General features: G+C 63.5%; 39 protein-coding genes and 1 pseudogene (2 of these 40 cut by a window edge). 20 read left to right on the top strand and 20 right to left on the bottom strand.

Annotated features, from left to right (window positions below):
• The 3 genes from ACQ4W7_RS09185 to fur form a co-directional block, all read right to left on the bottom strand.
• Positions 1-90: the beginning of an NAD(P)H-dependent oxidoreductase gene (locus ACQ4W7_RS09185; protein WP_436529980.1), read on the bottom strand. Its footprint begins 501 nt before the window's first position; the window shows 90 of its 591 coding nt (coding positions 1-90); the start codon lies at positions 88-90; its stop codon lies off the left edge, out of view.
• 59 nt (positions 91-149) lie between these two features.
• Positions 150-515, bottom strand: a complete 366-nt coding sequence (locus tag ACQ4W7_RS09180; protein ID WP_436529978.1) for a MerR family transcriptional regulator — start codon at positions 513-515, stop codon at positions 150-152.
• A gap of 69 nt (positions 516-584) precedes the next feature.
• Entirely contained in the window at positions 585-1,022 is a 438-nt protein-coding gene (gene fur / locus ACQ4W7_RS09175; protein WP_426070441.1) for a ferric iron uptake transcriptional regulator, read from the bottom strand.
• Positions 1,023-1,286: 264 nt separating this feature from the next.
• On the opposite strand from fur, the pseudogene ACQ4W7_RS09170 reads away from it, so the two are divergent.
• Positions 1,287-1,946: pseudogene (locus ACQ4W7_RS09170) on the top strand (LysR family transcriptional regulator).
• Positions 1,947-2,088: 142 nt separating this feature from the next.
• Positions 2,089-2,706 carry an OmpW/AlkL family protein gene (locus ACQ4W7_RS09165; protein ID WP_436529976.1) on the top strand — a complete coding sequence of 206 codons (618 nt, stop codon included), beginning with the start codon at positions 2,089-2,091 and terminating at the stop codon, positions 2,704-2,706.
• An 89-nt stretch (positions 2,707-2,795) separates the two neighbouring features.
• Here ACQ4W7_RS09165 and ACQ4W7_RS09160 read toward each other — a convergent pair whose 3' ends face one another.
• From ACQ4W7_RS09160 to ACQ4W7_RS09140, 5 genes are all read right to left on the bottom strand, one after another.
• Positions 2,796-3,623: a MetQ/NlpA family ABC transporter substrate-binding protein gene (locus ACQ4W7_RS09160; RefSeq protein ID WP_436529974.1), complete on the bottom strand. Its 828-nt coding sequence runs from the start codon at positions 3,621-3,623 to the stop codon at positions 2,796-2,798.
• A 25-nt stretch (positions 3,624-3,648) separates the two neighbouring features.
• On the bottom strand, positions 3,649-4,323 hold the full coding sequence (locus ACQ4W7_RS09155; protein ID WP_426070438.1) for a methionine ABC transporter permease: 675 nt from the start codon (positions 4,321-4,323) through the stop codon (positions 3,649-3,651).
• The gene (locus ACQ4W7_RS09150) at positions 4,316-5,125 is read right to left on the bottom strand and encodes a methionine ABC transporter ATP-binding protein (RefSeq protein ID WP_436529971.1); all 810 of its coding nucleotides are present in this window, start codon (positions 5,123-5,125) and stop codon (positions 4,316-4,318) included. The genes ACQ4W7_RS09155 and ACQ4W7_RS09150 overlap by 8 nt, the downstream gene beginning before the upstream one ends.
• A gap of 324 nt (positions 5,126-5,449) precedes the next feature.
• Positions 5,450-5,908, bottom strand: a complete 459-nt coding sequence (locus ACQ4W7_RS09145; protein WP_426070436.1) for a YbaN family protein — start codon at positions 5,906-5,908, stop codon at positions 5,450-5,452.
• 216 nt (positions 5,909-6,124) lie between these two features.
• Entirely contained in the window at positions 6,125-6,364 is a 240-nt protein-coding gene (locus ACQ4W7_RS09140; RefSeq protein WP_436529969.1) for a hypothetical protein, read from the bottom strand.
• A gap of 26 nt (positions 6,365-6,390) precedes the next feature.
• On the opposite strand from ACQ4W7_RS09140, the gene ACQ4W7_RS09135 reads away from it, so the two are divergent.
• Positions 6,391-6,957 (top strand): YceI family protein, encoded by a 567-nt coding sequence (locus ACQ4W7_RS09135; RefSeq protein ID WP_426070434.1) that lies wholly within the window; start codon positions 6,391-6,393, stop codon positions 6,955-6,957.
• A gap of 74 nt (positions 6,958-7,031) precedes the next feature.
• On the opposite strand, the gene ACQ4W7_RS09130 is transcribed toward ACQ4W7_RS09135, so the two are convergent.
• Positions 7,032-8,840, bottom strand: coding sequence for an NAD(P)-binding domain-containing protein (locus tag ACQ4W7_RS09130; protein WP_436529967.1), 1,809 nt, complete (start codon positions 8,838-8,840; stop codon positions 7,032-7,034).
• A 153-nt stretch (positions 8,841-8,993) separates the two neighbouring features.
• On the bottom strand, positions 8,994-10,136 hold the full coding sequence (locus tag ACQ4W7_RS09125; protein ID WP_436529965.1) for a sigma-54-dependent Fis family transcriptional regulator: 1,143 nt from the start codon (positions 10,134-10,136) through the stop codon (positions 8,994-8,996).
• Between the two features lie 225 nt (positions 10,137-10,361).
• On the opposite strand from ACQ4W7_RS09125, the gene ACQ4W7_RS09120 reads away from it, so the two are divergent.
• Both ACQ4W7_RS09120 and ACQ4W7_RS09115 read left to right on the top strand, forming a co-directional pair.
• Positions 10,362-11,681, top strand: a complete 1,320-nt coding sequence (locus ACQ4W7_RS09120; protein ID WP_436529963.1) for a serine hydrolase domain-containing protein — start codon at positions 10,362-10,364, stop codon at positions 11,679-11,681.
• A 120-nt stretch (positions 11,682-11,801) separates the two neighbouring features.
• Complete coding sequence (locus tag ACQ4W7_RS09115; RefSeq protein ID WP_436529961.1) at positions 11,802-13,343, top strand: CHASE2 domain-containing protein; 1,542 nt, start codon at positions 11,802-11,804, stop codon at positions 13,341-13,343.
• A gap of 13 nt (positions 13,344-13,356) precedes the next feature.
• Here ACQ4W7_RS09115 and ACQ4W7_RS09110 read toward each other — a convergent pair whose 3' ends face one another.
• The 3 genes from ACQ4W7_RS09110 to ACQ4W7_RS09100 are packed head-to-tail and all read right to left on the bottom strand — an operon-like array spanning position 13,357 to position 18,622.
• The gene (locus ACQ4W7_RS09110) at positions 13,357-16,164 is read right to left on the bottom strand and encodes an Hsp70 family protein (protein ID WP_436529959.1); all 2,808 of its coding nucleotides are present in this window, start codon (positions 16,162-16,164) and stop codon (positions 13,357-13,359) included.
• Positions 16,165-16,166: 2 nt separating this feature from the next.
• Positions 16,167-18,038 carry an Hsp70 family protein gene (locus tag ACQ4W7_RS09105; protein ID WP_436529957.1) on the bottom strand — a complete coding sequence of 624 codons (1,872 nt, stop codon included), beginning with the start codon at positions 18,036-18,038 and terminating at the stop codon, positions 16,167-16,169.
• Positions 18,035-18,622 (bottom strand): DUF2760 domain-containing protein, encoded by a 588-nt coding sequence (locus tag ACQ4W7_RS09100; protein ID WP_436529955.1) that lies wholly within the window; start codon positions 18,620-18,622, stop codon positions 18,035-18,037. The genes ACQ4W7_RS09105 and ACQ4W7_RS09100 overlap by 4 nt, the downstream gene beginning before the upstream one ends.
• 264 nt (positions 18,623-18,886) lie before the next feature.
• Here ACQ4W7_RS09100 and ACQ4W7_RS09095 point away from each other — a divergent pair, with 264 nt between their 5' ends.
• The 7 genes from ACQ4W7_RS09095 (at position 18,887) to urtE (ending at position 26,154) form a co-directional block, all read left to right on the top strand.
• Entirely contained in the window at positions 18,887-19,510 is a 624-nt protein-coding gene (locus ACQ4W7_RS09095) for a transglutaminase-like domain-containing protein (RefSeq protein WP_436529953.1), read from the top strand.
• Between the two features lie 16 nt (positions 19,511-19,526).
• Entirely contained in the window at positions 19,527-20,315 is a 789-nt protein-coding gene (locus ACQ4W7_RS09090) for a DUF4349 domain-containing protein (RefSeq protein WP_436529951.1), read from the top strand.
• Positions 20,316-20,585: 270 nt separating this feature from the next.
• Complete coding sequence (urtA, locus tag ACQ4W7_RS09085) at positions 20,586-21,839, top strand: urea ABC transporter substrate-binding protein (RefSeq protein ID WP_436529949.1); 1,254 nt, start codon at positions 20,586-20,588, stop codon at positions 21,837-21,839.
• Positions 21,840-21,906: 67 nt separating this feature from the next.
• Positions 21,907-23,508, top strand: a complete 1,602-nt coding sequence (gene urtB / locus ACQ4W7_RS09080) for an urea ABC transporter permease subunit UrtB (RefSeq protein WP_436529947.1) — start codon at positions 21,907-21,909, stop codon at positions 23,506-23,508.
• Complete coding sequence (urtC, locus tag ACQ4W7_RS09075) at positions 23,505-24,626, top strand: urea ABC transporter permease subunit UrtC (RefSeq protein WP_436529945.1); 1,122 nt, start codon at positions 23,505-23,507, stop codon at positions 24,624-24,626. The genes urtB and urtC overlap by 4 nt, the downstream gene beginning before the upstream one ends.
• Positions 24,623-25,453, top strand: coding sequence for an urea ABC transporter ATP-binding protein UrtD (urtD, locus tag ACQ4W7_RS09070; RefSeq protein ID WP_436529943.1), 831 nt, complete (start codon positions 24,623-24,625; stop codon positions 25,451-25,453). The genes urtC and urtD overlap by 4 nt, the downstream gene beginning before the upstream one ends.
• Positions 25,454-25,455: 2 nt before the next feature.
• A complete protein-coding gene (gene urtE, locus ACQ4W7_RS09065) occupies positions 25,456-26,154 on the top strand; it encodes an urea ABC transporter ATP-binding subunit UrtE (protein ID WP_436529941.1) in 699 nt (232 codons plus the stop codon).
• A 2-nt stretch (positions 26,155-26,156) separates the two neighbouring features.
• On the opposite strand, the gene ACQ4W7_RS09060 is transcribed toward urtE, so the two are convergent.
• Together ACQ4W7_RS09060 and ACQ4W7_RS09055 are read right to left on the bottom strand one after the other, a co-directional pair.
• Positions 26,157-26,741, bottom strand: a complete 585-nt coding sequence (locus ACQ4W7_RS09060; RefSeq protein ID WP_436529939.1) for a chromate transporter — start codon at positions 26,739-26,741, stop codon at positions 26,157-26,159.
• Positions 26,738-27,331 (bottom strand): chromate transporter, encoded by a 594-nt coding sequence (locus tag ACQ4W7_RS09055; protein ID WP_426070418.1) that lies wholly within the window; start codon positions 27,329-27,331, stop codon positions 26,738-26,740. The genes ACQ4W7_RS09060 and ACQ4W7_RS09055 overlap by 4 nt, the downstream gene beginning before the upstream one ends.
• A gap of 220 nt (positions 27,332-27,551) precedes the next feature.
• Here ACQ4W7_RS09055 and ACQ4W7_RS09050 point away from each other — a divergent pair, with 220 nt between their 5' ends.
• Entirely contained in the window at positions 27,552-27,773 is a 222-nt protein-coding gene (locus ACQ4W7_RS09050; RefSeq protein ID WP_426070417.1) for a hypothetical protein, read from the top strand.
• Positions 27,774-28,189: 416 nt separating this feature from the next.
• Here the strand turns inward: ACQ4W7_RS09050 and ACQ4W7_RS09045 are convergent, their stop codons facing one another.
• The gene (locus ACQ4W7_RS09045; protein WP_436529936.1) at positions 28,190-28,789 is read right to left on the bottom strand and encodes a hypothetical protein; all 600 of its coding nucleotides are present in this window, start codon (positions 28,787-28,789) and stop codon (positions 28,190-28,192) included.
• A gap of 362 nt (positions 28,790-29,151) precedes the next feature.
• On the bottom strand, positions 29,152-29,694 hold the full coding sequence (locus ACQ4W7_RS09040) for a phosphohydrolase (protein ID WP_436529934.1): 543 nt from the start codon (positions 29,692-29,694) through the stop codon (positions 29,152-29,154).
• A 199-nt stretch (positions 29,695-29,893) separates the two neighbouring features.
• Here ACQ4W7_RS09040 and ACQ4W7_RS09035 point away from each other — a divergent pair, with 199 nt between their 5' ends.
• Positions 29,894-33,055 (top strand): NAD(P)-binding protein, encoded by a 3,162-nt coding sequence (locus ACQ4W7_RS09035; protein WP_436529932.1) that lies wholly within the window; start codon positions 29,894-29,896, stop codon positions 33,053-33,055.
• A gap of 47 nt (positions 33,056-33,102) precedes the next feature.
• Positions 33,103-34,014 carry an alpha/beta hydrolase gene (locus ACQ4W7_RS09030; RefSeq protein WP_436529930.1) on the top strand — a complete coding sequence of 304 codons (912 nt, stop codon included), beginning with the start codon at positions 33,103-33,105 and terminating at the stop codon, positions 34,012-34,014.
• Here ACQ4W7_RS09030 and ACQ4W7_RS09025 read toward each other — a convergent pair.
• Positions 33,999-36,902: a hybrid sensor histidine kinase/response regulator gene (locus tag ACQ4W7_RS09025; RefSeq protein WP_436529928.1), complete on the bottom strand. Its 2,904-nt coding sequence runs from the start codon at positions 36,900-36,902 to the stop codon at positions 33,999-34,001. The two genes, ACQ4W7_RS09030 and ACQ4W7_RS09025, sit on opposite strands and share 16 nt — an antisense overlap.
• A 155-nt stretch (positions 36,903-37,057) precedes the next feature.
• Here ACQ4W7_RS09025 and ACQ4W7_RS09020 point away from each other — a divergent pair, with 155 nt between their 5' ends.
• The gene (locus ACQ4W7_RS09020; RefSeq protein ID WP_426070411.1) at positions 37,058-37,687 is read left to right on the top strand and encodes a LysE family translocator; all 630 of its coding nucleotides are present in this window, start codon (positions 37,058-37,060) and stop codon (positions 37,685-37,687) included.
• Here the strand turns inward: ACQ4W7_RS09020 and ACQ4W7_RS09015 are convergent.
• Complete coding sequence (locus tag ACQ4W7_RS09015) at positions 37,650-38,384, bottom strand: YceI family protein (RefSeq protein ID WP_436529926.1); 735 nt, start codon at positions 38,382-38,384, stop codon at positions 37,650-37,652. The genes ACQ4W7_RS09020 and ACQ4W7_RS09015 overlap by 38 nt on opposite strands.
• 592 nt (positions 38,385-38,976) lie before the next feature.
• On the opposite strand from ACQ4W7_RS09015, the gene ACQ4W7_RS09010 reads away from it, so the two are divergent.
• The 4 genes from ACQ4W7_RS09010 to ACQ4W7_RS08995 are packed head-to-tail and all read left to right on the top strand — an operon-like array spanning position 38,977 to position 55,065.
• Positions 38,977-44,688 carry a beta strand repeat-containing protein gene (locus ACQ4W7_RS09010; protein ID WP_436529924.1) on the top strand — a complete coding sequence of 1,904 codons (5,712 nt, stop codon included), beginning with the start codon at positions 38,977-38,979 and terminating at the stop codon, positions 44,686-44,688.
• A gap of 60 nt (positions 44,689-44,748) precedes the next feature.
• Positions 44,749-50,619 (top strand): hypothetical protein, encoded by a 5,871-nt coding sequence (locus ACQ4W7_RS09005; RefSeq protein WP_436529922.1) that lies wholly within the window; start codon positions 44,749-44,751, stop codon positions 50,617-50,619.
• A 52-nt stretch (positions 50,620-50,671) separates the two neighbouring features.
• Positions 50,672-53,962, top strand: coding sequence for a hypothetical protein (locus ACQ4W7_RS09000; RefSeq protein WP_436529920.1), 3,291 nt, complete (start codon positions 50,672-50,674; stop codon positions 53,960-53,962).
• Between the two features lie 8 nt (positions 53,963-53,970).
• Positions 53,971-55,065, top strand: coding sequence for an OmpA family protein (locus ACQ4W7_RS08995; protein WP_436529918.1), 1,095 nt, complete (start codon positions 53,971-53,973; stop codon positions 55,063-55,065).
• Positions 55,066-55,522: 457 nt separating this feature from the next.
• Here ACQ4W7_RS08995 and ACQ4W7_RS08990 read toward each other — a convergent pair whose 3' ends face one another.
• Positions 55,523-57,671, bottom strand: the 3' portion of a protein-coding gene (locus ACQ4W7_RS08990; protein WP_436529916.1) for a M1 family metallopeptidase. 569 nt of this gene lie beyond the right edge of the window; only the last 2,149 of its 2,718 coding nucleotides appear in the window; its start codon lies off the right edge, out of view — the gene reads right to left on this strand; it ends in the stop codon at positions 55,523-55,525.

The raw sequence follows: 57,671 nt of genomic DNA, 5'->3' as shown, positions 1-57,671 counted from the left end.
GGCGTAGGCCTCGGCCAGGGCGGCGCAGAAACTGTCGCTGGACGGGTGGCCGAGGATGATTAAAATGCGCTTGGGTGTCGTCTTGGTCATGATGCAGGCTTTCCAGTAAAGAACAGCTTGCATGCTAAAGCTTGTCCCTAGTGGCAGAGTCAAGCGGCCGTTTGAAGGCGCTGGTGCGCCAGGCAGTCGCGGATTTCCGTGTCGATGTCGGCCAATTGCGCGTCGAGCTGGCGCAGGCGGGCGATATCCTGCTGCACTTCCGCGCGCTTGGCGGCGATATGCCGGGACAGGGCGGCCCAGTCGGTGTCGTCGCCGGCCAGGATGGGCAGCAGTTCGGCCAGGCGGAAACCCAGGGCCTGCGCCTGGCGTATCAGTTTGACTTGCGCCAGGTCTTGCTGCGTGTAGACGCGGTAGGCGCCGGAACGGCGCACGTCGCCCAGCAAGCCCAGCGTTTCATAGTGACGCAAGGCCTTGGGCGAGGTGCCCGCCAGGCGGGCGATTTCTCCGATGTACATGGGTGATCCTTTCTCAAGTTTGAGCGAATCTTACCCCAAGGCACTGGCGCCCAGGCGGCCCAAGCGCCCTCAGGCGCGGCGTGGCGGAATTTTCTTCGCCGTGCACTCGGCGCAGGTGCCGTACAGCGACAGCGCGTGCTCGTGCAGCACGAAGCCTCGCTCGGTGGCGATTTCATTCTGGCGCAGTTCGATGCCTTCGTCGACGAATTCATCGACCTTGCCGCAACCCGTGCAAACCAGGTGATCGTGGTGCTGGCCTTCATTCAGTTCGAAGACGGCGTGGCCCGATTCGAAATGCCGGCGAAACAGAATGCCCGCTTCGGCAAATTGCATCAGCACGCGGTAGATGGTGGCCAGACCCACGTCGATTTTTTCAGCCAGCAAGAGTTTGTAGACATCGTCCGCACTCAGGTGCTTGATCGTGCCTTCTTGAAACAGCTGCAGAATCCGCAAGCGGGGGATGGTCACTTTCAAGCCCGATTCACGCAGTTCCCTCAATATATCCATGTCTCCCATTCCTTTTATGATCGCCTGAGCGTGCGCTTAAGCGTGAGCCTGCATTATATCGCAAATGATAATCATTACCATTCTCATGTGCATGCTGGACATATTATGCTGCGCGGGCAGGCGGCGATCCAGTGCCATTGGCGCAAGTGGCGATTGCGTGACGGGCAACTTGTGCCAGGGTTATCGTTGAAGATGGAAAGCTGCGCTCAAATCGCTACACTGTGCGGCACGTGATAACAATGAACAATGAACAATGGAGGGGGCATGGACCGATTTGATGCGATGCGTCTGTTTACGCGCATCGTCGAGTTACGCAGTTTCACGCAGGTGGCGCATGACCTTGGTTATCCGAAGGCGACCGTCACGCATGCGATCAAGCAGCTCGAAGCGCGGCTGCGCTGATCGAATTTGAAATCGGCATGGGCGACCGTCTCGTCGACCTGGTGCGCGAGGGCGTCGATTGCGTGCTGCGCGTGGGTGAATTGAGCGACTCGTCCATGGTGGCGCGCCGGCTGGCGCTGCTGGAACAAATGACGTGCGCCAGCCCCGCCTACCTGGCCGCGCACGCTGGCGGAACTGGCGGGTCACCGCGCCGTGAATTTCTTTTCCGCCCAGACGGGCAAGGTCTGGCCCTTCGATTTCAGGCTGGACGGCCAGCGACACAGCGTGGCCGTGCCGGGCATGGTGTCCGTCAATAACGCCGACGCGTATCACGCCTGCTGCCGCGCGGGCCTGGGCTTGATCCAGGCGCCCCGTTATCACCTGGAGCGGGCACTGGCCACCGGCGAGCTGGTGGAAGTGTTGGGGGCCATGCGTCCCGACCCCTTGCCGGTGTCCGTGCTGTATCCCCATCACCGGCAATTGTCGCCGCGCGTGCGCGTGTTTGCCGACTGGGTCGCCAGCCTGTTTAAAGGTGTTCATTGACGCGCTGCGGTATTTTCTTGACCTGGGAAAAGAAAAAAATCCCTCTAGTGATGCCATCTAGCACTATTTGATGTGGATCAAAGTTTTTGTTGCACTGCACTCATAGACTTCGCAGCGTTACTTAACGACAGAGGAAAACATAATGAAAACGTCCGCAACTGCAGCAGCAATCGTTTTGGCCGCCATCGGCGCATTCGCCGGTAATGCAATGGCTCAGGAAAGCCCATGGCTGGTGCGCGCGCGCGCCGTGCACATCGATCCGGCCGATAAATCTGCTCCGATCGGCGGCGTCGGCGCATCCGACCGTTTGCATGTGAGCAGCAAGACGATTCCAGAAATCGATATTTCGTACTTCTTTACCCCGAATATCGCTGCCGAGCTGATCCTGACCTACCCGCAAAAGCATGACGTCAAGCTCGATGGCAACAATATCGGTACCTTCAAACACCTGCCGCCAACGCTGTCGCTGCAATACCACTTCATGCCTGAAAAACAGTTCAGCCCATACGTGGGTGCAGGCGTGAATTACACGAATATTTCGGACGTGAAATTGCTGAACGGCGCTGGCCGCCTGGAACATGACAGCTGGGGCTACTCGCTGCAAGCTGGCGTCGACTACAAGCTGGATAAAAACTGGTCCTTGAACTTCGACATCAAGAAAGTGCAGATCCGCAGCGACGTGCTGGCCGGTGGCGCCAAGATCAGCGAAGTCAAGGTTGACCCTATCCTGATCGGCGTAGGCGTCGGCTATCGCTTCTAAGCATGGCATGACAGCGCCCGCGTGGCGCGCAGCATAAAAAAGACGGCCGGGTTTGCACCTGGCCGTCTTTTTGCATTGCCTGCGCCGGTTTATTTTTTCAGCGTCTTTTCCAGCACCAGCTGGTAGTCCGTCTTTTCGTAGCCGGCCAGGTATTTGTTCGTCGCGTCGAGGAAGGCGCGCGAGCGGTAGGCCGCTTCCAGGTCTTTTACCCATGGCTTGGCCTTGTCGGCCGTGCGGATGGCCACCAGGTTGATGTAGCTGTCCGAGATCTTTTCCACGCTCAGGGCTGACGTCAGCTTCATGCCGGCGGCCAGGGCGAAGTTACCGTTCACGAAAGCGTAGTCGGCGTCCGCCAGCGAGCGTGGCAGCTGCGCCGCTTCCAGCGGCACCAGTTTCAGCTTTTTCGGGTTTTCCAGCACATCGCGTTCGGAAGCGCGCAGCGGATCGACGTTCGGTTTCAGCTTGATCCAGCCCATCTTGGCCAGCATGACCAGCGCGCGCGCCTGGTTGGTCGGGTCGTTCGGCATGGTGATGGTGGCGCCGTTCTTCACTTCGGCCAGGGATTTTTGCTTGCCGCCGTACAGACCGATCGGCATGGTCGGCACGGTGATCAATGGGCTCAATGGCAGCTTGTTATCGGTGGCGAACTTGGTCAGGTAGACGATGTGCTGGAACACGTTGGCATCCAGCGAACCTTCGGCCAGCGCGTAGTTCGGCTGCACGTAGTCGTTGAATTCGACGATCTTGACCTTGTAGCCCTGTTTTTCCAGGATAGGCTTGATGCCCAGCTTCAGCTGGTCCGAATACGGGCCGGAGCTGGTGCCGATGACGAGTTCTTTCGGGTCCTTGGCGTGGGCTGCTGTGGCGAAGGCCAGGCTGGTGGCGGCCAGGAGCAGGGTGCGGCGAATGTGGTTCATGTAGGTCCTTGTTTCTGAATATGAATTAACGTTTGTCGAGACGCTTGGCGACGCGTGTGCCGGCGAACTGGATGGTTTGCACCAGCACGATCAGGATAGCCACGGTGACGACCATGATGTCCGTCTCGAAGCGGTAGTAGCCGTAGCGGATGGCCAGGTCGCCAATGCCGCCGCCGCCCACCACGCCGGCCACGGCCGAATACGAGAGGAAGCTGATCGACAGCACGGTCAGCGCCAGCACCAGGCCGGAGCGCGCTTCGACCAGCAGCACGCGGAAAATGATCTGCATTTCCGACGCGCCCATGGCGTGCGCCGCCTCGATCACGCCGCGCGGCACTTCGCGCAGGTTCTGTTCCACCAGGCGCGCGAGGTAGGGAATGGCGGCGAACGACAGCGGCACGGCAGCTGCCAGCGGGCCAATCGAGGTGCCCGCGATGATGCGCGTAAACGGCGTCAGGGCGACCAGCAAAATGATGAACGGGAAGCTGCGCACGGTATTTACCAGCCAGCCCAAAATCGTCGACAGCGGACGGTTTTCCAGCGACTGGCCTTCCGAGACGAGGAATAGCACAATGCCCAGCGGGCCGCCGATCAAGATGGCGGCGGTCAATCCTATGCCCAGCATGGTCATGGTTTGGCCCAGCGCCACCCAGATTTCCGGCAGCAGCTTGATGACGTTATTGATCGATTCTTCAAACATGTGTTGCATCCTTCCATGCGGTGGCTTCAAACGCCTCGGTGCCGTAATAAGCCAGCTCGCGTCCCAGCGCTGTCTTGCGCGGGGTGGCCGTGTCGCTCAAATCGAATTGTTCGGCGATGGCGCCGTTTTCCACGACGGCCACGCGGTTGCAGATGGCGCCCAGCACCGACAGCTCATGGCTGACGATGACGATGGTCACTTTCAAGCGCGCATTGATGTCGCGCAAAGTGTCGAGCAGGGCGCGCGTGGTTTCCGCGTCCAGTGCGGACGTCGGCTCGTCGCACAGCAGCACGTCGGGATGGCTGGCCAGGGCGCGCGCAATCGCCACGCGCTGTTTCTGCCCGCCGGACAATTGCGCCGGATAGCTGTGCAACTTGTCGGACAAACCCACGAGCGCCAGGCATTCCTCGACGCGGGCGGTGATTTGCTCGCCCTTGGTCGTGCCATGGATTTTCAAGGGGAAGGCGACGTTGTCGAAGACGCTGGCGTTTTGCAGCAGATTGAATTGCTGGAAAATCATGCCGATGTTCTGGCGCGCGTCGCGCAATTCGCTCTTGCCAAGGCGTGTCAATTCGCGCCCGGCCACAGTAATGGTGCCGCTGTCGGGACGCTCGAGCAGGTTAATCAGGCGCAGCAAGGTGGATTTGCCGGCCCCGCTCTTGCCGATCAGGCCGAAAATATCACCGGGATAGACTTCCAGCGTGACCGATTTGACCGCGTGGAATTGTTCGCCCTTGGGCAGCGCGAAGGTCTTGTTCGCGCCATCGATGCGAATCACCGGCGTACGGTGTGGTGTGGTCATGCAGTGTTTCCTTTTTCATTGGACCGTGACAGGCTTGCTTGCAGGAGCCAAATCGCCCAGCCTGTTACGTCGGTTGCGTAGTATACCTCCGATCGTGTTATTACTCCTACGACAGAATCTTGCTTTGAATATGCAAATAATGTCTATGCGTCTGTTTTCAAGTTGAAAAAGCGGGAAAGTCGCGTTCTTGCCAAATTTAATCGCGTGGATGGGCGTGGCGGAGCCGCATCCTGGTGAAAAGTTCGACGCGCCCGGTGCAGGCGTCACGGTATTTTTATGTGAGGTTTGGCTGGCGTGCCGTTTTTTTGACGTGGGCAGGGCCGTTTACTGCCTGCCATTGCCCTCTTCGCGGGCAGATTCTGCTCCGCAGGCGGCTGGGCCTTCGGGACGCCGCAACAGGTAGGTGAGGACGGCGATTTCCATGGTGCCCACCATGGCGATGACCCACCACGGCGGATGGCCCAGGCACATGGCGACAAAGCCGATGGCCATGCCCAGGCAAGCCATGGCCTTGCCGCGCCGCGAGACGGCGCGGTGTTCGCGCCACTGGCGCAGCGGCGGACCGAAGCGGGGATGCTGCAGCAGCCAGTGCTCGAGGCGCGGCGACGCGCGGCTGAAGCAGGCCAGGGCGAGGATCAGGAAAATCGTCGTCGGCATGACGGGCAGCATGGCGCCGATGATACCCAGCAGCACCATCAGGGCGCCGGCGGCGGTCCAGGCCCAGCGGCGCAGACGCACGCCGTGCGCTTCGCGCAGGGAGGCCTGGGCGTGCGGCTCCTGCATCAGGCGAAGGCGCCGGCTGTCAGGTCCAGGCTGCGGGACGGGGCGGTGGTGCTGTACGCGTTCACTGTGCTCGTATTGTGGCGGGTGGCCGTCATGGTTTTTCTGCTCTGTTTTCTGCTCTGTTTTCGGCTCTATTATGGATGAATCAAGGCGACGCTGCATGCGTGCCAGGGCCGTGATGATAACAATCCAAAAGAATAATAACAAGAATCATTCTCATTTGATGTAATATCTGAGCACTTGGATAACGCTGGATATTTTTGACAATGCAGACAATAATCGGCAGTAGAAGGCGCTGTCACGTTCAGTATCGCGCTTATTATCGATTTTATCGATGCTAACTAGGCATATTTTGCGTTTTACATCGATCTTCATGCCATGCATAATCCATTGCAACTGAAGCCGGACAATCAGCCGCATGCGCCGTTCGCTTGCAGCTGCTTGCGGTTTTGACATCCTCCACTCCCTATCAGGAATCCATCATGAAAAAACTGCTCGCTTTTATCGCCGCCGCCGGCTTCTCGCTGTCCGCCGTTGCCGCTCCTGAAGTCTACGTCATCGATGGCAGCCACACTTTCCCCCGTTTCGAGTACACCCACATGGGTTTCTCGACGCAGCAAAGCCGTTTCAATAACACCACCGGCAAGGTCACGCTGGACCGCGCCGCCAAGACGGGCGCCGTCGAAGTGCTGATCGACACCAAGTCCGTCGATACGGGTTCGACCCTGTTCAACTCGCACATCCAGGGCGATGGTTTCCTTGAAACGGACAAGTTCCCGGTCGCCACTTACAAATCGACCAAGTTCAATTTTGACGGCGACAAGCTGGCGTCCGTGGATGGCAACCTGACCCTGAAAGGCGTGACCAAGCCAGTCACCCTGACCGTCACCTCGTTTGCCTGCGCACCGCACCCGATGCTGAAGAAAGACGCTTGCGGCGCCAACGCCACGGCCAAGATCAAGCGCTCGGAATTCAACGCCGGCAAATATGCGCCAGCTGTCAGCGATGACGTGACCTTGACGTTTGCCATCGAAGCCATTAAACAATAACTTTGTTGGCTGCATGATAAAAATGGCGGCGGACTTCGGTCCGCCGCCATTTTTTTATCTGCTTGCCCCTGCCATCACGACAAGTGATGCACCTGCTGCTGCCCATACACTGGGGTAGTCAAGCCCTCCATGCGCGCCTTCAGTTGCAGCGACAAGTATTGCGAGTAGTGGCGCGACTGGTGCAGATTACCGCCGTGGAACCACAGGGCTTGCTGCTGCGTGGGCTTCCACATATTGCGCTGTTCGCCCTCCCACGGACCGGGGTCCTTGGTGGTGGCGGAGCCCAGCCCCCATACCTTGCCCACCTTGTTGGCCACCTCGGGCGAGATCAGGTCGGCCGCCCAGCCATTCATGGAGCCGTAGCCGGTGGCATACACCACCAGGTCGGCCGGCAATTCCGTGCCGTCGGACAGTACGATGGAATGGGCTTTCAACTCTTGCACGCCGACGCCGCTTTTCAGCTTGATCTTGCCCTCGGCGACCAGCTCGGAGGCGCCCACGTCGATATAGTAGCCGGAGCCGCGGCGCAGGTATTTCATGAACAGGCCGGAATCGTCATCGCCAAAGTCGAGCATGAAGCCCCGTTCTTCCAGCCGTGCATAAAAGTTCGCATCGCGCTCGCGGATGGCCTTGAAGATGGGCTTCTGGAAGTCGGCCAATATCTTGTACGGAATCGAGGCAAACGTCAGGTCGGCCTTGGCCGTCGTCATGCCGGCCGCCAGCGCCCGTTCCGAGTACAGGTCGCCCAGCGCCAGGTCCATCAGCGAGTCGGACTTGACGATGTGCGTCGACGAGCGCTGCACCATGGTCACGTCCACGCCAGCTTCCCACAGGGCGGCGCAGATATCGTGCGCGGAGTTGTTCGCGCCGACCACCACCACTTTCTTGCCCACGTAGGCGTCCGGCCCCGGATGCTGCGACGAGTGCTGCTGCTCGCCCAAGAATATGTCCATGCCCTTGAACTTCGGCATGTTCGCTTTGCCCGACATGCCGGTCGCCAGCACCAGCTGCTTCGGTTTCAGGGTGATGGGCTGGCCGTCGCGCAGCACCTGCACCGTCCACTCACCGGTGGCGTCATCAAAGCTGGCCGATTCGCAGCTGGTCGAACCCCAGTAATTGAGTTCCATCACCTTGGTGTACATTTCCAGCCAGTCGCCGACCTTGTCCTTGGGGGTGAAGACGGGCCAGTTGTCCGGGAAGGGGATGTAGGGCATGTGGTCGTACCAGACGGGGTCGTGCAGGCACAGCGATTTATAGCGCTTGCGCCAGCTGTCACCGGGACGCGCGTTTTTCTCGATGATGATGGTGGGGACATTGAGCTGGCGCAAGCGCGCACCGAGCGCGATGCCGCCCTGGCCGCCGCCGATAATGAGGCAATAGGGCTGGCGCGCGTAGCCCAGTTCCTTTGCTTCCTGCTCGCGGTTTTCCAGCCAGCTGCTGCGGTCCGTGCGCGCGCCATGTTCGGCGCCCATGGGCCGCCGGCCGCCCTTGGCTTCTTCAAAGCCTTTCAATTCGCTCATGGTGGTGAGCAGGGTCCAGATCTTGCCGTCGCGGATGCGGAGGAAGCCCACGCCGCGCGCCACGTTCGTTTGCACCGTGATCCAGCTTTGCAGCACGCCGCCGGCTTCCACTGCATGTTCGCCGTCGGCGATGCGGATGGAGACCGGTTGCACAGCGCCCAGTTGGGCGGCCAGCATGGCGGCGATCTGTTCGCGGCCTTCCAGGGTTTTCAGGTTCCAGGTAAACAGCACCAGGTCGCGCCAGTAGCCGTCCTGTTCGAACAGTTGCGCGGCGCCCGTGCTGTCGCTGGCGCGCAGCGCGCCTTCGAGCTGCTCCAGGATACCGGCCACGGCCTGGTCGTGCGGGTTGATTTCGGTTTGCATCGTGTCTCCTCCAAGTCTGCTGACTTTATGATGGGATGCGGCTGTGTTGCCGCTGACGATGTTGTAACACTGGCGTTTTGGCGCCGCATCCTGCAGCGCAGCATGGCGGCGCTTGAGACGGAAGTCTCAGTGTGCTTATCGCTTCATTACGCTTCATTGCCGGTGCGGCGCCACAATGTGCAGCTGCTTGAGGCGCCGGTACAGGGTGGCGCGCGAGATGCCCAGCATGGCAGCTGCTTGCAGCGGGCGCCATTTGGCGGCATGCATGGCGTTGACGATGCGCGTGCGCTCGGCCAGCTCCGGCGGCGTGTAGGTCACCGCATTTTGTGCGACGGGCGCCTCGCGTGTGGCGCGCAGGCGCGTGCTGGCCTGGCGCAGCGGCGCGCGCACGCGGGCGTGCAGCCAGGTGCTGCCGCCCGCCAGGCGCAGGGATAGCAGATTGTGCCCCGCGCGCGCATCGAACAGCCGTTCAGCGCGCACTTCCAGCACCTCGGCGACGGGGCGGGGTAGGCCAGCAAGACCCCCGATGACGTCGCGCGCGCAGCGGTTGGCAGCGACGATATTGCCATGTTCGTCGATGGCCAGCAGCATCTCCGGCTGCACTTCCACGAAATGGCGGTTGCGGTGCGCCAGCAGGATGCAGCAATGGCTGTAGGACTTGAGAAAAAAACCGTCCTCGATCAGGGTCGCGCCCTGTCGCACCAACTGCTTGACCAGGCGCTGGCTGTCGCGTGCGTCGGGCGAGCTCAGTGCAGACGCATCGAGCACGCCGATCAAATCGCCGTGCGGCGAAAAAATCGGCGCGGCGCTGCAGGTCAGGCCCGTGAACGCGGCGCGAAAATGGTCGGTCTTGTGCACGGTGATGGCTTCGTGGTCCAGCAGTACGGAGGCGATGCCACAGGTGCCTTCCTCTTCTTCCGACCAGCATGAACCCGGATACAGGCCCGCCTTCTTGAAATCCTTGCGCTGGTCCGTGTCGACCACGTAGTCGATGGTTACGCCGCGCGCATTGGCGAGGATGACGCAGTAGCCTGCTTCGCGCACCATGGCGTGCAGGCGCGGCAGGCACTGGCCCGTGGAGCGCAGGAAGCCTTCCTCGGATTGCTGGATGGCGCGCAGTTCGGCGCCCGTCAGGATGCGCGGCCCTGTGGTGGAGGCGGGGTCGAGCCGGTAGTCGTCCAGCGAGCGCCGGTAGGACGAGGCCAGCCTGGCCGTGTCGGCTCCTGGATTGACGATACGGCCGGCGATCAGGTCGCGCACGCGGTCGATATGGCTGGTCTGGCGGACGTAGGGCATGGCGCTCTCCAGTGTCTCGTGTCTGGTTTTTATGGTGTTTTCGTTTGTAGCACGAAGCGCGGGGCAGCGCATCCTGCGCTGCAGCATGGGCGCGCGTGAGACTTTTGTCTCAGTGCTGGGTGCGCACAATAGGATGCTGCAGAACAAGATAAAAAGTTTCTCTGGTAGCATCCATCGCATGAAGCGAGCGCCGTTGCCGGTGCCAGCCACGACAGGAGAACATGTATGAAGACATCGCCCCAAACCCGCTGCCTGGCCCTGGTCGCAGCCTGCATGGCACTGGCCGCCGGCGCTCATGCGGCAGCGCCGCTGTCAGCGACCGCCAGCGATCCGGCTGCATTGAAATGGATGCTGGGCGCGCCGCCGCCAGCCGATAAAATCATTCGCTTCGACGATGGCAGCTATTTCAATTTCCCCCAGCTGCGCTGGAGCGTGTCGCACTTCCGCCAGTTGATGCCGACGGTGGAGGTGTCGCGCGGCTTGAGCGCGCCTGTGCCTTTGCCGCGCGCGCTGCGCAAGGATATCGACAGCCTGCGCTTCACGCCTCTGGGTGCGAACGAAACCATGACCTGGGAGCAGTCGCTGGGCGCCAACTACACGGATGGCATCGTCGTGCTGCACCGGGGCCGCATCGTGTATGAACGCTATTTCGGTGTGCTGAAGGAAAGCGGCCAGCATGGCGCCATGTCGGTGACCAAATCCTTGATGGGGACCATCGGCGCGGCCCTGGTGGCCCAAGGCAAGCTCGATCCAGGCAAAAAAGTGGCCGAGTATGTGCCGGAACTGGCCGCGTCAGCGTTTGGCGACGCCACCGTGCGCCAGGTGCTGGACATGACCACGGGCCTGAAATTCAGCGAAGATTACGCCGACCCGAAAGCGGAAGTGTGGCAGCACGCGGCGGCCGGCAGCCCGCTGCCCAAGCCCAAGGATTACACCGGGCCGCGCAGCTATTTCGAGTATCTGCAAACGGTGCAGCACGAGGGCAGGCATGGCGAGGCGTTCGGCTACCGCACGGTCAACTCCGACGTGCTGGGCTGGATCATCGCCCGGGTCACGGGGCAGAACGTCAACGCGTATTTGTCCGAGCATATCTGGCAAAAGCTGGGCGCCGAACAGGATGCCTACATGACGGTCGATTCGACCGGCACGCCGTTTGCCGGCGGCGGCTTGAATGCGGGCTTGCGCGACCTGGCCCGCTTCGGCGAGATGCTGCGCAACGATGGTCGCTACAACGGTCAGCAGATTTTGCCCAAGGCGGCTGTCGACGATATCCGCCGCGGCGGCGACAAGCAGCTGTTCGCCAAGGGGGGGTATGATTTGCTCAAGGGCTGGAGCTACCGCGACATGTGGTGGGTCACGCATAACGACCATGGCGCCTACATGGCGCGCGGCGTGTACGGCCAGCGCATCTACATCGACCCGAAGGCGGAAATGGTGATCGTGCGTTTCGCCTCAACGCCGACAGCGGCCAATGCGGCCAACGACCCGACCACCACGCCGGCTTTCGAAGCGCTGGGCAAGCTGCTGCTGGCCAAGCCGAAGTAAGCTGCCGGGCGGGCCCGTGCCAGCCGTGCGGCGGAACGGGCACAACTGCAATACACTGTCCTTTTGTTATCACCGTTGCTTGAATGATCATTCAAGCAAGGTACGCAAGGGGAATGCACCGTGGAAACTAGCCAGCCGGACCAACCGCGCCCGCCGCTCTGGCGGCGCCTGCTGTGGCCGCTCGCCCAGCTAGGCTCGGCCTTCAAACTGACGGGCACGCATCTGCTGCACCACGTGATCGGCGCCAGCCTGATCGCCGCGCTGATGCTGGTGCTGGAAGGTTTTCATGTGCTCGAATGGCTCGATGCGGCCATGCTGCGCGCCAGTGCGGAACAGGGGCAGCTGCTGAACCGGGGCAAGGATCCGGGCGCCGCCTACCGGCCCGGCATCATTGAAATCGATCAGCCCGCGTTCGAACAGGTCTTCGACGAGCGCGAACCGCTGGAACGCACGCGTCTGGAGCAATTGATCGCCAGCGCCGCCGCGCGCGGCAGCAAGGTGCTGGCCATCAACCTGAACTTGGCTCCGGCCGTGTATGAACAGCACAAAGCGGGTGAGCGGCCGTTGGACCGCCTGCTCGACCGGCTGGCCGCCGATGGCCGGCAACTGGTGCTGATCCTGCCCGAACAATCGGACCGGAACGCGAACCTGCCGTGGATACGCGCGCGCTGCGCCGCCGGCATCCATTTTGCCAGCCCGCGGATCCGCGAACGCATGGGCGCCGTCACGCGCATCGAACTGAAAAGCCCCGTGCTGGCGGCCGTGGCTTTCGAGCTGGCGCATGGCGCCGACGAGCAGGAGCAGAAGCAGCCCATGCCGGCCGTCTTGTCGGAGCAAAAGGAAGTGCTGGCGCTGGCCGGTCGCGTGTGCCAGCTGGCGCAGCGCACGGGCAGCGAAAAGGAATTGGCGCGCTGGGCGTTCGAACCCGTCATCCGCGGCGACGCCACGGCGGCGGCCGAACAGAACGCCGTCACCGCGCCGTTTCACCCGGCCGCCGTGGCGCCGCAATTCCTGAACCCCACGCGCACGCGCGTCAAACTGATCGATGGCCAGGCTGGCGTGGATGCCGGCGCACTGCGCAAGAACGTCGTGTATATCGGCAGCACCTATGACGTGCGCGACCGCTATACGACGGCCGAAGGCGAGCAGGCCAGCTTGCACCTGCACGCGGCCGCCCACACCTCGCTGGGCATCGGCACGGCCGACGTCAACAAATATGCGGTGTTCGTGGCCGATATCGTCATCGGCGTGCTGCTGGGCTGCCTGTTCGGCGGCATGTGGACCTTGTACGGGCGGGCCGAGCTGGCCATCGACCAGCGCATGGCCGATCACGATTTCAGCCGCCTGCACCGCCTGGGCACCCTGGCGGAATTCTATGGCATTCGCCTGATGCTGGTGCTGGTGTGGGCCTCGCCGTTTGCCATCGGCGCCCTGGCCATTTACCTGTCGCGCGGCTTGCTCGAGCAGGGCTGGTGGGTCAACCCCGGCCCCCTGATCGCCGGCATGTTCCTGCACGCGATGTCGCTGCGCGACGAGGCGCACCACCCGCACGAAGAAGTGCCGGGCCTCTCCGTCTTGGCCCAATTGCGCCGCACGCATCCGGGCATCGTGCTGGTGCAGGCGCCACTGGCGGTGCTGCTGTTGGTGGTGGCGCTGGTGTAGGGCTGGAAGCCAATCACCCGATCAGTTTCAACCCCGGCGGCAGCGCCTCGCCCAGCATGCGTTTGGTAGCCGCTTCGTCCAGCTGCGTCACTTCACCGACCATCGCCTGCCACAGGGGCGGGGCGCCTACAGCTTTCAGGCGGGCGAGGATGGTGGCCCGTAGCTCGTCTGCAATGTCGCGCGAGCGGTCGCCCGTCATGCGTGCCAGGTGGGTGGCGGCGAAGGCGGCCGGTTCAATTTTTTTCCAGTCCAGCGCCAGCAGCACGTGCAGCCACCCGGCCACGGTGGCGCTGTCGACCACTTCATGCGCGCTGCCGTGGAAGGGCTGGCGCGCGCCGACTCTGGCCAGCGCCCACAGGGTATTCGTATCCGCCGCTTCGCCTTTCTTGTCGGCCTTTTCCAGCCGCTTGATCAGCCAGGCGCCCACTTCGGCCTTGTAGGCGCCGGGGATGCGCTCCAGCGAGGCGCCCAGGCGCAGCATGTCGTCGTCGCTGCCGTCGACCAAGGTGACGGGGCGGCTGCCGCGCTGCGCCGCATCGGCTTGCAGGTTGAAGGCGAAGTCGTCGAGCAGGCGCAACTGCTGCTGCGTGCTCAAGCCGCCAGCCACTCTGCGCCACAGCGTCCACCATTCGGCGCACACCTGGTTATCCTTGTGATGCTGGACGCCCGTGTCGAACAGGGCCCACAGCTGTTCGATGCGCCATGGGTCGAGCGCATCGCCGTAGCCTGGCCGCAAACAGTAGCCGGCCAGGTTCAGCCAGACACGTTCATGCTCGGCGGAGCGGCGTCGGCCACGGGCGCGCAGCATGAGGGCATCGAACAGCTGACGCAGCAATGGCGTATCCCAGCTCTCGCGCCCACCCAGCCCCCGTTCCAGGTGCTGGCGCAGCTGGCGCACTTCCTTGGTGTCGACCTTTTGCGCCTTGCCGCCGAAGATGCGCTCGATCTTCTCGACCGCTTCCTTGATGCGTGGCGAAACGGCTTGAGCCTCGCCATCGCCTGGCTCTTCCTCGCCACCGCGCAACTGGAATTCCAGCAGCCAGCGCTGGCCGGCATCGGCATCGGCATCGGCTTCGGCCACGCAATGCACTTCCAGGGTGCCCACTTCCGTCATGACGGTAGCCAGCTGCACGGTGATGTCACGCTTGTCGCTGGCATCGTGTTTATCGTGCAGCACACTGGCCAGTGGCGGCAGGCGCAGATACTCGCCGGCGCTCAAATCGACGATCTCGCCCAGTTGCGGCGGCGTGCCCGCCTCAAAGAGGGAAGTGGCCAGGTGGAAGCGCACGGGCCGGCCCAGGCGCAGCGCGAACAGCCGTTCCGTGAGGCGGATTTCTTCGCCGGAGGCGCTGCCACGGGGCAGGATGCAGACGGCGCGCTTGTCCTTGCCCGCTTCTCCCAGCACGAGGAAGTAGCTGCGCGGCGAGCCGCCGGCTATGCGCGGCGCCTGGCCACGTCGCGCCAGCGCGTAGGCGACGGCGCCACGCGCCACGGCCACGTCGGGATTATCGTTGTGCAGGATGGTCAGGGGCTGACCCCGCCAGTGCGCCAGGGTTTCTGCCAGGCGGCGCGCCAGCGCGTCGGCGCGGAACACGCCGCCATTCAGCAGCAAGGTGTCGGGCAGCGCACCCCGCAGTGCCCCTTGATGCTGCTGCAAAAAGCTGGCCAGGTGGCGCGTGATGGCCGCGTCCTGCGCATATGGCAGGCCGAATTCGACGATGCCGGCGCGGCCCTTTTTCGCTATTTCGTTGAATTCCACCATCGGGAAAAAGCCGTCGACCACCATGGCCGCCACTTCCTCGCGCGTGATGTCGACGGAACGGCTGCCACCAATCAGGCGAGATCCCGCGCCCAGCAGGGTGACGGTGGCGCTCTCCGGCGCATCGTGCGACAGCAGCAGTTCTTTGGCGGCGCGGCAGCGTTCCATCAGTTGCGACAGCCGTGCGGCGGATAGCTTCATGCCACCTTCGACGCCGGCGGCCATGCGCGTTTCCACCAGGTGGGCCAGCGCCAGGTCCATATTGTCGCCGCCGAGTATCAAATGGTTGCCCACGCTGCTGCGCGTGAGCTGGGGTTCGCCATCGATATCGAAGGCCACATCGATCAGGCTGAAATCGGTGGTGCCGCCGCCCACGTCGCAGACTAAAATGCGGCGCGTATTGGCCAGGTCTGCGCGCAGGGTGGCGCGCCGGCGCTGCAAGAAATCGTAGAACGCCGCCTGCGGCTCTTCCACCAGACGCAAGGTGGGCAGCCCCGCCAAGCGGGCCGCTTCCAGGGTGAGTGCGCGTGCACCCTCGTCGAACGAGGCGGGGATGGTCAGTACCAGTTCCTGGTTTTCGAGGGGAGCATGCGGGAAGCGGTGATTCCACGCGGCGCGCACATAGGCGAGGTAGCTGGCGCTGGCCGCCACGGGCGACACCTTGGCCACGTCGGCGTCTGCGCCCCACGGCAGGATGGGCGCCTGGCGGTCCACGTTCGCATGCGACAGCCAGCTCTTCGCGCTGGTGACCAGCCGGCCCGGCACTTGCGCACCGAGCTGGCGCGCCATGGCGCCCAGCACGGGGTGCTCGGTGCTGGTGACATCGCCCTGCGGCCACGGCAGTTGCAGATCGCCCGCCGCCAGTTCGCCGGCAGCGGGGTGGTAGCGCAAGGAGGGTAGCAGGGGGCGTGCGCCCACTTCGCCGGGGGCGAGCAGCTGCTCGATGGGGAGCAGCTGTATGCCCGCCTGCGCATCGGCCGCATTTGCATATGCCACCACCGTGTTGGTGGTGCCCAGGTCGATGCCGACCAGCCAGGCCGGCTGCACCTTCGCGCTGCGCATGCTTATTGCTGCGGCGTGCCGCGCACGTCGAATTCCACTTTCCAGCGCTCGGCGCCGTCAGGGGAAACGGCCAGGAGCTCCAGCGTGCCTGCTTCCGTGACGCGCGCATGCAGCTTGACTTGCACCACGTCGCCGGCCTGACGGCCTTCGGCGGACAGCGTCGCCTGGATTTCGCTCAGCTCCTGCAATTCATCGGGACCCCAGAAATCGAGCAAGTCGCCAATCTGGTCGTTGCGCCGCGTGGACGAGGCGAAGAAGCGGAAGTGCACGGGCTCGCCCACCACCAGGCCGAATTGCTGGCCAGGCAGTTCCAGTTCGCTGCCTTCTTCCATGCCGAACGGCGCCACGCACAGTGCCTGGATCGGCGGTTCCATGCCGGGGATGGCCGGCATGGCCGACTCGATGGCCACGTAGAAGGCACTGGCCGTGCCGCCGCGTATGCGCACGCCATGGCCACGCCGCACGTAGCTGTAATAGGCTGCGCCGCGCGCCACGGCCAGGTCCAGGTCGGCCCCGGCCAGCATGCGCGCCGGTTCCGCGCCTTCCAGGTACAGCCAGTCGTTGACGGTGGACATGATGCGCTGTACCAGCAAGTCCGACTTGAAGACGCCGCCGTTGAACAGCACGGCCGTCGGGTGCAAAAAGCTGGCGCTAGCCGCCTGGCGGCCCGCAAAGCCTTCCAGTTCGGCCGTCGCCGCCACTTGCCGGCCCAAGAACGCCGCCAGGTGGCGCGTGATGGCCGCGTCCTGCGCATATGGCAAGCCCAATTGCGTCAAGCCGGCGCGCGTGCGCACGGCAGGGCGGCTCGATGCTTCCACTTGCGGGAAGAAGCCGTCGAGGATGAAGGTGGACACTTCCGCGCGCGTCAGTTCCGTGCGGATGGAGCCGCCGATCAGTTTCGAGCCACGGCTCGGCACGACGATCGGTGCCACATCCATGCCGCTGTCGGCCAGCAGGCTTTCCTTGGCGCTGCGGCAGCCGTAAGTGAGTGCGCGCATTTGCCAGGCATCGAGCTGGGTGCCGTTGGCGGCCAGCTTGCGCGCCACCAGGTGGGCCAGGGCCAGGTCCATATTGTCGCCGCCCAGCAGGATGTGTTCGCCCACGGCCACGCGGTGCGGTTCCAGCACGCCGTCGCGTTCGAGCACGGCGATCAGCGAAAAGTCGCTGGTGCCGCCGCCCACGTCGACGACCAGAATGATGTCGCCCGGCTTGACTTCCTTGCGCCAGCGCCCTTCGCTGGTCTGTATCCAGCTGTACAGGGCCGCTTGCGGCTCTTCCAGCAGGGTGAGCGAAGTGTAACCGGCCGCCTGCGCCGCTTCCATCGTCAGCTCGCGCGCGGCCGGATCGAAGGACGCAGGGATGGTCACGGTGATTTCCTGCTGCGCGAACGGCGCTTGCGGGTGGGCGTTGTCCCAGGCCTGGCGCAAGTGTGTCAGGTAGCGCGTGGCGGCCGTGATCGGCGAAATGCGCGCGACTTCGGCCGGCGCGTCGTTCGGCAAAATCGCCCCGCGGCGGTCCACGCCCGGGTGGCACAGCCAGCTTTTCGCGCTGGAGACCAAACGAATCGGCGTAGTGGCGCCGCGGCTGCGGGCCATTTCGCCGACGACGAACGGTGCTTCCGCTTCCTCGGTGACCCAGGGCAGAGCGAGGTCGCCCGCCGCCACTTCATCGGCGTGCGGCAGATACACGAACGATGGCAGCAGCGACAATTCCTCTACCGTGCCCGGCGCCGACAATTGTGGCACTTTCAGCACGCCGTGGCTGGACTTTTCGCCGTCGCTCTCGACCAGGTTCACATATGACAGGGCGCTGTGGGTGGTGCCCAGGTCGATGCCGATGGCGTAGCGCGAGGTAGGGTTGACGGTATCGCTCACAGTTCCACCTCGGCCGGGGCCAGGATGGCGGCGTCGTGCTGCTCGCTCAGTTTCGGCAGACGCACGCTGGCCGCGCGCCAGCCGCGGTGGCTCAGGGTGCCTGTGAATGGGGCCGAGCCGACGACGTTGCCCGTCAGGTGCACGCTGGCCGAGTCAAAGCCTTCTTGCAGGACGATGCGGCTGCCCTCGGCTTCCTGGCGCACGGCCTCGATGGTGAAATACTCGCGCATGACCTTGGCGCAGCCTTCGTGCACCACGCGGGCGGCCGCGCCGATGTCGGCATCGGCATGGCTGCCCAGGTTTTCCTGGGTGAAGTCGATCAATCGCGCCTCGCGTTGCAGCAGGGCCAGCAATTGCAGCGCCGCGTCCGGCGTGGCCTCTTTCAAAATGACGGGCGCGGCGAACGACGTCGGCACGGGGGCTGGCGCTGGGGCCGGAGCCACTGGCGCCACGGGGGCGGCCTCGGGCAAGGACAGTTTTTCCACGCGGGCCGCATAGGCGGCGTCCGACAGGGTGCTGAAGAAGGCGCCGAAAGCCAGCGGGACGCGGCGCCAGAACGATGGGTGGGACGTTGGTGTGCTCATGGGAACTCGTTTCTCTGATCTGTAGGGTGGCGTCGGCGGCGCGCCGGGTGGCGAGGCCGCTTCGCAGGGTAGTGCAAGTGCCGCGCCAATATGGCCGGCTGCGTTTGCCCGCATGATACCAGCTACGGCGTCGGCGCCAAAGTCGCCGCCCCTGTTTCAGCTTGCCTGCGGCGTGGATTTTCTTTGTTCCTGCGCAAGGAAACGTTCGATTTCGGCCTGCTTCGACTAGAATCGCGCATTATCTTTTTGCATGACCTTGATGCCATGTCTACCGACTTTTCTCCCGACTTTTCCAAATATCTAGCCAGCAGCACCTACATAGACAGCGACCATCCGGCCGTGCACGCCAGGGCGGCCGAGCTGGCGGCTGGGGTAGCGGGCGATATGTCGGGCGATGCCGCTATCGCGGCCCGCTGCTTTGCCTTCGTGCGCGACGAGATCGCCCACAGCTGGGACTACCAGCGCAATCCTGTCACCTGCCGCGCGTCCGACGTGTTGCAGCATGGCACGGGCTATTGTTATGCGAAGAGCCATCTGCTGGCCGCGCTGCTGCGCGCCAACGGCATTCCTGCCGGCCTGTGCTACCAGCGCCTGGCCGTCGGTGAAGCGGGGCCGCCGTTTTGCCTGCATGGCTTGAATGCCGTGTACTTGCAAGAGTTTGGCTGGTACCGCATCGATGCGCGCGGCAACAAGCCGGGCGTCGCGGCCGCCTTCACGCCACCGCAGGAACAGCTGGCCTTTCCCGTGCTGGCGCCCGAAGAGCGCGATTTGCCGGAAATCTGGCCGGCACCGTTACCGCAGGTGGTGGCTGCGCTGACCGGCTATGCGACCGTGCAGGACGTGGCGGCGCATTTGCCCGATGTCGAGATGCTTCCGCTTAGCAAATAATCCAAAGAAAGAAATCATGAAAAAAATCTCTATTAGTCTGATTGGCCTGTTGCTGCTGGCCGGTTGCGGCAGCAAGGGCGAGAGCGGCGGGCAATCGAGCGCCGCGCGCCTCGATGGCAAGGAAAAGGGCAGCGAGTTTCTTGCCTACGAACACAATGTCAGCGTCGATACGCACGAGGCGCAAGTGCGGCCCCTGTATGAAAAAGTGGTCGCCGCCTGCAAGGCCGATACGGAAAATGGCTGTTTGCTGCTCGATTCCAGCGTCGACGGCGGCCGTTACGTGCACGCACGCATCAGCATGCGCGCCAAACCGGCCGGCATCAAGAAGCTCGTCGCGCTGGTCGCGGCCGAAGGCGACGTCACCAGCCAGGGTACCAAGGTGGAAGACCTCGGTCGTCCTGTGCTCGACAGCAAGAAACGCCTGGAAATGCTCAAGCAGTACCAGGCGCAGCTGCAAGACCTGGAAAAACGCTCAGGCGCGAACGTCGATGCCTTGATCAAGGTGACCAAGGAACTGGCCACCGTGCAAGTGGAACTGGAGCAAGCGACAGCGGCCAATGCGCTGTTGATGCAGCGCATCGATACGGACTTGCTGAACGTGGCCATCAGCGCCGAAGGCAAGCAATCGTTCTGGCGGCCCGTCAAGCGCGCGCTGGGCAATTTCACGGAAAACCTGTCGCAAGGCGTGGCCAACGCCATCACGGCCATGGCCTACATCCTGCCGTGGCTGATCGCTTTCGTGCTGCTGTTCCCGCTGGGCCGCAAGGGCTGGCGTCGCCTGCGCGGAGTGCCGCGCAAGGATTGATGCACAACGCTTGATGCACAACGCTTGATGCACAAGGATTGATACACAACGCTTGATACACAAGGATTGATACACAACGCTTGATGCGCCCGGCGCACCGTTTTACGGCAATTTGAAACCTGGCTGCACAGTCCTTGTGCAGCCAGGTTTTTTTTCGTGCGGCGTTGGCAGCGTGCACCATGGCGGACGTCTGCTGGTGCTGGCATGCATTCTGCTTTAACAACATCGTATGCCCAGCTCGACCCCCACGAACCCATCACAGGAGTCCCCATGTCACGACGTATCATCCTGAAAGCGGCCGCCGCCGGCGCACTGGCCCTGGCCACGTCCACTTACCTGCAGGCAGCCCTGGCCGCCGATACCATCAAGGTGGGCATCTTGCACTCCCTGTCGGGCACCATGGCCATTTCCGAAACGTCGCTGAAAGACGTGGCCCTGATGACGATCGCCGAGATCAATGCCAAGGGCGGCGTGCTGGGCAAGAAGCTGGAAGCCGTCGTCGTCGATCCCGCGTCGAACTGGCCCTTGTTTGCGGAAAAAGCGCGCCAGCTGGTGGCGCAAGATAAAGTGTCCGTCGTGTTCGGCTGCTGGACATCCGTGTCGCGCAAGTCGGTTTTGCCGGTGTTCAAGGAACTCAACAGCCTGCTGTTTTATCCGGTGCAATACGAGGGCGAGGAGCTGGAAAAGAATGTGTTTTATACGGGCGCCGCGCCGAACCAGCAGGCGATACCTGCCGTCGAATACCTGATGAGCAAGGATGGCGGCGGCGCCAAGCGCTTCGTGTTGCTGGGCACGGATTATGTGTATCCGCGCACCACCAACAAGATCCTGCGCGCCTTCCTGAAAAGCAAAGGCGTCAAGGATAACGATATCAGCGAGGTCTACACGCCGTTCGGCCACGCCGACTATCAAACCATCGTCGCCAACATCAAGAAGTTTTCCACGGGCGGCAAGACGGCCGTCATTTCCACCATCAATGGCGATTCGAACGTGCCGTTCTACAAGGAGCTGGGTAATGCGGGCTTGAAAGCCACGGACGTGCCCGTCGTCGCGTTTTCCGTCGGCGAGGAAGAGTTGCGCGGCATCGATACCAAGCCCTTGCTCGGTCATCTGGCGGCCTGGAATTATTTCGAATCCGTCAAGAATCCTGCGAATATGGCCTTCATCAAGCAGTGGAAGGCGTATGCGGTGGCAAAAAAGTTGCCGAACGCGGGTTCCGTGGTGACGAACGACCCCATGGAAGCGACCTATGTCGGCATCCACATGTGGGCGCAAGCGGTGGAAAAAGCCAAGTCGACGGAGACAGACAAGGTGATCGCCGCCATGGCCGGCCAGAGCATGAAAGCTCCATCGGGCTTCACCTTGACCATGGACGCGACGAATCACCATTTGCACAAGCCCGTGATGATCGGCGAGATCAAGGCCGATGGGCAATTCAATGTCGTGTGGAAAACCAAGGAAGCAATACGCGCACAGCCGTGGAGCCCGTATATCAAGGGCAATGAGGGTAAGCAAAAGCTGTAAAAGCAACGCCTGCGCCATCGGGCATGCGTCCGGTGGTGCTGACCATCAACGCTTTCCCGGGGTATCAATGAGGCTATTCACATCGCTGCTGGTCTACGCCTGCCTGTGCCTGTCATCCGTGGCGCAGGCCGCCATCCCTCCTGACCTGCTGAAACCGCTGTCCGGCGACGACCCCGACACCAGGGTCGCTGCCGTCGCCCAGATCGCCGCGCTGGCCACACCCGAGGCCGCCCGCGTGCTGCAAGCCTTGCAGGATGACAGCCTGTATGCCACGCCCGATGGCAAGGTGTATATCGTCGACGGCGAGCAAGCCTACGATCCGGCAAGCGGCAAGACTGGTCCGGTGCCGGACGGCATCGATGGCGTGATGGTCAACAACCGCTTGCGCGCCGCCGTGGCGGGCGCCTTGTCGGGCTTGCAGCTGCTGGCGCCGGAGCGCAGCGCCCGGCTGGCCGCCGCGCAAGCCTTGCAAAAGGCTGTTGATCCCGCGCAAATCCCCCTGATCCGCACCGCCCTGGGGCGAGAAAGCGATGCTGACATTCAACAGATATTGCAAGTGCTGATCGCCAGCGCCAACCTGCAGGCACCCGATGCCGCCACGCGCAAGCAAGCCGTGCAAGCGCTGGCCGGCAGCAGCGATGCGCGCTTGCTGCCCGTGCTGCAAGCCATGCTGGAAACGGGGTCTGACGGCATGGCTGGCGAGCCCGATGAAGCCGTGCAACTGGCCGCCATCGAGACCATGCGCCAGATCAAGGCAAGAGTGTCGCGCATGGGATTCGCCGGCAATGTGTTCTACGGCATTTCGCTGGGCAGCGTGTTGCTGCTGGCCGCGCTGGGGCTGGCCATCACGTTTGGCTTGATGGGCATCATCAATATGGCGCATGGCGAACTGCTGATGATAGGCGCTTACACGACCTACCTGTGCCAGCTGTTTTTCCGCACTTACCTGCCCGGCATGCAGGATGCGTACCTGCTGGCCGCGCTGCCTGCCGCCTTTTTTGTTGCCGGCCTGGTGGGCGTGGTGCTCGAACGCACGGTGATCCGCTGGCTGTATGGGCGGCCGCTGGAAACCCTGCTGGCTACCTGGGGCATCAGCCTGATCCTCATGCAGACGGTGCGCACCATCTTTGGCGCGCAAAACGTGGAAGTGGCCAATCCGGCCTGGATGTCGGGTGGCGTGACCGTGCTGGGCGGCCTCGTGCTGCCGTACAACCGGCTGGCCATCATCGCCTTTGCCATTGTCGTGGTGGTGGCCGTGTGGTTGATCCTGAACAAGACGCGCCTGGGTCTGTTCGTGCGGGCCGTTACGCAAAACCGCCGCATGGCCGATTGCGTGGGCGTGGCCACGGGCAAGGTTGACATGCTGACCTTCGGCCTCGGTTCCGGCATCGCGGGGCTGGGCGGCGTGGCCCTGTCACAACTGGGCAATGTGGGCCCGGACCTGGGCCAAAGCTACATCGTCGATTCCTTCATGGTGGTGGTGCTGGGCGGCGTGGGCCAGTTGGCCGGTACCGTGATCGCTGCGCTGGGCCTGGGCGAAGTGAATAAATTCCTCGAACCGGTGGCGGGGGCCGTGCTGGCGAAGATTGCCATTCTGGTGTTCATCATCATCTTTATCCAGCGCCGGCCGCAGGGCCTGTTTGCCATGAAGGGACGCAGCGTCGAATGATTACCTCACTCCGTGTCAACGAGGGCCTGTTTTCCCGGCCCGTCTGGCTGGCGATTGCCGCCTGTACCTTGCTGGCGGCGCTGTTGCCGATTTTTAATCTGGCGTTTGCCGAAGGGCATGCGCTGCACGTGTCCGCCTACACGGTGGCGCTGGTGGGCAAGTTCATGTGCTACGCGCTGGCCGCGCTGGCGCTGGATCTCGTCTGGGGCTACACGGGTATCCTGTCGCTGGGCCACGGCGTGTTCTTTGCCCTTGGCGCGTATGCGCACGGCATGTATCTGATGCGTGCCATTGGCGATCAGGGCCAGTACCACAGCAGCTTGCCCGATTTCATGGTCTTTCTCGACTGGAAAACTTACCCATGGTACTGGGCCTTCACGGAACATTTCTGGTATTGCATGGCGCTCGTCGTGCTGGTGCCCGGCATGCTTGCCTTCGTGTTTGGCTACTTTGCGTTTCGCTCGCGCATCAAGGGCGTGTATTTTTCCATCATCACGCAAGCGATGACGTATGCCTTCATGCTCTTGTTCTTCCGCAATGACACCGGCTTTGGCGGCAACAACGGTTTCACGGATTTCAAGACCATCCTCGGCTATAGCGTCACGGCGCCCGCCACCCGGGCCGTGCTGTTCCTGCTGACCCTGGCGATCCTGCTGGCGGCGTTGGTGGGGGCGCGCGCCATCGTCCGCTCGAAGCTGGGCCGGGTGCTGCAGGGCGTGCGCGATAGCGAGGCGCGCTTGATGTTTCTCGGCTACAACCCGCTGTGGTTCAAGCTCTTTGTGTGGACTTTATCCGCCGTGCTGTGCGGCATCGCCGGCGCCCTGTACGTGCCGCAGGTGGGCATCATCAACCCGTCCGAAATGTCGCCGGCGAACTCCATCGAAATGGTCGTGTGGGTGGCCGTGGGCGGACGCGGCACCTTGATCGGCCCCATCCTGGGCGCCTTCACCGTCAATGGCTTGAAAAGCTGGTTTACGGCCGCCTTGCCGGAGCTGTGGCTGTTCGCGCTGGGCTTGCTGTTCATCGGCGTGACCCTGTTCATGCAGCAGGGCATGCTGGGCGTGTTGAACAAACTCAAACGCAGAAAAGTGGCCATCGTGGCAGAGGAGGTCGCATGAGCATCCGCATGTTGCCCGGCATGGCCAGCGCCGAAGCGGGCGCCACCTATTCCCGCGTGAAAGGCGAGGGTGTCGATACCACGCATGGCGCCATTCTGTATCTGGAAGATATTAGCGTGTCCTTCGATGGCTTCAAGGCGATTAACAAACTGAGCCTGGATATTTCCGTGGGCGAGTTGCGTTGCATCATCGGCCCTAACGGGGCGGGCAAGACGACCATGATGGATGTGATCACGGGCAAGACGCGGCCCACATCCGGCACGGCCTGGTTCGGCCAGACCATGAACCTGGCGACCATGACGGAAGCGCAAATTGCCCACGCGGGCATCGGCCGCAAGTTCCAGCGCCCCACCGTGTTCGAGCAGCACACGGTGTTCGACAACCTGGAACTGGCGATGAAGATGGACAAGCGCGTGGCGCCCACCTTGTTTGCGCGCCTCACGTCGGAGCAGGAAGGCAAGATCGAATCCCTATTGCGCTTGATACGCCTCAATGGCCATGAGGCGCGGCCGGCCGGTTTGCTGTCGCATGGGCAAAAGCAGTGGCTGGAAATCGGCATGCTCTTGATGCAGGAGCCGCAGCTGATTTTGCTGGATGAACCGGTGGCCGGCATGTCGGATGCGGAAACGGCGCGCACGGCGGAGCTCCTCAATGAATTGCGCGGCAAGCATTCCATCATGGTGGTCGAGCACGACATGGGTTTCGTCACGGAGATTGCCCAGCAAGGCATCGTCACCGTGCTGCATGAAGGGGCCGTGTTGGCGCAGGGGCGCATGGATGAAGTGCAAGCCGACGAGCGGGTCATCGAAGTCTATCTGGGAAGGTAATCATGCTCGAAGTGCAACAATTAAATCAATACTATGGTTCTTCGCATACCTTGCGCGGCATCAAGCTGTCGGCGCGCAAGGGGGAATGCCTGGCCTTGCTGGGGCGCAATGGCGTGGGCAAGACGACCTTATTGAAATGCCTGATGGGCGTGTTGCCCGTGGCGCAGGGCAAGGTGGTGCTCGATGGCCGCGATATCACCAGGCTGGCGCCGCATGCGCGGGCAAAGCTGGGCATGGCATATGTGCCACAGGGGCGCGACATCTTTGCGCGCTTGACGGTCGAGGAAAACTTGCTGATGGGCTTGGCCGTCAAGACGGGCAGGCACGCTACACGCATCGATCCCCAGGTGTATGCGTTGTTTCCGGTATTAAAAGAGATGCTGCAGCGGCGTGGCGGCGACTTGTCCGGCGGACAACAACAGCAGTTGGCCATCGCCCGCGCCTTGCTGGCCGAGCCACGGCTGATCATTTTCGACGAACCGACGGAAGGCATCCAGCCGTCCGTTATCAAGGATATCGGCCGCGTCATTTCCTTGTTGAAACAGCGCGGCGACATGGCCATCGTGCTGTGCGAACAGTATTTCGACTTTGCCCGCGAACTGGCCGACGAATTCATCGTGCTGTCGCGCGGCAGTGTCGTCGCCAGCGGTAAGGCAGAACAGATGGATGGCGACGAGGTGAAGCGCCACCTGGCCGTGTAGGCTTACACCAGCTGCAGCCAGCCCAGCACGGCGCCGGCCCCCAGCAGCCACAATAAATGGAGTTTCGTGCGCCAGATGATCAGGCCGGCCACGATGGACAGGCTCCACAAGGGCCAGTCCGTACGGATGTCGTGATTGGCGCCGCCCAGTATCATGCCGGTGGAAATCAGCAGGGCCACGACGATGGGCGCCATGCCCTGCTTGAAGGCGCGCACGGGGCGCAGGTCGCGGTTGCGGTAGCCCCACTGGGCCGCTACGTAGGTGAGGGTGGTGCTGGGCAACATGATGCCCACCATGGTCACCAGCACGCCCAGGTACGCGGCCGTGTAGCTGCCCGCATTCATGCCCACGTTCCAGCCCATCAGGGCGACGAACAGCACGTTGGGGCCGGGCGCGGCTTGCGCGATGGCAATTGATTCATTGAATTGCGCCTGTGTCAACCAGCCGTGCTGCTCGACGAGGAAGCGGTGCATTTCGGCAGTGGTGGAAATGGCGCCGCCGATCGACATCAGTGACAGCATCAGGTAGTGGCCGAACAGGTTCAGCCAGTCGCCCGCGCTCAAGACCAGCTGCAAGGGCGGAGTCATGAGGACAGCTTTCGATAGGTCAGCAGGCAGGCTATGCCGCCCAGGCCCAGCAGGATGTACAGCAGGGGCCAGCGGAAGATCGCCACCATCAGCACGCCCAGCACGGTGATGGACAAGGTCAGCCACAAGGGCAGCGGATGCTTGACCAGCGCGGCCGCCAGTTTCACGCCCGTGGCGGCGATCATGCCGGCCGAGACGGCCGCCATGCCGCGCAATGCACCCGCCAACTGCGGATTGTCGCCGAAGTGCGTGTACAGCACGCCCAGCAGCAGCACGATGACGAGGGGCACGGCCAGCATGCCGGCCAGCGCCGTCAGCGCGCCGCGCAAGCCGAAATAGCGCCCGCCCACCATCAGCGCCAGGTTGACAACATTCGGCCCCGGCATGATTTGCGCCACGGCCCAGTCTTCCAGGAATTCCTCTTGCGTCAGCCAGCGCTTGCGCTCGACCATTTCGCGCTGGATCACGGCCAGCACGCCGCCGAATCCCTGCAGGGCCAGCCAGGTGAACGAGAAGAACAGGTCGGCCAGCGAGGCGGGTTGCGGGCGGGGCAGATCGGGCGGGAGGGCGGAAAGGGGGGAGGAGGGCATGGCTGATTATCGCCGTGGCCGATTGCGCTTGTCCATCGCTTTCGGCTCCAGTTGTGCCTGCAAGAAAAAAACCGCGGCTCATGTTTCCCTGCCATTGACATCGAGAGTTTATCAGCAATACTTTATCGACAACATGACCGCTGTTCCTGTCCGCGCTGGCGCAGTTCGCACCGGTATGTCGTCTCCGCCCCTCCTTCCCCCTTCGCAGGAGTTGTTCATCATGCCTAATTCCACAGAAACGCTGCATATGCCCGTCAAAACCGTGATGCTGCATGCCCGGCTCGATCAGAAGATGTCCGATATCGTCAACTTGGGCATCGCCGTGCAGGCTGCCTTCAGTACCTTGTGTGCACTGGAATACCTGAAGTCATACAATGTCTCCCCCGAATTGATCGAGCGCGTGCTGCTGCACCCGGAGCAGCGCCGCCAGACCGTGCACTGAGTGTCCGCAGGGCAACTGTGTTGCCGGCAGCCCTAGTTTGATGTTGTCGGATTGATCATTACGGCTCAGTTATGCACAAATGATGGGTTAGCGAAACTGACGAAATAATTTTCTTGTGATTATGTGTGACTTTCTAAGTGCTTGATTTTAATGGTTTTTATTTCTGCTGTTTGATTGAGCAGTTTATTGAAAGCCGCACGGGCTGTGGCTTTGAGGCTTGTCAATAGGTCCTTATCCACAAAGATATCCACAGTCCGTGTGGATATCTGAAAAAGCGCTTAACAATCCGCCACTTAGGAAGTGGGGCCAGCCAGCGCATGCAATCGGGCAGCAAGATGGGACAAAATGGGGCGTGCCAGAAGCCTGTATGCCTATCCAGTGCTCTTGTTTTTATGACTGAAAGTAGCGGCGGACGGTCAGGGCGTGCCGCCGGCCGGTGCCGCTGGCGCGTCCCCGCACTGAGCCAGGGCGGCAGCGAGCTCGGCGACTTGTTGCTGCGCTTCGCGCAAGGTGGCGTAGGTGCGCAGCGAGGCAATCACGGTGGTAAACAATTTGCGCGTGGTCAGGTCGGTCTTGCACCAGAAATCGTTGATATCGTAGTCGATGATGATACGGTGTTCCAGCGCCTGGCCAGGCTGGCCCGTGCGCAGGATGATGCGCACGGCACTGTTGTGCAGGTCTTCGCGGACCTGGCGCGCCACTTGCAGCCCCGCATCTTGGGTTTCCATGATGACATCGAGCAGCACCACGGCGATATCGGGCGTGCTGCGCAGCAGGCTCAGCGCCTCGGCGCCCGAATAGGCGTGCAGAAAGCTCAGCCTGCGACCCTGGAAACTGGCCTGGCTGAGGGCGAATTTGGTCACCACATGCACATCGACGTCATCATCGACAATCAGCACGCGCCATGGCGCCGCGTTGGCGGAGTCTGCCGCTACGTCTGCCCGCTCGGGTGGCTCGTCGATCAGCCAGTCGGGTTCATCCGCCCCCTTGGCGGTGCTATCGCTATCCATATTCATGCATTTATCCACCGTTGATCGTGCTCGCTCACTCCACACTATGCCAGTCTGCGGGGTTTGTCAAAACAATGCTGTTCAGACAAGACGGCCTGGAGCAAGATTGCGGATGCACAGCAAAATATATTTTCATGGTGGTCGAGTAACTTTGCGCTAGCGCAAAATCATGATTCTAAGTCATTGATTTCATTGAGGTAAAAAAATGCCTGTGAAATCAGCAAATTGTTGAAAGCCGCATCAATACTGGTGTTGCGGCTTGTCAAGAGGGGCTTATCAACAACTTTATCCACAGTTGCTGTGGATATCTAAAAAAGTCGTGCAAAAACCGTGGCTTAGCGCCCGTTCGTGCGGCAGGGTGGAAGCATTCATGCCGCAAGCCCAAGGCCGCCCAGCTGGGCAAAGGCGTGCAGGAAGCGTTGCTTGGCTTCGGCCGGACCCATGGCCTCGATTATACCGGGCAGGGGGGCGATGCCGTCAAGGTAAGCCCAGCGCTCGGCCGAGTGGGGCATCAGGTCGCGCTTTTCCGTGGCCAGCGCGATCAGGTCGGCTCGTTTGATGGGCGCGTAATCGGAAAAATCCAGGCCATAGGTGGCGGCGATGATGGCGCTGACCTTGTCTTCCAGCACGGCAAATTCCGGCAACAACACTTTCAGGGGCTTCACCATATCGCCCAGGTAGGCTTCTGCCGCGTCATGCAGCAGGGCGGCCAGGCGCAACTGGTGCGGTACCAGCTCGGCGACGATCAGGCTGTGCTGGGCGACCGAGTAAAACACTTGCGTCTGTCCATTGAAGCGGCACTGGTAAGCGAGCCCGTGAGCGATGTCTTCGATGGCGACCTTGTCGATATGCGGGCGCAAGGGATAAAAACGGTTGCCGGAATAGGTCGATACGTAGTCGGTAGTAATCATTTCTGGGTTAGCTCAGCTGCTTTGCACGGATGATCCATCCTACACCGGATGGCCGCCACATGCATTTCGTCGGTACATTTCTCCTTTTTGCCGAGCCTATGCATCTTGGCAAATCCTTTAATTTATTTCATATCATTCATTGATCTTTCTCATACACTGTAGCAATCTTGTTTGAATGAAACTTAAAGGGGACTGGGCAATGACGGCGCAACCTTCGGCAAGACCTTCGTATATCTATCAGGGTGGTTCGGTGATGATGCACTCGCCGCTGCAATTGAAACAGTCGGAAATGTACGGCTATTTCGTCAGGGGCGATCTGGCGAAACTGCAAGCAACCGTGAATATCACTTTGAACCAGGTGGCGGGCCGCAAGATGACCCTGAAAGCCCTGTCGCCGTATGTGATGCTGACATTTACGCGCGTCAACCATGCGGATTCAAGCAACCCCGTCGACCAGGCCAAGGGCTGGATCACGGAAGTCGACATCGTTACTTGGATCATGGTCGGCGAGATGGATGCGGCGGGCAAGCTCGCGCATATCTATTGGTACCCGTGCCATATTTTTGTCGACGACGCCATGGCCCTGATCAACGGGCGCGAACTGTTCGGCTATCCGAAATACCTGTGCGAATACGACATTCCCTCCGCCGGCAGCGAGCCGCTGCGCTGTTCCGTCGCCGCCAAGGGTTTCCAGCATTTTTCGCCGGAAACCAAACTGGCGCTGCACCCGCTGCTGGAAATCAATGCCACCGTGCAGACGGGGCAGGACAAGCCCGTCAACAGTTTCCTCGAACTGATCGAGCAAGCCTTTACGGTTTTCCTCTCCATCCCGGATTTCTTTGACATGGACCAGGCCGGCTGGGCCGATATCCTGTCGCTGCTGCGCAAGCCCCGCATCGACCAGATCTTCCTCAAGCAATTCCCCGACAGCGCTGGCGTGAAAGCCGTGTACCAGGCCCTGGTGGCCGCGCCGGCCGAGATCAACCGCCTGCACAGCGCGCGCCTGCTCGGTTATGAATACGAATGCACGCTGCATGCCTTCGACAGCTTTCCGCTGGACCAGACCCTGGGCTTGCAGCTGGGACCGCAGGCGGCGATATTGCCGTTCAATGTGAACTTCGATTTCACGGCCATGCCGGGCGAGGAACTGGTCGACAATTCCCGCATCACCCCGGAAAAGATCGCCATTCTGGGCGGCGGCGTGGCGGCCATGACCACCGCCTATTATCTGACGAACCAGCCGGGCTGGCAAAACCAGCACGCCATCACCGTCTACCAGCTGGGCTGGCGCCTGGGCGGCAAGGGCGCCAGCGGGCGCAATGCGCAAGTGGGCCAGCGCATCGAGGAACACGGCTTGCACATCTGGTTCGGCTTTTATGCGAACGCCTTCAAAATGATCAAGGAAGCGTACGCCAGCCTGGAGCGTCCGCCCGGCGCCCCGCTGGCCACCTGGCGCGACGCTTTCAAGCAGCACGATTACGTGGCCCTGTCGGAAGACGTCAAGGGCCAGTGGCGCAACTGGTCCATCGTCTTTCCCACCTTGCCGGGCGAGCCGGGCGAGGGTGGCGAAGACATCACCCTGTGGCAGATGGCCATCGCCATGGTGGGCTGGATCGAGCAATGGATACGTCAGATCCGGCAAGTGGCGGACGCCGACGCGCGCATCGAGCGTGCCAGTGCCAGTGCCAGTGCCAGCGCCACCGCGGCGCCAGGCGGGGGCGTGTGGCCGGGTTGGCTGCGCCGCTTGGCCGATGAAGTGGTGGGGCAAGCCGATGAACTGGGCCTCGACGTGGGCCTGTCCGTGGGCGCGCTGGCAGCGCTGGTGGCCGACCTGGCGCCGGACTCCACGCGCCACGACCAGGCCCGCCACCAGCTGCTGGCCAGCACCCTGAACGGCATCCGCGCCTGGCTGCGCCTGCGTTACCGCGCCCTGATCGATGGCGACGATGAATTGCGCCGACTGTTCACCTGCCTGGACCTGGGCATCACCGTCATGAAAGGCATGTTCGAGGATGGCGTGTTCAAGAACGGCTTTGACGTCATCAACGATATCGACTTCCGCGCCTGGCTGAAAAAACATGGCGGCGACGAGCAGTTCAGCGTCAATTCGGCGCCCGTGCGAGGCTTTTACGACCTGGTTTTCGCCTACGAGGGCGGCGATTTTTCCAAGCCGAATATCGAGGCGGGCACCTTGCTGCGCTCGATGGCGCGCATCGGCCTGGCCTACAAGGGCGGCATCATGTTCAAGATGCAGGCCGGCATGGGCGACACGATTTTCACGCCGATGTACGAAGTGCTGAAAAAAAGGGGAGTGGAATTCAAATTCTTCCAGCGCGTGGAAGAACTGGTGCCGGGCGCGGGTGACATCGACAGCATCCGCATCACGCAGCAGGTGCAATTGAAGGACCCGGCCGCCGGCTACGCGCCGCTGGTGGATGTCAAAGGCCTGGCATGCTGGCCCAGCGCGCCCGATTACGCGCAGATCGAGCCGGCCCAGGCGGCGCTGCTGCAAGCGCAGGAAGTCAACCTGGAATCGTACTGGAGCGACTGGCCGCAGCAGTACCAGCAGGCGTTCGGCCGCGCGCTGCCCGCCACGGTATTGAAGAAGGGCGTGGATTTCGACAAGGTGGTGTTCGGCATTTCCATCGGCTCGCTGCCCGCCCTGTGCCCGCAATTGCTGGCGCAAAGCCCGGCCCTGCAACTCGCGGCCGAGAAGGTAAAAACGGTGGCCACGCAGGCGTACCAGGTGTGGCTGAACAAAAACCTGGCGCAGATGGGCTGGACCACGCAGCCGAAAGGGCAACAGCCCGTGCTGTCGGCCTTCACGGAACCGTACGACACGTGGGCGCCCATGGATCAATTATTGGCGCACGAAGATTGGCCGGCGGGGCTGGAACCGAAAAACGTCTCGTATTTTTGCAGCGCTTTTCCCGTCGATAGCTATCCGCCCGTCACCGACACGGGCTTTCCCGCCCGCTGCGCGGCCAGGGCCAAAGAGGGAGCGCTGCACCAGCTGGAGCGCGAGATCGGCGCGCTGTGGCCCGAGGCGGGCGCGCCGGGGGCGTTTCCGTGGCAATGGCTGGTCGACGCGAAGGCTGGCACGGGGCCGGCGCGCTTCGACAGCCAGTACTGGCGCGCCAATGTCGACCCGTCCGAGCGCTACGTGATGTCGGTGGTGGGCAGCACGCAGTACCGGCTGGCCACCGACCAGTCAGGGTTCAGCAACCTGTTCCTCACGGGCGACTGGATCAAGACGGGTTTGAACGCGGGTTGCGTGGAGGCGGCCGTGATGGCCGGCATGCAGACTTCGCGCGCCATGACGGGCTATCCGGCCGTGATCCAGGGCGAGACGGATTTCTAGCGATGTGTTTATCATGGCGTGTCATTGTTCCCTGCGCGAGGGTGTCCATGCAACGCCTGATGCTGCTGTGTCTTGTCCTGGTCCACCTGCACGCGGGCGCCGCGCCGGCGGGCGTCATCCTGCTGTGGCCCGGCGTGCCGCCCGGTGGCGCGGCGCCCGGGCCGCAGCGCGACAGCGCCAAAGGCTCCATCACGCAGGTCGAGCAACCGTATCTGCTGGTGCACCGCCCGGCGCGTCCGAACGGCACGGCCATTCTGCTGATCAGCGGCGGCGGCTATGCGCATATCGAGGCGGGCAAGGAAAGCGGCCCGGCCGCCAGTTGGCTGCAGGCGCAGGGCATCACGGCGTTTGAACTCGTGTACCGTTTGCCGCGGGAGGGCGGCGGGGTGGCCGCGCCATTCCGGGATGGCCAGCGCGCCATGCGCGTGATCCGCGCGCGGGCGGCCGAATGGGGCATCGATGCGGCGCGCATCGGCATCCTGGGTTTTTCCGCCGGCGCGCACTTGGCCGGCATGACGGCCGTCCAGCCCGGTGCAGTCTTGTATGCGCCCGTCGATGCGATGGATGGGGTATCTGCGCGGCCCGACTTTGCCGTGCTGCTGTACCCCGTGCTGACCATGCAGCGGCCATTCGACACGACGCATGCGAAGAAAGAGTTGCTGGGAAGTCAGCCCACGCAGGCGGCGCGCGATGCGCTATCGGCGGAGCGGCACGTCGATGCGCGCACGCCGCCCACATTTATCGCGCAGGCGCTGGACGACCCGGTTGCGCCGCCCGAGAACAGTATATTGATGGCAGCGGCACTGCGCCGCGCGGGCGTGCCTGTCGAGTTGCAGCAGTTCCAGAGCGGCGGCCATGGCTGGGGCCTGGGCAAGCCGGGCAGCGCACCGGCCGTCTGGCCGCAGTTGCTGCTGGCGTGGCTGCAGGTGCATGGCTGGATGGCTCAGCCGGCGGGCTGAGCTTCCAGGTCGCGTCGCGCCACCTCCAGCGCCGCCTGCAGCTGCGGCAGGAATGGCTCCACATTATCGAGCTGGCCATTCGAGGCCAGGGTTTCCATCTGGTGGCACAGGCTGTGCAGGGTGGGGCGGCTCAGGTAGCCGGCGCTGCCTTTCAAGGCATGGAAGGCGGCCGCGGCCGCGCTGGCGTTGCCATCGCGCACGGCGTGGCACGCCAGGTCCAGGCGCCGCGGGGCTTCCATCAGGAACGCTTGCGCGATGCGCTGCAAGTGCTGCGGCGACAAGCCTGCCAGCGGCAGGATGTGCACGGGCGCCGTCATGGGATCGGCCGGCGCCGGCGTTTCCGCCTGCGCCGGGGTGCTGGCGTCATCCAGGCCGAACTGGCGCGCCAGGGTATCGTCCGCGGTGGGCATGGCCGGTGGCAGTGCGTGGCCGCGCGCCAGCAGCAGGTCGATGATGGCGTCGATTTTCCTGAACAGCAGCGTTTCGTCGACAGGCTTGCTGAGGAAGTCGTCCATGCCGGCGGCCAGGTAGCGTTGCCGGTCATGTTCGCTGGCGTTGGCCGTCAGCGCGAGGATGGGAATCTGCGCGTCGGGAATCGGGAATTGGCCGTTGCCGCCGTTGCGGATCAGGCGCGCGGCCTGTTCGCCATCCATCAGCGGCATGCGGCCATCCATCAGCACGCAGTCGTAGGCGCCCGTGCCCAGCGCATGCAGCGCCAGCTCGCCGTTTTCCACGATGGTCACGTCATGTCCCATGCCTTCCAGCAGGGTGCCGATGATGATCTGGTTGGTGCGCACGTCTTCGGCGCACAGGATGCGCAGGCGGCAGGCATGGCGCGCCTGGCGTGTCGGCCGACGCGCGTCGGCCGCCGGCGCGCTGCCGTCCAGCAACGGCAGCGTGAAATGGAAGCGCGAGCCGATGCCGACACGGCTTTCCACGCCGATCGTGCCTTGCATCAGTTCAACCAGTTCCTTGCAGATGGCCAGGCCCAGGCCCGTGCCGCCGTAGCGGCGCGTGGTGGAATGGTCGGCCTGCTCGAATTTCTGGAACAAACGCGGCAAGGTGTCCGCGTCGATGCCGGGGCCCGTATCGCTGATGATGAAGTCGATGTCGCTGCGGCCATCGCGGCGCGGCGGCGTGCGGGCGCGCCGCACTTCCAGCAGCACTTCGCCATTCGCCGTGAATTTCAGTGCGTTTCCCAGCAGGTTGATGAGGATTTGCCGCAGGCGCGTGGGATCGGCGCGTACGTAGCGCGGCAGGTCCAGCGCCAGTTCGCGGCGCAGCAGCAGGCTCTTGGCGTCGGCCTGGCCCTGCACGATGCCTGCCGCGTCGCCGATCAGCGCCAGCAAGTCGAAGTCCAGCGTTTCCAGGGTCAGCTTGCCCGCGTCGATCTTCGAGAAATCGAGGATGTCATTCAGAATGGTCAATAGCGAGACGCCATTGTGCAGGCCGATGCGCAGGTATTCCTGCGTGCGGCCTTTGACGGACTGGTCGCGCAGGGCGAATTTCAGCATGCCGATCACGCCGGCCAGCGGCGTGCGGATGTCGTGGCTCATGGCCGACAGGAAGTCGATGCGGTGACGGCTGACCACTTCCGCGTGCTCCTTGGCCTTCAGCAGGGCATCGTTGCTGAGGGTCAGCGCCAAGGTCCGTTCCTGCACGCGCTGTTCCAGGTTGTTGCGCAGCAGGCGGATCTGGTCGGCCAGGGCAAAGGCCAGCAGCAAGCCGTCGAGCGTGCCGCCGAGCAAGGTCACCAACTGGGCATTGGCCACCATCGCCGGCATCAGGCCCAGGTTGGCCGGCAAGATGAGGAAGCCGGGCAGCATCAAGGCGACGAAGGCCAGCACGAAGAAGCGCGCCGGCTGGTAGCCGCGGCACCAGACGACGATGCCGCAGATGAGGGCGAGCAGCATCCAGATGCTGATGGCGATGGTGGCCAAGGTGTGCGCATACGACAGGGCGAAGAAGCAGCTGGGCAAGAGCAGCAGGGGCAGCACCAGGTTGACCTTGCTGATGCGATACAGCAGCGGCGAGTAGTCACGCAGGTGCAGGAAATGCGTGTAGAACAGGGTGCTGAAGACGGGCAGCAGGAAAAACGGCACGTAATGGAGTTGCAGCAGGTGCCAGTCGAACAGGTCGGCAAAGACGTGGAAGGTCATGGCCCAGGCCAGGCCATACGTCAGCACGTACAGCGCGTAATAGGCAGAGGCTTTTTCCAGGGTGATGGAAAAGATGAAAAAATTGAACAGGCCCAGCGCCAGCAGGGCGCCGATGGAAGCGACCATCAGGAAGTTTTCCTTGCCCACCAGCTTGCGGTAGTCCTGCTGCGTCGTCACGCCGAACAGGGGCGCGCGCGCGTAATAGGGGCTGGAAAAGCGGATCAGGATGTCATACGTGGCACCCGGCGCCAGCTGCACGTTCCTGCCGTAGTGCAGTAAATACTCGTGCGGGCGCTGGTAGCCCGTCAGCAAGGTGTGCGGCGCCGTGTGCGGTCCGGGGCCATACACGTGCAGGTCGACCAGGTCGATCAGGGTGTCGTTCGGGTCGATGACCCAGGCCGCCACGCTGCTGTCGTTGCGTACCCGCGCATGCAGCCAGTAGGCGCCGCCGAACAGGTCGACCTGGTCGGCCGGGCGCTGGCGCGCCAGCCAGGCGGGCAGGGCGGCGGCATCGGCCGGCGCGGCGTCATTTCCGGCGAAAAACAGTTGCCCGCCGCTGCCCAGGTGCTGGATGCCTTGCTCGCTCAGGGGCAATGTGGATGCCTGCGCCGCGCCCGCCCAGCCCAGCACGCCGAACAGCAGGCCGCACAGAAGCGGCCAGCCGCATAGCCAGGCGCTGACGCGGGAGCAGGAAGCGCGGTGGCGGGATGGGGGCGGGTGGGCTGGCATCGATGAGTGTGGTGATGGTCGCGTGGGAACTGGCGGCAACGCCGTTTGCTGTAGAGTACCCATTTTAATCGACTCTCGGTGACACACGGGCATTCATCTCCTGCCGGCATGGCGCCCGCTCCGGTATCATGGCGCCTTTTGCCTGCGAGTCCTCCATGCTCAGTCCCGACCAGTTCCTGGCCTTCCTTGCCGCCGCCGTCCTCATTACCGCCAGTCCCGGCCCCGACAACCTGATGGTGCTGGGCGTGGGCATGTCGCGCGGGCGCCGTCAGGGCATGGCGTTCGGACTGGGCTGCGCCCTCGGCTGCCTCACGCACACGCTGCTGGCGACCATCGGCGTGTCGGCCCTGCTGGCCGCCTCGCCCACCGCATTGACCGCGCTGAAAGTGGTTGGCGGCCTGTACCTGGTGTGGCTGGGCATCGGCGCCTTGCGCAGCCGTGGCGGCGCCAGAGTCGATGGCGCGGCGGCCTTGCCCGACGAATCGCTGCTGCGCCTGTTCGGCAAGGGTTTGTTTGCCAACAGTATCAATCCGAAAGTCGTGCTGTTTTTTCTCTCGTTCCTGCCGCAATTCATCGTCGCGGGCCAGGGCAATGCCAGCTGGCAGACGGCGCAGCTGGGCCTGGTCTTCACGGCGCAGGCTTGCGTGCTGTTCGGCCTGCTCGGCTATTTTTCCGGCGCCGTCGGACTGTGGCTCAACCGCCGCCCGCGCGCCGGCCTGTGGCTGGACCGCGTAGCCGGCACCATCTTCATCGGCCTGGGTTTGCGCCTGATCCTGGCGCGCTGACGTCGTGCCGGGCGGTAATGCGGAACGCCAGTTCCATCTGGTCCTGCACGGCCATGGCGCCGCCCAGGATGGCGAACGGCACGATGCCGAAGTCGCTCTGTTTTAACAGCAGGTTGCCGCTGGCTTGCAGGCTGCGCCCATCGGCCGCTAACGCTATCTGCACCGGCAGTTGCAGCGTGCGCGTCACGCCATGCAGGGTGATAGCGGCGTCGAGCACCTCGCCGTTGCCCGCGCGCCGGGCGTCAATGCGCACCCACGGATAACGCTCGGCCTCGAGCACGCGCACCAGCATGTTGTGGCGCGTGCCAGCGATGGCGTCGGCCGACGGCGTCGTCGTCAGGCCGGCCGCCTGGCGCAAGCTTTCTTCATCCACACTCATCTCATCCAACCGGAACTGGAATTGCGCGCGTCCCAGCGCGGGCGCCACCACGCCTTGCAAGGTGCGGCTGGCGATCACGTGGTCATGCCCCAACCGCGCCAGCGCGCCGCCGCGCCGCACGGTGATGGTCAGCAGGGATTCCAGCGGGGCGATGTGCAAGACATGCACGCCCGGCTGCTGCCACAGGGGCGCCTGCATGGCTGGTGCCGTTACTGGCGCGGCTGGCAGCGAGGCGGCGGGCGGCGGGGCGAACGGGGTGCAGGCCGCGAGCAAGGTGCAGGCGTAGGCCAGCAGCGCGCGGCGGTGGGCATGTGGCATCAATGAGGACTCCTGACAAAGGGGTGGCAACGGTGGTGGCGCAGGGCGCGATGCGGCGATAGTAAGCGATCCGGGCACCGCCGCGCTAGCCGGATAGCGTGCGCGGCCGTTTTGCAAGATCAATTCGTCTTGCCGCATGCCCTGTCTTGCAGGGCAGCAGACATGAATGCAGTGAGTTGGTATTCAAGCAGGCGCTGGAAGATGACTCTGCTGCAGCGCAGGATCGAATAATGGAATGCTGATCATGGAAGGGAAATGTGTATTGAAATAATTACTGATAATCAAAATTAATAATTTCTTTTGAAAAACAAACTATGTGTTTGATAGTTTCACATCATTGCATAAATTATAATTTAAATATGATGTCGAGCTAATCAGCATGCGGCAGAAAATAGAATATCAGCGAAACTACACGATTAATTTGATCAATGTGTTGCGAAATATCAACGAGATAATTTAATTTCTTTGTTGGAAACAAAAAAACCACTGTTGTCGTACGCTTGAACTGTTACTTGTTCATATAATCATGACAAATAAATGTCATTTTTATATTGGTCTGCACCTTGCAGCGGTACATTTCTTAGCGAACAACATGATCAAAACACTCCAGGAAACGGCAGGCCGTTCCGGCCGCCATGCAGCTTTTTTGTCCGCCGGACGCTACATGGGGATGCTGACCGCGATCGTCCACCGCGCCCGCTTGCCTGACCTTTCCAGGTGGCATGTCATACCGCTGCTGCTCGCTTCCTTGCTGCTGGGCGCCACCGCGCCCGCCCGTGCGCAAGTGCTGTGGGAGGATTACCGGGGAATTTCGCGGGTGCCGGCCAATCCCGCCTTGCCCAATTACGACAACAGCTTTAACGCGGGCAGCACGGGTCGCCTGGCTAGTTTGGCGGCGCTGGCTGTCAATCCCGCCGTCAATGCAGCGCGCATGGGCACCTCGCCGCAGCTGGACTGGGCCAATGGCACGCCCGCCAATCCTGCGCAGTTATGCAACTTCGACACGCAGCAAACGTCGGCTGCCTGCCAGGCCTGGATCATGGGTCGCGTGATGTACACGCTGGTCGTGTTTCCGCAGGCGGGCAATTACAAATTCAGCGTCTCGCACGACGATGACGTGAAAGTCGATTTCTCGACCCAGTATTCGACCAATTACCGCAATGCCGTGTACAACGTGCCCGTGGGTAGCGTGGCCGAATATTCGAATAATGAAACGGATTTCCAGAATTTGGCCGGCAATTTCAATAGCGCCACGCCCGGTGGCTGTTATCTGGCCCGCGTCCTGTGGAATAACGTGGGCGGCATCAATTATTTGCACATGCGTTGGACGCGTCCTGACAATGTGACGGAAATTATTCCCGCAGCGCAATTGCGCGACCCCAGCCTGGCCAGTTCCTATGCCAATTGCACCAATAGCAAGACCGACCTGGCCGTCGGCAAGGTGGGCCCGGCGCAGTTCTCTGTCGGCAAGCCCTTGAGCTATACCATGAAAGTGTGGAACCGCGGCCCGGCCCTGAGCACGGGCGCCACTTTCAGCGATGTGTTGCCGGCCAGCTTGAGCAACGTCAGCTGGACGTGCGCCGCCAGTGGCAGCGCTTCCTGCGGCACGAAAACCTCGGGTTCGGGCAGCAACAGCGTCAGCATTACCATGGGCAACCTGCCCGTGAATGCGGCCGTCAGCAACCCCACCACGGGTTCCTACCTGACGGTGACGATCACGGCCACGCCGGGCGACGCCGCCAGTATCGTGAATACGGCCAGTGTGACCGTCTCGCCCAATGAAACGGATAGTGATCTCAGCAACAACAGCAGCAGCAGCATGGCCACGGTCAGGACAAATACCTTGACGGTGCTCAAGGTATTGACGCCCGCCAGCGACAGCGGCCTGTTCATCATGAATGCCAACGGCACGGCGGGCGTGCAGGGCGGCAACGGCGCCACGGCCAGCGCCGTCGTGCGCGCGGGCAACCTTGCAACGTTCGCGGAAAACGCGGGCACGGCCACCATCCTGGCGCAGTACCAGAGCAGCTACAGTTGCGTGCGTACGGATACGGCCGCTGTCATTTCCAGCGGCGCGGCCAACGCGGGTAACTTCACCATGCCCGAGGCGCCCGTCACGTGTACCATCAGCAACCGCCGCCTGCAGGCGGACATGCAAGCCGTCACGACGGTGCCAGCCGGTCCCTACAATGCCGGTGCCTCCATGACGGTGACTGGCGTGTGCACGAATAACGGCCCCGACAACGCGGCCGCCCCCACCTGCGTGATGAGTGGCTTGCCAGCCGGCGCCACGGCCAGTTGCAGCGCACCCGTGGCGCCCTTCATTCCCGGCTCGCGCATCAATTGCAGCTCCACCTTCAACCTGCCCGCCAGCGGCAGCCTGACGATCACCACGACGGCCGGCGCCACCACGCTGGACCCCATCCCCGCAAATAATGTGGACAGCGATACCCTGGGAATCGTCAGTCCGCTCGTGCGCGTGCAAAAAAGCGTCGACAAGAGCAGCGCCTTCATCGGCGACAGCGTGCAGTGGACCTTGACGGCGAACAATACCGGCACGGGCGCCACCACGGCGGCCGTGACCCTCGTCGATACCCTGCCGGCCAACTTGGCCAGCATCGTCATCACGCCCACGGCGCCCGCGACCTGCGCGCCGCTGGCCGGCAATACCGTCACCTGCACGGTAGCAGCCGGCCTGGCGTCGGGCGGCAGCGCCCAGGTCAGCATCACTGGCGTGCCGACAGCGGCCGGCAATTTCGTCAACAGCGTAGCGCCGTCCGGCGGCAATGGCGCCAGCTGCGCCACGGCCGGCGCCTGCCAGACCACCACTGTCGTCAGCAAGGCGCTGGTGGACGTGACTACCACCCTGAACGGCTTTCCCGGTTCGACGAATGCGGGCGATGCCATCAGCGGCACAGTCACCTATCGCAACATGGGGCCGGGCACTGCCGAGAACGTGACGTACACGCTGCAGTTGCCGCCAGGCTTGACGGGCGTGTCCGTGGGCGGCGTGACAGGCGTGTACAACGCGGGCACGGGCTTCATTACCCTGTCCGGCCTGCCGCCGAATCTGCTGGCCGGGCAGGGCGTCACCTTTAATCTCAGCTATACGCAGCCCGCCTCGAACAGTTCGTTTGTCACCAGCGTGGTCGGCACCTCCTCGGTCGAAGTGGCCAACGACTTGCCGAATACGGCCACCGTGATGGTGCCGGGGCCGAACGTGCGCGTCACCAAGGTGGCCGACAAGCTGACGGCGAATGTGGGCGAGAACATCACGTGGACGATCACTGCCAGCAATACGGGCAATATCGCCAACCAGGGTCTGGTTTCCCTTGCCGATTTGTTGCCGGCCAACCTGGTGGTGACGAGCGTGGTGGCGGCGCCGGGCGTGACGTGCCCGCCGCTGGCCAGCTGGGTGGCGTCGAGCACCCAGACCTGCACCATCGCCGCCGGCCAGCTGGCGGCCCTCAACGGCAGCCGCACCATTACCATCACGGCGCACGCCACGGCGGGCGGCAGCCTGGCGAACCGCATCATGCCGAGCGGACCCGATAATCCGTCTTGCGCCACGGCGGAAAACTGCCGCACGGTCACCTCGATCACCAGCCCCAAGGTGGCGCTGACGAAAACCGTCGACCATGCCAGCATCAATATCGGCGCCAGCCTGACCTGGAGCGTCACGGCGACGAATAGCGGCGATGGCGTGAGCACCGCGCCCATCACGCTGACCGATTCCTTGCCGGCCAACCTGGTGGGCTTGAACGTGGCGCTGGTCGGCAGCGCCACCTGCGCCGTACCGGTAGGCAATATCCTCACCTGCACGGTGCCGGCCGGCTTGGCAGCGAACGGCGGCGTTGCCGGCTTCACCGTTACGGCCCAGCCTGCGGCGGCGGGTACCTACAATAACAGCGTCGTGCCGACTGGCGCCGACAATCCTGCGTGCGCCACGACTGCCGGCTGCGCCACCACCAGCACGGTGACCAGCCCCAGCGTGGCCGTGACGAAAGGCGTCGACAAGACCACGGTCAATCTCGGCGACACCATCACGTGGACGCTGAAAGCCATCAACAGCGGCAGCGGCCCGACGAATGGTGCCATTATCCTGACGGACAGCTTGCCCGCGAACGTGGGCGCGCTGCAGATATTGCCCGTGGCGCCCGCCAATTGCGGCGTGCCTGTGGGCAACACCCTGACCTGTACCGTGCCGCCAGGGCTGGGCAGTGGCATGCAGGCGACAGTGCTCATCAAGGCCGTGGCAAATGCGCCCGGCACGGTGGCCAACAGCCTCGTGCCGAGCGGCATCGACAATCCCGCGTGCGCCGCGCCGGCCAATTGCCAGACCACCACCAGCGTCACCAGCCCGAACGTGGCGGTGAAGAAAAGCGTCGACAAGGCCAGCGTCAACGTGGGCGACACCATCACGTGGATCTTAACGGTGAGCAATAGCGGCACGGGCGCCAGCACGGGCATCGTCACGCTGGCCGACACCTTGCCGGCCGGCCTGGCGAACATCGTCGTCAGCCCGCAGGTGCCAGCTAGCTGCGCGCCAGTGGCGGGCCAGAACCTGACCTGCAGCGTGCCGGTCGGCCTGGCACCCGGCGCCTCGGTGAAGGTCATTGTCAGCGCCACTGCCACCCTGGCCGGGTCCGCCGTCAACAGCGTGCTGCCATCGGGGCCAGACAACCCCGCCTGCGTGCTGCCCGGCGACTGCGGCACCACCACTACGGTGGTCAAGCTGCTGGTCGACGTCACCACCACCCTGAACAATTTCCCGCCGAATACCCTGGCGGGCGACAAGATTTCCGGCACCGTCACCTACGCCAACGTGGGACCGGGCCCGGCCGAAGGCGTGACATACACTCTGCAGCTGACGCCGGGCTTGAGCAACGTCACCTTGACGGGCGCCGTGGGCAGCTACAATCCCGCCACGGGCGTCGTGACCCTCAGCGGCTTGCCCGCCAGCCTGGCGAATGGCCAGAGCACCAGCTTCAATGTCAGTTATACGCAGCCGGCCGACAACCTGTCGATGGTGACGTCAACCATCGCCACCACCTCGGTGGAGGTGGCGAACCAATTGCCGAACACGGCCATGGCAACCGTGCCCGGCCCCATCATCCGCGTGACGAAACTGGCCGACAAGTCCACGGCCAACGTGGGCGAGACGATCACGTGGACCATCACGGCCACGAATACGGGCAGCTTGGCCAACCTGGGCGTGGTGACCCTGACCGATATCCTGCCCGCCAACGTGGTCGTGCTGTCCGTCACGCCGGGCACCGGCGTCAGCTGTCCGCCACTGGTCAGCTGGCTGGCCAACAGCGCGCAAGCGTGTACCGTCGCGGCCGGCCAGCTGGCTGCCGTGAGTGGCAGCCGCAGCATCGTCATTACAGCCAGGGGCACGGCCGGTGGCAGCCTGGGCAACAAAGTCTTGCCGAGCGGCCCCGATAATCCCGCCTGCGCGCAGGCAGCTTCCTGCCAGACCAGCACCACCATCCTCAGCCCGCAAGTGGCCGTGCATAAAAGCGTCGACAAGAGCAATATCAATGTCGGCGACGCGCTGACCTGGACCATTGCCGTGGCCAATACGGGCACGGGCGCCACCATGGGCGTCATCACCCTGACCGACACCTTGCCGGCCAATCTGACCCTGTGGCAAGTGCTGCCAGCGTCGCCCGCCACCTGTGCGGTGCCGAGCGGCAATCAGCTGGTGTGCTCGATTCCTGCCGGCATGGCTGCAGCTTCCACGCTGAATATCGTCGTCAAGGGCGTGGCTAATGCGGCCGGCGCCTACGTCAATACTGTCGTGCCGAGCGGCCCCGACAATCCCATCTGTCTGCAGCCCGGCGATTGCAGCACGACCAGCACGGCCGTGAAACTGTTGGTCGACGTGACGACTACCCTGAACGGCTTCCCCGGCAGCACGCAAGCGGGCGACATGATCGTCGGCACGGTCAATTTCAGCAATATCGGTCCCGGGCCGGCCGAAGGCGTGACGTACAGCCTGCAGCTGGCGCCCGGACTGGCCGGCGTGAACTTCAGCGGCGTGACAGGCAGCTACAACGCAGGCTCAGGCCTGGTGACCTTCGGCGGCGTGCCGGCCACTTTGGCGCCGGGGCAGGGCTTCAGCTTCCAGCTCAGCTACATCCAGCCGGCCAGCAATCTGTCGACCGTGGTCAGCCGCATTGCCACAACGTCGACAGAAGTGCCGAACGACCAGCCCAATGTGGCGACCGTCACCATGCCCGGCTCCATCATCCGCGTCAGCAAGACTGCCAACAAGGCCGTGGCGAACGTGGGCGAGTAAATTATCTGGACGATTACGGCCAGCAACACGGGCAGCCTGGCCAACCAGGGCGCCGTCATTTTGACGGACTTGCTGCCGGCCAATATCATCGTCACCAATGTGGCGCCCGACAGCGGCGTCACCTGTCCGCCGCTGGCCAGCTGGGTGGCCAACAGCAGCCAGAGTTGCAGCGTGGCCATCGGCCAGTTGGCGGCCGGCAATGGCCAACGCCAGATTGTGCTGACCGGCAAGGCCAGCGCGGGCGGCACCTTGGCCAACCAGGTCATGCCAAGCGGCCCGGACAATCCAGCCTGCTTCCAGGCCAGCAGTTGCAAGACGCAAACCACCATTACCAGCCCCAGCCTGGCGCTGAGCAAGAGCGTCGACAAGCTAGCCCTGAATATCGGCGACAGCCTGACGTGGACGGTCACCCTGGCCAACAGCGGCACAGGGGCTAGCACGGCCATCGTCACCATCACCGATACCTTGCCGGCCGGCTTGGCGAATATTGTCGTCACGCCCGCCGCGTCCGTCACCTGCGCGCCGCTGGCCGGCAATATCCTTACGTGCAGCGTGCCGGCCGGCCTGGCCGCCGGCGCCAATGCTACGCTGCAAGTGACGGCGCGCGCCGCCGCAGCAGGCAGTCTCGTCAATGGCGTCAGCGCCAGCGGCACGGATAATCCTTTCTGCTTGCAGGCGGGCGACTGCAGCACCACCAGCACTGTCAGCGCGCCCTTGCTGAACGCCAGCAAGAGCGTCGACAAGACGGCGGCCAACGTGGGCGATACCCTCGTGTGGACCTTGACCTTGCGCAATATCGGCAGCGGTCCCAGCACGGCCATCGCCACCCTGGCCGATACCCTGCCTGCGGGCCTGGCGAATGTGCAGGTGACGCCAACGGCACCCGTCACCTGCGCCGCGCCGGCGGGCAATGTCGTCAGCTGCAGCGTGCCTGCCGGCCTTGCCGCCGGCGCCAGCGCCAGTGTGAAACTGAGCGCCACGGCGACCTTGTCGGGCAGCCTCGTCAATACACTGCTGCCGGGAGGGGGGGATAACCCCGTCTGCGCCACCCCGGGCGATTGCCAGACCACCACGGTGGTGTCGAAACTGCTGGTGGACGTGACCACCACCCTGAACGGTTTTCCCGCCAGCAGCAATGCGGGCGACGCCATCCGTGGCGTGGTGACGTTTGCCAACGTGGGCCCTGGCGTGGCGGAAACAATGAGCTACAGCTTGCAGCTGGAAGCGGGCCTGAGTGGCGTTTCCGTCAGCCCCGTCAGCGGCGCGCCCGGCATCAGCGGCGTCTACAACAGCGGCACGGGCCTGTATGTGCTGAGCGGCTTGCCGGCCACCCTGATCAGCGGGCAGAGCGCCAGCTTCAACCTGTTCTACACGCAGCCGGCCAGCAACAGCTCGCGCATCAGCAGCGTGGTGGGCACCAGTTCCACGGAAATTGTCAACGACTTGTCGAATACGGCGACGACGAACTTGCCGGGTCCTGTGATCCGCGCCAGCAAGATGGTCGACAAGGTGAACGCGGCCGTGGGCGACATCCTGACCTGGACCATTACGGCGACGAACACGGGCAACTTGCCGAATCAAAACCCGGTCGTCGTCAGCGATGTGCTGCCTGCCAACATTGTCGTGCTCAGCGTGACGCCTGACGCGGGCGTGAGCTGCCCGCCGGCCGCCAGCTGGACGGCTGGCAGTGTGCAGGCATGCACGGTTGCGGCAGGTCAATTGCTTGCCACCAATGGCAGCCGCAAGGTCGTCATCACGGGCCGCGGCACTGCGGGCGGAAGCCTGTCGAATCGTGTCTTGCCCAGCGGTGGCGACAATCCCGCCTGCGAACAGGCCAGCGCCTGCCAAGCTACGACGGCCCTCGTGGCGCCGCAAGTGACGGTGCGCAAGAGCGTCGACAAGAGCAATGTCAGCGTGGGCGACTTGCTGACCTGGACCATTACTGCCAGCAATGGCGGCACGGGCGCGACCAAATCCGCCATCGTGCTGACCGACAACTTGCCAGTCGGCGTCAGCGGCGTGCAAGTGGTTTCCACACAGCTGGCCACTTGCGCGCCCGTGGCCGGCAATATCGCCACGTGCAGCGTGACGGCCGGCCTGGCGCCGGGTGGACAGGCGCAAGTGGTGCTGCGCGCCACGGCCAGCGCGGCTGGCGTGCTGCAGAACACGGTGTTGCCAAGCGGTCCGGACAATCCTGTCTGCGTGCAGGCGGCGGACTGCAGCACCAGCACCACGGCCATCAAGCTGCTGGTCGACGTGACTACCACCCTGAATGGTTTCCCCGGCAGCACCAGTGCCGGCGACCAGATCAACGGCATCGTCAGCTTCAGCAATGCCGGTCCCGGCACGGCCGAGAACGTGACGTACAGCTTGAAACTGGCACAGGGCCTGATGGGCGTGACCCTGAGCGGCGCAGCCGGCAGCTATGACGCCATCAGCGGCATGCTGACGGTGACGGGCTTGCCCGCCAGCCTGGCGCCTAATGAGCTGCACAGTTTTGGCCTGTCCTACATCCAGCCGGCCAGCAATGTCTCGACCATCGTCAGCCTCATCGCCACCAGCTCGACGGAAGTGCAGTACGACTTGCCGAACACGGCCACGGTAACCATGCCGGGCCCCGTCATTCGCGTCAGCAAGACGGCCAACCGCGGCAGCGCCAACGTGGGCGACAGCATCATCTGGACCATCACCGCCGTCAACAGCGGCGGCGTGGCCAACCAGGGCGTGGTGATCCTGGCAGATATCCTGCCACCGAACCTGACGGTGCTGGCGGTCAATGCCGACGCTGGCGTGACGTGCCCGCCGCTGGCGAACTGGCTGCCGAACAGCGTGCAAAGCTGCAGCATTGCTGCTGGTCAATTGGCTGTCGGTAATGGCACGCGCAGCGTGCGCGTGACGGCGACCGGTACGCTGGAAGGCGTGCTGTCGAACCGCGTGATGCCGAGCGGGCCGGACAATCCAGCTTGCGCGCAAGCGAACAACTGCGAGTCCAGCATCGTGCTGACGGGACCCAAGGTGGCAGTGCGGAAAAGCGTCAACCGCGCCGGCGCCAATGTGGGAGACACCGTCGTGTGGACCATCACGGCCAGCAATACGGGCAGCGGCCCCACGCGCGCCGTCATGACCCTGGTCGACACCTTGCCGGCCGGCCTGGCGAATGTGGTGCTCACGCCTGTGCGCGCCACGTGCGCACCCGTGGCCGGCAATGTGCTGAACTGCAGCGTACCTGCCGGCCTGATCGGCAATGGCGGCGAAGCCAGCGTGGAAGTGTCGGCCACCGTTACCCAGGCGGGCACGGCGCTCAACCGCGTCGTGCCTTCCGGGCCCGACGCCCCGCTGTGCCTGGCCCCAAGCGATTGCCAGACCAGCACCAATGTGACCAGCCCCAGCGTGATGGTGAAAAAAGTGGCGGACAAGGCCAACGCCAGCATCGGCGACACCGTTAGCTGGACTATCACGGCCACCAACAGCGGCAGCGGTGCCACCACGGCAACCATTACGCTGACGGACGACTTGGCCGCCAGCCTGACGGAGATCGTCGTCACGCCCGCCGCGCCCACCACTTGCGCGCCGCTGGCCGCGAACAAGCTGGTGTGCACGGTGCCTGCCGGCCTGGCGCCGAACGCCGTGGCCGCCGTCACGCTGAGTGCGAAAGTGGCCGCCAGCGGCACCCTGAGCAACACTATCGTGCCCGCCGGTACCGATTTGCCACGTTGCGCGCAGGCATCTGATTGCACGGCCGTTACGGAGGTGGCCAACCCGGCCGTCGGCGTGGCGCTGGGCGTGGGCAAAGTGACCCAGCTGTCGGCCAAAGTCTTCAATGTGCCGTACACGGTGGTGATCCGCAACGTGGGCAAGGGCGCGGCGCAAAATGTGCAGGCGCTCGACAGCCTGCGCGCCGCCTTCCCTGAACCCGTCACGTGCCGCATCGTCGCGCCACCTGCCGCGCCCGCCATTGGCGGCAGCCGGCAACTGGCCGTCAATCCGGGCTTTACGGGCGGTTGCGGCGGCAACGACTTGCGTTTGCTCAACGGTGATACGGCACTGGGCGAGGGCGAGTTGAGCGTCATCACTTTCAGCGTGGAAATCACGGTGCAGGAGACAACTTTGCCGCAGTACAACAACAGCGTGTTTGCCAGCGCGCTGGGCGGCAATCTCGCCAACGCTGGCGGCGTCATCAGCGTGCCACCGGCCCCGGCTGCCGGCGTCATCGCCGCCAACCCAGCCTACACGCCGCCCGTGGGCAGCCTGGTGTTTGACGCTTCCAACAATGGCGGCAGTCATGCGGGCGCCGTGGCCACGGCAGCCGACGTGGCCGCGCTGGCGGAAAAGGTCGATCCCAACCGCAACGGCAATGCCTCGGATACCGTGGGCGGTGTGCCGTTCACGGGCGAAGATACGCCCACGCCCGTGGTGTTGCTGCGCCAGGTGGTCGATGTCATCAAGGCCGTGTCGGCACAGCAGCAAGTTGACGCCAGCAAGTTCGAGATCAGCTACACGGTGCAGGCGGCCAACCGCTATCCTGCAGGCTATCCGACCTCGACCATGGTGCAGGTGGCGGAAAACCTGAGGGCCGTCTTCCCCACGGCCACCAGCGTCACCTTCAAGCCGGGCAGCCTGGCCGTCACGGCGCGGCCCGCCAGCGCCACGGCTTGCGTCGCGAATGGCGACTTCAACGGCGCCACCGTTTTTGGCCTGTTGACTGGCAAGGGCGACTTGCAGCCGCAGGAAAGCTGCAACATCGTTTTCACGGTGCTGGTCGACTTTGGCAGCGTGGCCGCGATTCCCACCGTGCCGCAGCTGAACCAGGTGTATGCGAGCACCATGTTCGGCACGGATGGCGGTGGCATGAACATTGGCCACAGCTACAGCGGCACGGGGACGTCGACGACGCCAGTGGCGCCCGCCAGCGTGCTGGCCCTGGCCAGCTCGGCCGATACCTTGCTGCTGCCGGCCTCGCCTGGCGCCACGCCACCGAGCTTCACCCCCGTGGTGTTCAACACGACGGACAAGCCGATGTTGTTGATCAGCAAGAGCGTCAACAAGACCCAGGCCGAGATCGGCGACAGCCTGCAGTACACGATCGAGGTGAAGAATAAGGGCGTGGCGACGGCGTTTGGCGTCAGCGTGCTCGATAAGCTGCCGGCCGGTTTCCGCTACATCGACGGCACTACCACGCGCAACAATGTGGTGCAGCCCGATCCGTCCGGCAAGCCGGGGCCGCAGCTGAGCTTCGAGCTGGAATCGCTGGCGCCGAACGCCAGCGCCAGCTTCCGCTACCGCCTGCGCGTGGGCGTCGGTTCGCTGCAGGGCGACGGCATCAACCGCGCCCAGGCATCGACCACCAACGGCCCACCCTCGAACGAGGCGCGCGCGAAAGTGAAAGTGACGGGCGGCGTATTCACCACGGATGCCTGCATCGCCGGCAAGGTATTTGTCGACTGCAACAACAATCATGTGCAGGATGCGGAAGAACTGGGCATCCCCGGCGTACGCCTGTATATGGAGGATGGCACGAACTTCACCACGGACGTGGAAGGCAAGTACAGCTATTGCGGCATCACGCCGAATAGCCACGTCATCAAGGTCGATGGTGCAACGTTGCCGCGCGCAAGCCGCATGATGGAAGCGTCGAACCGCAACCTGGGCGATCCGCACAGCCTGTTCCTCGATACCAAGAACGGCGAGTTGCTGCGCGCCGATTTCATCGAAGGCTCGTGCTCGAATCCCGTGCTCGAGCAAGTCAAGGCGCGCCGCGCGCAGAGCGAAGTGCGCAGCGTGGAAAGGGAGGGCGGCAAGGGCGGGGGCTTGAGTTTCAGCAGCCAGCCCGCCAGTGCGCCCGCGCAAGCGACGGACAGCGCCAACCAGCCTGTTGTCGCGCCGCGCACCCCCGCCGCCACGCCAGCCACGGGAGGCAGCCATGTGCAATAAGCCTTCATCCCATCACGTGACGCATGCCAATGCCGTTAAAGAGACACAGGCCATGAAGACAACTCTCCCCGCGCCCCGGCGCATGGCCGCCGTACTGGCTTTGCTGGTCTTCCCGGCCGCTAGCCAGGCCCAGATGCCCGTGCCGGACAGCGTGGCTGCGCCATCCTTGTTTGCGGGCAAGGTGGGCCTTGCCGACTATGCAATCAACCGGGGCGTGGCGCGCATCGCCGTCGAAACGGACGGGAATGACATACCGGCCGATGGCCAGAGCCCCGTCAAGGTGACGGTCAGGCTGTATGACGAGCACGGCAAGCCCTTGACGGGCACGGCCTTGCTCACCATCGAGGCCAGCGGCGGGCGCATCTTGCTGCCCGGCGCCCGCACGGATGAACTGGGCCCCGAGCGGCGCGACGTGGACAAGGTCACGCCGGGCACGCAGCTGGCGGTGGAGAATGGTGTAGCGAGCTTCAGCCTGCTGGCCCCGCCCACGCCGCAGGACGTGCTGCTGCGCGTGTCGGCCGGCAGCGTGGCGGCGCAGGGCACGATCAGTTTCCTGCCAGAACTGCGCGACATGCTGGCCGTGGGCTTGATTGACGGCATCATCAGCAAGCGCAGCCTGTCGAGCAGTTCCATTTCACCATCGCGCTTCAACGATGGTTTCGAGCGCGACATACAGCGCTGGAGCAGGGCATTCAACAATGGCAAGGCCAATGTGGCGGGCCGCGCGGCCATGTTCCTGAAGGGAACCATCCGTGGCGACGCCTTGCTGACGGCCGCCTACGATTCGGACAAGGATACGCGCGCGCGCCTCTTGCGCGATGTCAATCCGGAAGAGTTTTATCCCGTCTACGGCGACAGTTCCGTGCGCAACTTCGACGCTCGCTCCAGCGACCGCCTGTACGTGCGCATCGACCAGCAGAAAAGCTATGTGCTGTATGGCGACTTTGCCACTGGCGAAGGCTTCAGCCAGATGACGGGCGGCGGCGCCGTGGCTAACTTGCAGCAGAGAAAATTGGGCCAGTACAACCGCACGGCCACGGGCGGGCGCGGCCATTACGAACAGGATGGCATCGTCGCCAATGCCTTCGCCATCAACGATAGCCTGAAGCAAGTGGTCGAGGAATACCGTGCGAATGGCACGTCGGGGCCATTCGCCGTGCGCAACAATAACGCCATCGACAACTCGGAAAAGATCGAGATCGTGGTGCGCGACAAGAACCAGAATGGCAATATCGTGCAAGTGACGCAGCTGCGCCGTTTCGAGGATTACAGCTTCGAGCCGTTCAGCGGGCGCATCCTGTTCAAGCAGGCGATCCCCGCGCTGACGCCAAATGGCGACCCGCAATCGATCCGCATCAGCTATGAGGTTGACCAGGGCGGCGAAAAATTCTGGACCCTGGGCGTGGATGGGCAAGTACAACTGGGCAAGATGGTCTCGCTCGGTGGCTCGGCCGTGGAAGACAAGAATCCCTTGTCGCCGTACAAATTGCACAGTGTCAATGCGGGCTTGCGCTTCGGCGAGCACAGCCTGCTGGTGCTCGAAGTGGCGCGCACCACGTCCACCAGCTACAGCGCGGGCGGCAACATCTACACGACGCCGTCGGGCCAGGCGGGCGAGCTGCGCGATGAAGTCAGCGGCAATGCGGCCCGGGTCGAGCTGCAGCACAAGGATGAGAAGCTGGAAGCGAAAGTCTTCTGGAGCCGCTCCGACAAGGATTTCAATAACACGGCGGCCGGCATCACGGGCGGACGGGGCGAGGCGGGCGTGAAGGCGGGCTACAAGCTCAATCCCGCCGTCACCGTGTATGGCGAGGCCATCCGCAGCGACGAGCGCAGCACGGATGCGCGCCGCGATGCGCAGCGCCTGGGCGTGGCCTGGAACGCCAGCGAACGCTGGTTGCTCGACGTGTCCGTCCAGCACATGAAGGAGAGCGGCGGCATACCGTCGACGGCCGGCATCGCGCCGAATACCTCGCCGCTGGGCACGGGCTTGAATCCCACGGGCGGCTTCTTTGGCAACGGCACGGCGAACACGGCCATCGACCCCGTCACGGGCGGCAGCATCACCACGTTTGCGCCCATCAATCCCGGCGCCGGCGCGGGCGCGACGGTGCCGCTGGACGCCACCACCGTGCGCCTGGGGGCGCAATACAAGGCCACGGAGCGCTGGACCTTCAATGGCGACGTGGAAAAAAGCATTTCCGACGCGGACCAGCACCGCTACGGCCTGGGTGCGCAATACCAGTTGGCCGAACGCAGCCGGCTGTACGCGCGCTATGAAAACCAGACGGGCCTGGCGTCCGCCTATTCGCTCAATCCGGCCGACCGCAGCACCAGTTTTGTGGCCGGCGCGGATACGGGCTACATGCCGGGCGGCACCGTATTTGGCGAGTACCGCATGCGCGACGCCATGGATTACAGCCTGAGCAACCAGCGCGACCTGCAGCTGGCGTCCGGCTTGCGCAACACGTGGAACCTGGGCGAAGGGCTGGCGGCGAACACGAATGTGGAATATCTGAAAGTCATGAACGGCCAGCAACAGCAAGCCGTGGCCGTGGCGGCAGGCTTCGACTACGCGGTCAATCCGCTGTGGCGCGGCTCCGTCAAGCTCGAGTACCGGCGCTTGTTCGACAGCGAAATCGCTCCGGGCGATCAGCGCCAGGATCAATGGCTCAATACCATCGCCTGGGCGCGCAAGCTGAGCCGTGACTGGACTTTGCTTGCCCGCAACTACCTGCTATACACGCGCAACAACGACGACGCCAGCGGCGCGCCCGTGGGCAACGTGCTGCAGGACCGGGCACAGCTAGGCTTTGCCTGGCGCCCCGTGGACGACAACCGTTTTAACGGCCTGGCCCGCTACGAGTACAAGACCGTGCGTGACCAATCGCAGATCGATGGCGACAATTACCGCGCGCACATCGTTTCCACGCACCTCGACTACCACCCCAGCCGTCCGTGGTGGTTCACGGGCAGGGTTGCCGCCAAGCACAACAACGACAAGAACTTGCCTGCGGGCCAGGAAAAGTACACGGCGTGGCTGTTTTCCGGGCGCACCGTCTACGACATCAGCAAGCACTGGGACATCGGCGTGCTGGCGGCCGTGATGGGCAGCCCGCAAGGGGGCAGCCGCCAGTGGGCGAACGGCGTCGAAGTGGGCTATCTGCTGGCGCAAAACCTGTGGCTGTCGGCCGGCCACAATTGGTCGGGCTTTTCCGACCGCGACCTGACGGGCGCCGACTACACGGCGCGCGGAGCGTATTTGCGCCTGCGCTTCAAGTTCGATGAAAACCTGTTCAAAGGCAAAGACGCCACCATCAACCGTACCCTGGCCCGGCCATGAAAACTACCATGACTCCCTCACTGATACCGACGATGACACCGATGATGACCCCCATGATGAAACTGATACCGCTCGCCAGCCTGCTGGCCATGGGCCTGGCCCAGGCGGCCACGCCGACCCTGCCAACGGCGCCGCTGGCCATGCCCCAGCTGCGCATCAGCGACCAGGCCGTCTCTGCCGACCAGCAGGCTTACCGCCTGCTGCAGGAACGCATCAAAAAGCTCAACGATGGCGGCGTGCGCGTGGGCGACTATTACCTGTCCAAGGCGCAATGCTGGCTCGACGTGTCTTTCCACGAATACACGCGCAATGATCGCTCGGCCTTCCCTCTGCAGGCGTTACAGGAATCGGCCAAGATCGTTGCCGCGCTGGAAGACGGCAGCATGCCCAATCCCGGCGACGCCACGCCGCTGGTGAACGACGCCACGCGCCTGCGCGACGATCTGTGGGCCAGCTTTGGCAAGCTGCGCGAGTCGCCGGGCTTCGCCTGCGCGGCGCAAAAGGTGGCGTGCGGCGAAGTGGAGCTGGTGCATGCTGGCAACGAATACAAGCAGCAGGGCTGGCGCCACGCGAACCCGTATGTGCAGCTGGCCGAGGATGCGCAGGCGGCAGGCCAGTCCGCCGTAGCGGCGTGCCCGGCCGACAAGCCGAAGCGGGAACCGCAGCCGGAAATCCTGCCGCCGCGCATCGCGCATGAACGCGTCACGCTGGACATGGATGCCTTGTTCCGCTTCGACAAAGCGGGCGCGGCCGACATGCTGCCGCAGGGCGTCGAGAAAATCCGCGCACTGGCGGCACGCCTGAAGCAGGGCTATGTGCAGATTGATACGCTTTCCGTGACGGGCCATACGGACCGCCTGGGTACGGACAGCTATAACCAGGCCCTGTCCGAACGGCGTGCGTTGACGGTGAAACAGTTGCTGCGCGAGCAAGGCATCGCCAATGTCATCAGCGCCTATGGCAAGGGCAAGGCGCAGCCGCTCGTCGCCTGCGAGAAGGTGACGCCGCGCGCCGCGCTGATCGCCTGTTTGCAGCCGAACCGCCGCGTGGAAATTGAATTGACGGGTGTCAAGCGTTCAGTGAAAGAGGACGGCGCACCTTAGCGTTACGTCATAAGCCGGTCATATGCCGCTGCTATGATGCTCTTGTTGGCACACAGCATGCGGTGCGCAGGTCACTACGTTCCGGGAGCGATAGGATGCAGGCATGACTCAACAGCTTAGCCGGTGAGCTCAACCATCGGCACCAGACATGTAAAACTTGTTTTTTAATAATGATCGCAGGGTGGGGCAGGGAAATGCAGGGATCGGGCAGGGATTTAATGAAGTCCTAAGCCTGACTCAACGAAGGGCTGGCATAGTGGATACATGGCGCACGGAAACCCCGGGCGCAGGGTTGCCGGACACCTCAATGACCGGCACGAATTCCACTTTTTCATGTGTTTTCCTGCTTTATCCCTGCGCTCTGAAACAGCGTTTCAACCGGCTACCGCAATCTGCGAAGCCGGTTTTTTTTGCCTGTTTTTTCTTCTTCCCGGCGCGGCGGCGCCGGGAATCCAGCCTAGCCTGCCTGTTTCGCCAGCCACGCATCGACCGCCGGCAGGCGCTCGGCGCGTACCTTGATGCGGTACTTGATGCCGGCCACGGAACTGTCGGCATCGCCGCGCGCGCTGGCCGGCAGGTTGGCTTGCGCATACGCTTCCAGCTTGGCGATCATGTCCGGCTGCGCCGAACCGGCCGCCAGGCGCGGGAAGTAGCGGCTGCGCGAACTGGCGTCGATGCGCGCATTGACTTGCTCCAGGTGCGCCAGCGCGAAGTCGAAGGCCAGTTCCGGATGCCGGCGCGAAACGCGCGAAATCATGGCCGGGCTGTTGGTTACGCCCGGTTCCTCCGTCAGCGCCAGCGCCAGCGCCCGCTGCGCCAGGGCCGCATCGTCGGTCGAGGCCAGCAAGTCGTACAGTTGGTTCTTGACCAGCGGCGTCTTTTCCTGCTGCGCCCTGGCGTGCAATTGCTCCCAAGTGGCGGCGTCCGCATGCTGCGCCACCACGCCCAGGATGGTGCGGCGCAGCGGCGCGGGCATGGCGGCCGCATTTTGCTCACCGGCCTGCTCGCTGGCCGCGTAGCGGCGGCGCGCTTCGGCGATCACGCCGGGCTCGCCCATGTCGCCGAGGATGGAAATCAGGCGTCCGCGCAGGGTCGCCACGCTCGATGCCTCGCCCGCGCGCGCTTCCCAGCCCGTCTGCGCCATCATCGGCGCCAGGCGCGCCATGGCGAAGCGGCCGAAAGCCTGCTGGCGCGCTCTGCTTTCCACGCTGTCGCCCGCATATTGCTCATACAGACCGTTCAGCGAGGCGGCCACCCGGCCCAGCACTTGCGGATCGGCCGACAGCGGCGTGGCCTTTACCAGTTCCAGGAAGCCGGCCGGGTCTTGCAGGCCCGCCATGCCCAGCGACTGGCTGTCTGCCAGCAAGCCCAGCTGGTCGATCGGCGCCAGGCGCGCGAAGCTGCCCGCCAGCGCGCGCGTGTTGGCGGGCGCGTACAGGGTGCGGTAGTAGCCGCTCTGGCCCGCATTCACCAGCAGGGCGCCGCAGCCGGGCACGTTCAGGGTGGCCTTGCCATTCTTGAGCACCACCTTGGCCAGCTTGCCGTTGCCGACCGTTGAAGCGATCACCGGCACTTTCCACGACAGCGGCTTCTTGTCCGGCTGGTCCTTGGAAAATTCTGTCTGCGTCAGGCTCACGCGCGTGCTGCCCTTCCTGCACACGGCTTGGCCCACCGTAATCATCGGCACACCCGGTTGCAGGGTGAAATCATGGGCGATGGCGCTGACAGGCTTGCCGGCGGCGGCATCGACTTCGCGCCACAGGTCGTCGGATACCGTATTGCCATACGCATGCTTGCGCATGTAGCTGCGCACGGCCTTGCGCCAGGTATCGGCGCCCACGTACGCTTCGAGCATGCGGATCACCGCTTCGCCCTTCTGGTAGGTGATGCCGTCGAAGGCCTGGCTGGCTTGTTCCACGGTGGCGATGCGCTGCACCACCGGATGCGTGGTGCGCAACGCGTCCTGGCTCATGGCCGATTCGCGCCCGCCCACGTTGGACAGGGCCGTGTTCCACTCCGGGTGCAGACGCTCCGTGGTGCGGCTTTCCATCCACGACGCAAAACCTTCGTTGAGCCACAGGTCGTCCCACCAGCGCATGGTGACCAGGTCGCCGAACCACTGGTGCGCCATTTCATGCGAGAGGGTGGTGTAAATATTTTCCTTGTCGGACTGGGTCGAGATTGCCGGATCCAGCAGCAGGCCGTATTCGAAGGTGAAGACGGCGCCCCAGTTTTCCATGGCGCCGAAGAACTGGCTGCGGCCCGGCGCGGCGATGTTGTCGAGCTTGGGCAGCGGGTAGCGCACGCCGAAATAATCGTTGTATTCGCGCAGCAGGGCGGCCGATTCGTCGAGCGCAAAGCGGCTTTGCGCCAGCGCGCCTTTCTTCGTGATGACGCCCACTTCGGTGCCGTCGGCCATTGCCGTGGCGCGCTCGAAGTCGCCCAGGCCAAAGAACAGCAGATAGGTCGACATGCGCGGCGTGGTGGCGAAATACACGTGCTTCATGCCATTGCCCAGGTCTTCGCTGCTGGCAATGGGCATGTTACCGACGGCCATCTGGTTGCTCGACACGATCACGTCCAGCGCGAAGGTGGCCTTGTAGTCC

The organism is Janthinobacterium algoris, assembly GCF_051380935.1.
Classification (GTDB): Bacteria; Pseudomonadota; Gammaproteobacteria; order Burkholderiales; family Burkholderiaceae_D; genus Janthinobacterium.
This window is presented reverse-complemented; position numbering and strand designations above follow the sequence as displayed.

Excerpts from the sequence above, each read along its gene's own strand:
- ACQ4W7_RS08995 (WP_436529918.1), top strand. The coding sequence starts at position 53,971 with ATGACTCCCTCACTGATACCGACGATGACACCGATGATGACCCCCATG.
- ACQ4W7_RS09120 (WP_436529963.1), top strand. The coding sequence starts at position 10,362 with ATGAAGACATCGCCCCAAACCCGCTGCCTGGCCCTGGTCGCAGCCTGC.
- ACQ4W7_RS09165 (WP_436529976.1), top strand. The coding sequence starts at position 2,089 with ATGAAAACGTCCGCAACTGCAGCAGCAATCGTTTTGGCCGCCATCGGC.
- ACQ4W7_RS09000 (WP_436529920.1), top strand. The coding sequence starts at position 50,672 with ATGAAGACAACTCTCCCCGCGCCCCGGCGCATGGCCGCCGTACTGGCT.
- ACQ4W7_RS09090 (WP_436529951.1), top strand. The coding sequence starts at position 19,527 with ATGAAAAAAATCTCTATTAGTCTGATTGGCCTGTTGCTGCTGGCCGGT.
- ACQ4W7_RS09045 (WP_436529936.1), bottom strand. The coding sequence starts at position 28,789 with ATGAATATGGATAGCGATAGCACCGCCAAGGGGGCGGATGAACCCGAC.
- ACQ4W7_RS09035 (WP_436529932.1), top strand. The coding sequence starts at position 29,894 with ATGACGGCGCAACCTTCGGCAAGACCTTCGTATATCTATCAGGGTGGT.
- ACQ4W7_RS09010 (WP_436529924.1), top strand. The coding sequence starts at position 38,977 with ATGATCAAAACACTCCAGGAAACGGCAGGCCGTTCCGGCCGCCATGCA.
- ACQ4W7_RS09025 (WP_436529928.1), bottom strand. The coding sequence starts at position 36,902 with ATGCCAGCCCACCCGCCCCCATCCCGCCACCGCGCTTCCTGCTCCCGC.
- ACQ4W7_RS09020 (WP_426070411.1), top strand. The coding sequence starts at position 37,058 with ATGCTCAGTCCCGACCAGTTCCTGGCCTTCCTTGCCGCCGCCGTCCTC.
- ACQ4W7_RS09055 (WP_426070418.1), bottom strand. The coding sequence starts at position 27,331 with ATGCCCTCCTCCCCCCTTTCCGCCCTCCCGCCCGATCTGCCCCGCCCG.
- ACQ4W7_RS09060 (WP_436529939.1), bottom strand. The coding sequence starts at position 26,741 with ATGACTCCGCCCTTGCAGCTGGTCTTGAGCGCGGGCGACTGGCTGAAC.
- ACQ4W7_RS09095 (WP_436529953.1), top strand. The coding sequence starts at position 18,887 with ATGTCTACCGACTTTTCTCCCGACTTTTCCAAATATCTAGCCAGCAGC.
- ACQ4W7_RS09145 (WP_426070436.1), bottom strand. The coding sequence starts at position 5,908 with ATGCAGGAGCCGCACGCCCAGGCCTCCCTGCGCGAAGCGCACGGCGTG.
- ACQ4W7_RS09130 (WP_436529967.1), bottom strand. The coding sequence starts at position 8,840 with ATGCAAACCGAAATCAACCCGCACGACCAGGCCGTGGCCGGTATCCTG.
- urtE (WP_436529941.1), top strand. The coding sequence starts at position 25,456 with ATGCTCGAAGTGCAACAATTAAATCAATACTATGGTTCTTCGCATACC.
- urtB (WP_436529947.1), top strand. The coding sequence starts at position 21,907 with ATGAGGCTATTCACATCGCTGCTGGTCTACGCCTGCCTGTGCCTGTCA.
- urtC (WP_436529945.1), top strand. The coding sequence starts at position 23,505 with ATGATTACCTCACTCCGTGTCAACGAGGGCCTGTTTTCCCGGCCCGTC.
- ACQ4W7_RS09125 (WP_436529965.1), bottom strand. The coding sequence starts at position 10,136 with ATGCCCTACGTCCGCCAGACCAGCCATATCGACCGCGTGCGCGACCTG.
- ACQ4W7_RS09150 (WP_436529971.1), bottom strand. The coding sequence starts at position 5,125 with ATGACCACACCACACCGTACGCCGGTGATTCGCATCGATGGCGCGAAC.
- urtD (WP_436529943.1), top strand. The coding sequence starts at position 24,623 with ATGAGCATCCGCATGTTGCCCGGCATGGCCAGCGCCGAAGCGGGCGCC.
- ACQ4W7_RS09140 (WP_436529969.1), bottom strand. The coding sequence starts at position 6,364 with ATGTCAAAACCGCAAGCAGCTGCAAGCGAACGGCGCATGCGGCTGATT.
- ACQ4W7_RS09135 (WP_426070434.1), top strand. The coding sequence starts at position 6,391 with ATGAAAAAACTGCTCGCTTTTATCGCCGCCGCCGGCTTCTCGCTGTCC.
- ACQ4W7_RS09040 (WP_436529934.1), bottom strand. The coding sequence starts at position 29,694 with ATGATTACTACCGACTACGTATCGACCTATTCCGGCAACCGTTTTTAT.
- ACQ4W7_RS09015 (WP_436529926.1), bottom strand. The coding sequence starts at position 38,384 with ATGCCACATGCCCACCGCCGCGCGCTGCTGGCCTACGCCTGCACCTTG.
- ACQ4W7_RS09050 (WP_426070417.1), top strand. The coding sequence starts at position 27,552 with ATGCCTAATTCCACAGAAACGCTGCATATGCCCGTCAAAACCGTGATG.
- ACQ4W7_RS09100 (WP_436529955.1), bottom strand. The coding sequence starts at position 18,622 with ATGAGCACACCAACGTCCCACCCATCGTTCTGGCGCCGCGTCCCGCTG.
- ACQ4W7_RS09160 (WP_436529974.1), bottom strand. The coding sequence starts at position 3,623 with ATGAACCACATTCGCCGCACCCTGCTCCTGGCCGCCACCAGCCTGGCC.
- ACQ4W7_RS09155 (WP_426070438.1), bottom strand. The coding sequence starts at position 4,323 with ATGTTTGAAGAATCGATCAATAACGTCATCAAGCTGCTGCCGGAAATC.
- ACQ4W7_RS09030 (WP_436529930.1), top strand. The coding sequence starts at position 33,103 with ATGCAACGCCTGATGCTGCTGTGTCTTGTCCTGGTCCACCTGCACGCG.
- ACQ4W7_RS09180 (WP_436529978.1), bottom strand. The coding sequence starts at position 515 with ATGTACATCGGAGAAATCGCCCGCCTGGCGGGCACCTCGCCCAAGGCC.
- ACQ4W7_RS09110 (WP_436529959.1), bottom strand. The coding sequence starts at position 16,164 with ATGCGCAGCGCGAAGGTGCAGCCGGCCTGGCTGGTCGGCATCGACCTG.
- fur (WP_426070441.1), bottom strand. The coding sequence starts at position 1,022 with ATGGATATATTGAGGGAACTGCGTGAATCGGGCTTGAAAGTGACCATC.
- urtA (WP_436529949.1), top strand. The coding sequence starts at position 20,586 with ATGTCACGACGTATCATCCTGAAAGCGGCCGCCGCCGGCGCACTGGCC.